Genomic DNA, 57671 nt, shown 5'->3' with positions numbered 1-57671 from the left:
TTTCAACACCTAAAGCACCGATAAGGTCTGGTTGCTGAGCAATAGTTGCCGCTAGTTTGCCACGGTTAACTGCTGCAATGCCGTCTTCCGTACCATCAAAACCAACGATAACGACATCTTTGCCAGAAGCTTGAACTGCGCGAAGTGCACCTAGCGCCATTTCATCATTCTGTGCAAATACCGCTTGTACATCCGGGTTAGCCGCTAGCAGGTTTTCCATTACGTTTAGACCTTTTGTGCGGTCAAAGTCAGCTGGTTGGCTAGCAAGAAGATCCATATCGCTGCCCTTCACGGCATTCATAAAGCCTTCACCGCGCTCACGCGCTGCCGATGTGCCCGCAATACCTTCAAGTTGAATGACTTTTGCTTTTTCGCCGACTTTTTCCATGATGTAGTGGCCTGCCATTTCACCACCAATTACGTTGTCCGACGCGATGTGACTCACAACTTCACCACGGCTTGCACCACGGTCTAGTGTCAACACAGGGATCTTAGAACGGTTCGCCATACGAATTGCATTAGACACTGCATCAGAATCCGTTGGGTTGATAAGAATTGCTTTTACGCCGCGAATACTTAAATCCTCGATGTTCGACAGTTCTTTACTCGGGTCATTTTGCGAGTCCAGTACAATTAAGTCGTACCCCAATTCTTTCGCTTTTGCTTCCGCACCGTCTTTCATCGTTACGAAGAACGGGTTGTTTAGCGTCGAAACCACAATCGCCATGGTATCTTGAGCTTGCGCCGCTACCGATACGGTTGAAGAAAGAAGTGCAGCAGAGATAAGAGTTGCAAGTTTTTTCATCGTTCTAGTCCTTTGTGTAGGGTGAGCCAGTACACGTCCCCTGACTCGGTTTGTATTCACTGTTTTATATATACAGATTGTTATGAATTACTTGTTTTTGTTGTCTACCAATACCGCCAGCAAGATAACCACTGCTTTTGCAATCATTTGGTAGTAGGAAGAAACATCAAGTAGGTTAAGTGCATTGTTCAAGAAACCGATGATCAGCGCACCAATCAAGGTACCCATGATACGGCCTTTACCGCCCATCAAGCTGGTACCGCCAAGAACAACCGCTGCGATAGCGTCTAGCTCGTAGCCCATACCTGCTGTTGGCTGCGCCGAAGAAAGACGAGACGTTACAATAATGCCTGCAAGCGCTGCTAACATACCGCAGATGGCGTAGACACCAATCTTCACTCGGTCTACATTGATACCTGATAGGCGAGTCGCAGACTCATTGCCGCCTAGTGCGTAAACATAGCGACCAAAGCGCGTGTGGTTAAGTAAATACCAAGCCGCAGCGAACACAACCACCATTAACCAAACAGGAACTGGAATGCCTAGCGCGTAGCCAGTACCAAACCATGCGAACGCATCCGCGGTGTCAGTAAAGCCTGTCGAGATTGGACGACCTTCGGTGTACACCATGGTCACACCGCGTAGTAACGTCATGGTAACCAGCGTAGCGATAAATGCCTGCACCTTACCCTTCGCAATAATGATACCGCTGATCGCACCTAACGCTGCACCTGCGACTAAAGCAGTTGGAACCGCCACCAGCACCGGAACCTCAAGCGCAATCATGCTTGCCGCAAAGGCACCACACAATGCCAATACCGAACCAACACTTAAGTCTATGCCTGCTGTTAAAATAACTAATGTCATACCCACTGCGATAATGGCATTCACGGAGGTTTGACGAAGAATGTTGAGAATGTTGTCGACCGTAAAGAAGTTCGGGTTCAAAAATGACACAACAACGATCAGAAAGATCAGAGCTATCAGTGATTTTTGTTCAATCAGCCACTCTTTTGTGAACAACTTCTTGTTGCTCGTTTCGGTTGGTTTGCTCATGGTATTCGTACTCATGCTGCTTCCTCATTGATCTCTTTGCCTACGGCACAGGCGAGTAATTTTTCTTGATCGGCGTCTTTCGCATCAAATTCGCCAGTGATACGACCTTCATGCATCACTAAAATACGGTCGCTCATGCCGAGCACTTCAGGCATCTCGGAAGAAACCAAGATGATGCTCATGCCTTCGGCCTTAAACTTGTTGATGAGCTGATAAATCTCTTTTTTTGCTCCGACATCAACACCACGTGTTGGCTCATCCAGAATCAGAACTTTAGGTTTCGTCATTAACCCTTTCGCAATCGCAACTTTTTGCTGGTTACCACCAGATAAGTTGCCGATGATTTGATCTCGCGTTGGGGTTTTAATGTTGAATAACTTAATAAAATCTTCCACAGCAATCACTTCGTCGCTGTGTTGAATCTGGAAGCCTTTGGTCAGCTGGTTTAGCGAACAAAGTGACATGTTCTCCTTAACCGAAAGACCTAAAACCAAACCATCGCCTTTGCGATCTTCAGAGATGTAAGCGATACCATTTGCCAAGCCATCTTGCGGGCTAACCGGGTTAATAGTTTTGTTATCAAGATTGATAACACCATGCTCACTAGGTAATGCGCCGTAAATGACTTTCATGAGTTCAGTGCGGCCTGCGCCCATCAAGCCAGAAATTCCAAGAATCTCACCACGCTTGAGAGTAAAGCTCACATCCTGAACGCCAGACCCAGTCAAACCAATGACTTCAAGACAAGTTTCGCCATGTTGGACATCAATACGTGGATATTGCTCTTCTAATTTTCGGCCAACCATCATTTCAATTAGGCCATCTTCATCAGTGTCGGACACCTTGCACTCACCGATAAACTTACCATCACGAAGCACCGTAATATCATCACAGATTTCAAAGATTTCTTTAAGACGATGCGAGATGTATACGATGCCGCATCCTTGAGCACGAAGCTCATTAATCACTTTAAACAGTGATTCCGTTTCGGTATCGGTCAATGCGTCCGTTGGCTCATCCATAATGATGACTTTCGACTCAAACGAAAGTGCCTTTGCAATTTCCACCATTTGTTGTTCACCAAGGCTTAAATCGCCAAGCAATGTTTTTGATGAGTGCTTTACATTCAGACGTTTTAAAAGCTTGTCAGCTTCGTCATACATTTTGCCCCACTGGATACGCCCTAAGGATCCAGTGAACTCTCGTCCCAAGTAAATATTTTCAGCAATCGTCAGTTCAGGAATCAGGTTCAGCTCTTGGTGAATAATGCTAATACCAGCTTCCTGTGAATCGCGTGGACCTTTAAAGGCCGCCGGCTGACCTTGATATTGAATGCTCCCCGCATCCATGTGGTAAATGCCTGTCAACACCTTCATTAGCGTTGACTTGCCTGCTCCATTTTCACCCATCAGCGCCATAACACGGCCTGGATAAACATTCAGGCTTGCTTTGTCGAGTGCTTTTACGCCCGGAAACGCCTTCTCAATTTCGCTTAGTTGTAGAATGGCTTGAGTCATAATCTGTCCTCAATATCTCTGGCTTAAAAAACCACGCCCGCTTGGAAAATAACGTTCGCATATGGCGAGCATTCGCCCGTTCTTACGATAGCGCGACTTTGGGCCGTGCGTGCTTTAAACGCTTCATGTGACACGTAGCTCACCTCAATAGATTTGCCCGTTTCTTCACTCTCTTTGCTCAGTTCGTTGAGCAACGCTTCATGCAAAACTGGGCTTGCATCAGAGAACTCTTCCGCAATGATGACCCCTTCGATTTGGGACTCAGATAGAATTACGCGAACAGTATCAAGAAAACTTGGTACCCCATGCGTTAGCGCCAAATCGATTCGCTGAACATGCTCTGGGATTGGTAGACCAGCATCACATATCGTGATCTCGTCGGTGTGGCCTAGCGTCGCCACCAAGTAAGAAATATCTGAGTTAATTAGGGTACTTTTTTTCATCTCATCGACCTTTCGGTTACACGTTCATACAACCATGAGCGCCTGTTTTAAAATGTTTTCGTTATTAACAGAAAACTCATCGAAACGTTTCGATGAAATAATAATTCGTCATCGCAATTTGACCAGTGTGAGATCGATAAGGTGTGAGAATGATCTGTAATTCAATTGTCATTGAATAGGAAAAGTGCACTTGAGTCACACTTTACCATCGAAACGTTTCGATGACGGTATTTCCCTGTCATTACAGTTAGGTTTTATACAGGGAGGGAGGAAAAGAGACGTCCAACTACTGAGAAAACCTCTAGTTAATAAGCTCGAAACCTTTCACGTCATCACAATTCTTAGATAGCTGCCTGATTTTGGAGAACGCTCACCTTACAATCTGGTTACAATTTGCCAAAACACATCATCCGTTCAGTACCTTACCTGGTACGCGACGTTTGTAGGGACACAAACGGAAACTAAGAACCATAATGAAGTTAAGCAATAGAGTCATTTTGCTTGTCGCGCCAGTGATCTTATTAAGCGCGTTAGTATCTAGCTATATTATTTATAGCATTCAAAAAGTGACGCTCATCAAGCGGGAAGACAGCTATATTCAGTTGCAAATGGAAAAGCTCGCCGGGCAGTTTCGACAAGCAAATATTTTTCTTAATAGTTATGCCTATACGCTCAGTAAAAGTGATGTATTACAAGACTATTTGGTAAATCATAACAACCCCTATCGTGAACGAGTCTTGTTTAACCGATTAGACGAGACCGCTGAAGTATTGAGCCATGGTTACAAAGGCGATGCGAGCATGGCGATCCTCGACGGAAAACAAAACCTTCTCTACTACACAGAAAACAAATATTACGAATCATCGGGCGTGGTCGACCCAAAGGTGTTAGAGTACATATCACGAAGTTTCAATGAGAGAGAGGCTTTCAGTCACACTGGCTTTATTTATAACTCCAGTGGACAAAGCATTCTTCTTCAATATGAGGTCGTCGACAAAAGAACGGGGACTCACCCTTTGAGCTTTGACTCGAAAAATGTGTTTTTTGTGGTAGTTTCCGTATCACTTGAAGCCTTTAACGAGATTAAGCATGAAATCGAGTTTGACACGCACAGCGTGATTACTTTCGCCGACAAACCCATTTATCTTGATATTCCTCTCGCTCAAACCATTGAGCTGCTGCCGCACTTTTATGCCGTGCTTTCTCCTGCCGAATATTTAATGTGGAATAAAGTCGATAAAGTGTGGCTAGAACTTGCTTTCTCCTTTGGCGTAGCGGCGTTTTTCACCATCACATTAATCATTTTGGTGTTGTACCGCTATGTGTTGCGCCCTGTTTCTCGCCTTGATAAGCAGCTGAACGAACTTGAATCTAATCAACGTGACAATATTGAAAAGCTAGAAACAAACGATGAAATAGGACGCCTCTCTGCACGCTTTTTTGATATGTATGAGGAACTTAATGTCATCTATAAAAAGACAAAACGCCTAGCTGAAACGGATCACCTGACGCAACTCGCCAATCGCCATCGTTTTCATGAGCTTGCCACTCGTGAACTTATCTCCCCTTCGCAGTTTCTGTGGGTTGTTTACGTCGATCTTGATAACTTTAAATACGTGAATGATAAATACGGGCATGAATTGGGAGATAACTTATTAAAAGTGTTCTCATCACACATCAAGAATGCCTGTCAAAAGTTCTCGCACGATTACAACAGCCCCTGCTTTGCCGCCAGGTTATCTGGTGACGAATTTGCAATTTTGCTGAGCTCAAATCAAGAGGTAAAACGCTTGCCTGATTTGCTTGCATCAGAGCTGCTAAAACCGATTAGTAATCTCAGTTCATCTTGGAGTAATTCATTTCCTGTTACGGCAAGCGTAGGTATTGCACAATATCCTCAAGACGGTACTGACATCGCGAAGTTACTCTCCAGTGCCGATGCGGCTATGTATCAAGCAAAACGGGCAGGGAAAAATCAATACGCCTATTATTCAGCCGCTCTCAATATTGAGTCTCAAAGACGAAGTCAACTTGAACGTGCGCTCCGAAAAAGCAATGTAGAGGAAGAATTTCACCTTGTTTTTCAACCCTATATGAACAATCGAAGCAACGAAATTGAGGGGTTAGAAGTCTTGTTGCGCTGGGAAGCCGAAGGTATCGGCCCTATCCCTCCAAAGGAGTTTATTCCAATTGCAGAGCAAGCCGGATTATTTGATAAAATTGACCGCTGGGTTTTCGCCAATGCAACGGCGGAATACCATCAATTAAGGAATATTTTCGGTAAGGATATTGTTCTTTCGGTCAATCTTTCATCAGCAGAGCTAAACTCGATAGAAATGGCAAACTACATCCATGAACAAGCGACACTGCACAGTGTTAAACCAGAATGTATTGAGATAGAAATAACCGAAACCTTTGCCGCAGAACAACAAGGCACGGCTCTACTTGATGAGCTATCAAAACGTGGCTACCGTCTTGCAATTGATGACTTTGGTTCTGGTTACACATCGTTAACTCAGCTCGTTCAGTATCCGGTTCAAAAAATCAAATTTGATCGAGAGTTCCTCGTTACATTGATGAAGACCAACAACGGCCATGTGATCAAACCTATTATTGAGCTATGCCATGCCCAGAATAAAACGGTTACAGCAGAAGGTATTGAACACAATATGATGCATGAATGGCTATCGGCATACCGCTGCGACTATATGCAAGGCTATTTATTTGGCAAACCAATGACTAAAGAACAATTGAGCTTGTGGTGGCAATCGGCAAATGACGACAGTCGATTTGATGCGTCCATGGCCAGCTCAATTAGGGTTTCAAGAACATAAGTTAAGGGGAGACGTACAGCTGTCACAACTGTGGCGGCTGTATTTAGTTATATATGAGCTTCATTGATAGATGCTCAGCTTTTGTTCCCCCATACCTATATCTATGACTTTAGTCGAGTAAATCACTATTTATTCGTTTTTAAACCAGCACTTCCTTGAAATCCAAACCGGTCAAATTCAGCGCTTTGACGCTATCGTACAAGCCACCTTTTTTGTCCGTGCAAAACGTTCTGAGCCCAGCACCTTTTACTCTGAACAAGTCAGATTCATTAACGGCTTCTCTATTCAAAACGAGTTTCTTAAACGGTCTAGCACGACTTAGCTTACCATGACGAAGATTATACTCGGTAGCAGAGGTATCAATGGCATCAATTTGAGTGACAATGTTTAATGCTCGCCAAGGCTTTCCTTGTAGATTTAATGGTAAAAATTCGACATTCTCGCTCAACACATCGAGCTTATCCGCAATAGAAGCGGATACAGCAAGAGTAAAAGATCCCCATGCTGCAATATCAGGCCTGGGCAATGGCTTTTCACCCATAACGTCTAACCATTCAATATCAATACTTTTCCAACTGGCTTTAACAGACTCTCCATAGAGTTGGATAGGTTTGCTTGCCGTTACTTGAAGAGACATTTCCAATGGCGACTCTTGCAACATTGCAAAATCATTAACATTGGGAGTGACAATAAACACTTTATTAAATGCTGTCATAACCGTCCTTAAATAAATTCTAGCGCTTTTCTTAATGAGATGAGCGCTTTCACACCAAACCAAACCGAGCATAATAGATAGAGTTTAATTTCATGTTCAAAAATTTAATGAATTAAGATCTGGCGTTCTTATCTTTTAATTTCGAAGTTTTATTATTTATATATTTTAATCCACACGATAGAATTATTTTTTCAATTTTTACTATGTACCCTTCCTTATGTAATCGAATAAATTAGAAAATAAACAGTAGCACGCGTCACTTCACTTTTGTTGAGCTCATCACCCTCACTTAAATGATACATTCACAAGTTCAATTTTTGAACGACTTAGACTTAGCTTTGTCAATCGTGAATTAAAAACAACCGATTCACCGCTGTTTTACTGCCTTTTCTTACCACCCTGTTGTTTATTCATACATTATAAATGCACTTATACACATAACGATTCGGCGTTACGATTTGTTACGAGTTAAGTCACAAACTTTTGAGGTATTGGATAAAGTGTAGAAAAAGAAAACACATTGAAATAAAAAGAGTTTCTAAAGTACGAAAAATAAAACGCCGTTTTTATAAATTAGCAACTTCACAAATATCCTTAAACACAGTTTTATTAATTACATATATCAGATATTATTTACGCCGAAGTTTATAGAAACCATCGTTAAACTTCATATTTTATATAAGTTTCAATCAGTTAGTTTTTAACTCGAAAACTTATCGTCAACCCAATATCAAGCACCTAAGCGTGCAATAAGAAACATTGGGAATAGAATTATATTGATGTGCATGTTGTTTTAACGAATGCATGAAGCAATCGGTAAATTTGTAACACCATAGAGTTTTATTTAGCCAAGATGAAAAAATTAATTATATTATTTACATGTGCGCTGTTGTCTGTATCACCTTTTGCTTTTGCAAAACAATCAGATAACGAACCCAGGGATCATTTACGACCAAAGCAAGTTGAACATGTGTTTAAACAAGCCAAGCTAGATGGCATAGTAGACTTTAAGTTGTTCAGTGACGCTTACATCGCTTATCAGAAGACACCCGATAGAAAGAAGTCGGTACTAACGATCATCGACTATAGTAAACCATCAACTGAAAAGCGTTTTTATGTGGTGGATTTAGATAAAAAGAAGCTAATCTACAATACGTATGTTTCTCACGGCGTGAACAGCGGAAAGAAAACAGCGACACAGTTTTCAAATGTCGTGAACTCGCGAAAAACATCATTGGGCACTTTTTTGACTGATACCACTTACTACGGCTCAAATGGCTATTCACTTCGATTAGATGGGCTAAGCTCTGGATTAAACGACAAAGCTCGCGAGCGTTACATTGTCGTGCACGGTGCCGATTACGCAAACCCTTCCTTCATCAAGAAGAATGGATACCTCGGACGCAGTTGGGGTTGCCCTGCTTTGCCAGAGAAGTTGTCTCGCGAGATCATTGACACCATAAAAGGCGGCAGCGTTATTTACGCAAGCGCATAATATCGATGCGACACATATGGGGAAGAAAAAGAAGATTCTATTTCTTCCCTAGTAATAATCCTGTTAGCTTAATCGTCCTGTGCAACGACTCTCTTTCCATTTTCGCTTACTCGAAAGCGAAAATTATTGTGTTATTCGCTGATATACCTAAGTGCGATCAGAAAACTCTGTTCATCCCCCTTCCATCTCGTTAGTATACGCTGAGTTGATCAGACACTGGCTTTCATCGTTATCATAGTTCCACTAAGATTCCTTAATCATGGTGGGTAACTGTGGCTTTATATGTTTAGGGTTACTTCTTGCGTTATCTACACCGTTTATTATTGATGCTTTCTTTGTCCCTGCTCTCAGGGCTCATCACAGCTTCATATGCGCATGAGTGGCACCACACCAAACATTACACTTCCGAGCGCCTACTTAAACTCTCTCAACAGGACGATTTTGAGCTAGCACACACTGATTTTCATGCCTCAGCTTCTCTGAGCTCTTGGGGTTCAGAAAGTTACTACCTACATATAAAGCGCGAGTTGTTCGGGCTTGTCTCCTGTCGCCGAACATCAGCTACTGATGGCGTTTTATCATCAGATTTTACTCCTGATTATTTTTTACTTATTGCTTTCTCTTCTCCACCACTACTGGAGTTGGCAAAACAAGCATCTCGCTTACCTCTAGACAGTTATGGCGGACTCATGAGTCAACGCTCTCTTTATCGCCTCTCAGGAAGAAAGGAAGCGAACTTAATGTACGTCTTTACTCATGGTCGCAACGCCTTCTCTGTTGTTTAACTTTTTATGACATACAGAGAACACGAAAATGTAACGATAAGAACCAATATGCTCATTGTTACTAGAACCAATTTGAGGTCCATATAATGACAAGAATCGCTACAACCATCGCACTAGCATTACTATTTGCAGCGGGCTCAACCTTAGCAAACACAGAAACTAAGCCAGAAGAAATGAGTAACGACACTCTGTTAGAGTGTGCCAACGTTTCTAACGCACGTATTGCAGTTCCGGAACACAGAGCGATGTTCAGACACTACTTAATGTCTGAGAGAGACTACAGCTTTGACCAGCTATCGTCTGCCGAACTTGAATTTAAAGCAGCAGATAAGAATGAGTCTGAAGTAGAGAACATCTACAAGTCTCAGTGCAAAGAAGTTGGCGAATACCTATATAGCATTGGCTATTAAATTCGAAACCCTAACGACACTCAAAAAGAAAGGCGCAATGTATGCGCCTTTCTTTTTACTGACAAAAACCTGTCGATTAGAGGTCTAATCTGCATACAAGCTTAAAAGTGCAAATCAAAGTAAACTTATTGGGAAAACTCTGACACATCCTTGGGTTTACAGGTCGCTCGACGTGCTTTAACAAACAAGAAACTAAGCACTCCAATCACAAGAGTAATTATTGGTGCCGCCATTAATAGCATTGTGATTGCTTTGCTCATATTTTCTGGTAGCAAAGGAAGTAATGAACCAAAACCGCATAATATCAGCGTCCATAAAATCGCACTCAGCCACGCAAAGTAATGGAATTTACTAATACGTTTCACTCGCAACCCCATCATTAATGGCAATAGGGAACGAACAACCGGAATAAACCGCGCGCACAAAAGCGCAACCAATCCATGTTTACTGAGTAATACGTCGACTTGTTCCAAACGCTTTTGAGGAACCGCACTCACCCAGCCTTGAACCTTAGGTAAGCGATTTAGCCACTTGCCTTGTAAATAAGCCGCCCAACTTCCCAACCCCGCACTAACAGCTATCACCAACATGATCATAATTGGGTCAAGGACGCCAACCGCCGCCAGCGTACCGGATAATACGACGACACTGTCGCATGGGAAAGGTGCAGCAGGAATAAAACCACTTTCCAAAAAGATACTCACAGCAACAACAAAATAAACCAAACCTGCACTGCCTGGCGCCATTAACGCCGTGAAATCTTGATGCCAAAAAGCACTCAAGACCTGAATGATCGAATCAAACATAAACCGCTCCTAAGCATAATTAACCAAAAGTTGCAAAAACATGGAATGTGTTAGCGAGCATGTATAAAGCGGTATATGAAATTCGACTCTTTTCTCACGCCGATTCTGTATTTAGAGTGAGTAAAAATACTTTCAATACAACAACCTAAAGCCTCATTACCGATGCGTTTTAGCCGCTTCATCGAGTAAATTGCCGAACGATGCGCCCACCATGCTACATCAAGCATTTCAAACCATTCGGGTTCTACATCGTCGTTCGAGCTCATTTCCTTAGCATGGCTAACCCTCAATACATTCCGGCTGTTTAAACTCGGAAAGTCTTGCTGTATTGAAGAGATGGGATGTTCTGAAAAGTGCTTCGACTTAGCGTCAACAGCGATATTCTGGTTATGAACGGAAAGAAAATTTGGGTGTGAGTACGCAAGGCTCATGCTCGGAGCCAACAAGCAGAAAAGTAGTCCGAGTAAAGCAATCAGAGTCGTACGCACAAAGGTAACCAGAACCAAAATGATAAGTTCTTTTAACCCTGTGCGTAACTATTGGCAATTAGTATTCTTAATCGTTAAGAATACTAATTATTTTTCACCGTAAGGGTAGCTTTCAAACATCTTCGCGATTTCTTCTTGGATGAGAGATTCTCTTTTCTCAGAGCTCATTGACTCAGACAGTTTACGACTTGAAACGCCTTTCCAAACGACTTGATTAGCCTTTGCATCAACCAGTTCAACCACCAACTTCCCATACTTACGCTCTTTATATCTTTCTGGGCTTGAAGTGATCACACCAAAGCTATTCCAGCCATAGCCAAAGCTCACCGACGATCCTGAAGAAACAAGCTCGGATTCTTCTACGATATCATGATGTACGTAAAGGTCACCGCCACTATTTACCTTATTTAAACCCTTACCCTCAAGCTGTTCAGCAAGCCCTTGCTCAATACGTCGACCATCAATACTGGTAGGAGCTTCCGCCTGAGCACCGAAGTCAAACGTTCTGTAAGCTGAAAAGTCGGCTTGTTTATCTACATCGGTTGTCACGGTCGTACAAGCAGATACCAGCATCACCACCAACCCTAATATCAAACCTCTCATCATGTTAAATCTCCTTTGGTTAAGCTGACTGTTTCAGCAGAATTACCCTGTGTTATACATACGCATCAACAGTAAAAAGTAATCATTTCAATATCTAGTCTTGACCATGAAACGTGACTGTTCAATAAACGAGATTAACCTTTGCACAAAAAATCTTGAATATCATCAACATCTAAACACCTAAGAATTCGGTGTTTACGACCTAATTGGAAGCCTCTAGGCTTAGTAACGAAATCGCGAGTGCCACAAAAAACCAGAGACAATGAACACTTTAACATCAGTCCGCTACTTTTTTAGGCAACTGACAAACATTTGATGAGAAAAGACTTTTCTTTTTCGTCCAGTGTGGCATATTAACCGAGTCCTATCGATGCGCGGGCATCGTATAATGGCTATTACCTCAGCCTTCCAAGCTGATGATGCGGGTTCGATTCCCGCTGCCCGCTCCAATCTCTTTATCTCAATTTACTCATAAAAATCCGATGGCGGAGCGAACAAACGGCGGCAGCGTTGTTTCCATGATAAGTTTGGTCGAGTTACGTCATAAAACATGTCTTTCCATTCTGCAAACGTCACGCGGATGGGATTAAAGCTGTTTACAGGTTTAGAAACCCCATACCGAACCGTTTCCACCTCTGGTTCAAACGTTCCGAACATTCGATCCCAAATAATTAATACACCCGCATAATTTTTGTCGATGTACTGACGGTTCACACCATGATGAACGCGATGGTGAGACGGCGTGTTAAATACCCACTCTAGTGGCCCGAGCGAACGAATTGATTGGGTGTGAACAAAAAACTGTAAGCCCAGATTAAACAACACAACGAAGACAACCCATTTTGGCTCAAAACCAATAATCACCAAGGGCAACCAAAAAATCCACATCCCCGCTAGCGGATACATTAAACTTTGACGAAAGGCGGTACTGAAGTTCATTCTTTCCGAACTGTGATGAACAACGTGCGCGGCCCACATCCAACGAATACGATGGCTAGCCCGATGAAACCAGTAATAGAAAAAATCTTGCAGGACAACAAGTAAAAGAAAAGCTGAGACGCTCATTTCGATATCAAACAAACGCCAATCAAACCACCACAAATACAACTGAGCAATCAGTAAACCCGTGAGTATGTCTGTCGCTTGGTGTAAGCCCGCAAGAACAAAATTACACGCTACTTCAGGGAAGTAATACGTTGCGCTTTCAGGCAAGCGTCCCCTTCTTTGTCCGAACCAATATTCGGCAAGCATGCAGAAAAAGAAAACTGGAGCCAGAATCATCAGAAGTAATTCTGGGCGGTCCATCAACTGCGTCCAATCCATTGTGTTTCTACCATTTTGCATAGTGATCTTCAGTAAGACCCATAACTTCTTCTAACTGATGTTTGATGCCATTTCCATCGATAAGATAGCCAGAGAAATAACCGATATACTGACGAAAGTTACTTTTGAGAAGCCAAAAATTTTTCTTCTCTGAGCGTCGATTCAAAGGCGTGAACTGTAAGTTAACTCGTTTATCTTCAGACGTAATATGCCACTTTTGCCCTTCATCACTTCGTGAAAACTGAAACTGCACAGGTTGCAAAAAGTGACGCTGACCATTAATCCACAATACATTTTCGCAATAGCCAGTTTCATTAACGCCAGCTGCCAAGTTCAACCCCAGACGCCTGTCATCCTCAAAGCAATTGATACTCGCCCAGCGCCAACTTGTTTCTCGCCGCATGTACCCAGCGGAAAAATCGTAACCAGCAGCCACCTCTGAAAGATCTTGCTCTTTTCCTAATATGAACAAGTTACCGTCTACTGCTAACGCATTGTGCTTCTGAGTATATGTCCAACCCGCATAACCTGTTGGCGTACACAACATTAATGGCAAACTCATGTTTTCTGGACGTAAATAGAGATCCGCATTGACTGACTCTGTCACAAAGTGGACGTGCCAAATACCATCCTTAATAGAAAACTGAACTCTTTTGTTAGCAAGATGGGCAAGACTGCACCAACTGGAAGGCTGAGTTTGATAACCTATATTAAAAGGTTTCAACCATTGTTGCTCAATCAACTTATTCTTTTTAATATCAAACAGGTAGCAAAAGCCGGATGCTAAATACCGTATATCAGCAATCGCTACTCCAATGACGTAATCAGGTGTGACCAAATTGACGAACTGAAACTGCTTATAATCGCGGTAACGGCGCCACTTAGACACTGGCTTATCCATCTCATCGAGGTAAGTAAATTTATCTAGCTGTAACGATGTTGGAATTCCATCAAGGTGGCCAAACGCTGGTAGACCATTCTGCTGAATAAACGAGTTCAGAACCTTAAGCTCATCCATATAGTTGTCTTTTCACAAGTTATCACACACACAAACTTTAACATGACGTTAACATAAACAATTTGCGTAACTGCACAACAACATCGACTAAAGTGATTTCTGCTTGTTATATGTGAAACTGATCACTCAACCACCCGCTTACTTAGCTCGCCCTACCTATCTCAACCAACACTGCCTGGGTTAGAAGCTGCACATTCTCATCCGCAGGAAAGACCACTACAACCATTGAATCTTGGTCAAAATCACTATTTAATGGAAATACATTCATATAAACTGATTGCTTATTCACATCAAGGAAGAAATCTATGTCATACATACACGATACTATTGTTGCGTTGCAACACAGTAGCCCTGCGCAAAAAGAATTTTACCAAGCGGTAGAAGAAGTATTAACTTCTCTCGCGCCGGTAATAGAAGGCAATAATAAATATAAGGAACAAGCGATTATCCAGAGGATCGTCGAGCCAGAACGTCAAATCATGTTTCGAGTTCCTTGGGTTGATGATGCTGGAAATGTGCAAGTAAACAAAGGTTATCGAGTTGAATTCAACTCTGCTTTGGGGCCGTACAAAGGAGGATTGAGATTCCATCACTCAGTCAATGCGAGCATCATAAAATTTCTCGGCTTTGAGCAAATCTTTAAAAACGCACTGACTGGCCTTCCTATCGGTGGCGGCAAAGGCGGTTCAAACTTCGATCCTAAAGGAAAATCCGACGGCGAGATCATGCGATTTTGCCAATCATTTATGAACGAGTTGTACCGTCATATCGGTCCTGCCACCGATGTTCCCGCAGGCGATATCGGCGTCGGGGCGCGCGAAATTGGCTATATGTTTGGTCAATACAAACGATTGACGGGGCGCTACGAAGGTGTGCTTACAGGCAAGAGTCTGCTTTGGGGGGGCTCACTCGCCAGAAAAGAAGCGACAGGATATGGCGCCGTCTATTTTGCAGAATGCATGCTCAACGACCGCAACGATTCATTGAAAGGGAAAACTTGCCTCGTTTCTGGTGCTGGCAACGTGGCTATCTACGCCATTGAAAAACTGTACCATATGGGAGCAACGCCGGTTACATGCAGCGACTCTCGAGGTACGATCTATCATGAGCACGGTATTGATCTTAAGCTCCTCAAACAACTGAAAGAAGTGAAAAGAGCAAGCTTAGAAGAATATTTAGAAACTTACCCTGAAGCAGAATACACACCAGAGGGCGACTATCCTAATGAAGGGCATGCTGTTTGGCGATATCAGGCTGATGCTGCCTTCCCTTGTGCGACTCAAAATGAATTAACGTCAGACGACGCACTGGCTCTTATCGAAAACGGATGTATTTTGATTAGTGAAGGGGCGAACATGCCAACCACCCGTGATGCTGCCAATATTATCGTGGACTCAGACATAGCTTATGGGCCTGCCAAAGCAGCCAATGCTGGCGGTGTTGCAACCAGTCAACTTGAAATGGCGCAAAACGCCAGCATGCAAAACTGGACGTTTGAACAAGTGGATAGTCAGTTGCAAACCATCATGAAAAATATTTTCATCAATGCAAACGAAACCAGTAAAGAGTTTGGCCAACCTGGAAATTTAGTTTTAGGCGCCAACATTGCAGGCTTTAGAAAAGTCGCTGATGCAATGATTGAGCAAGGTGTCGTCTAGATGAACGAGCCAGCAGGATGACTGCTGGCTTAATATAACTCTGTAATAGGCCGCGCTTTCGATAAAGAGCTTCACTTAATTCGCAATAAGCGTTGTCACTTCTGTTTTAACGGAGTTGGCGATAAAGCAATTCTCATGGGCCATGTGGTGCAGTTTTTCTAATTGAGATGGTGTCGGTTGTTTTTCACCTGAAAATGTTATCTTAGGGTTTAACGTTACCTTTGATACCCACTCTTTTCCGTTTTCGCCTTTTTCAAGCTCCCCTACCGCTTCATCGAAGTAACTGTCCACAACATAACGTCGCTTTGCTGCAATAGACAGGAAAACGAGCATATGACAACTAGAAAGTGCCGCGACAAACGCTTCTTCTGGATCAACGTTTTCTTCTACGGATAGTGGTAATGGCACTACGTGGGGAGATGGAGATGCTGGGACTTGCAACCCTCCATCAAATTGCCAAATGTGTGCCCGACTATACTTATTATCACTAAACTCTTCGCCAGCTTTACGATGCCATTTGATTAAAGCGGAATGCTTACTCATTCTAACTCCCTGATTTTCCGACGACGAATCAACACTATCCGTCCTTGCCACAGTAAACCACAACAAAATGAGTTAAGGAAAGCATCGCACTCACAGGGACTATAAAATCTGTTGAGGATCGGCATTGTTCTTCTGGATATCATCCAAAAGTCTATGAGACTGATGGATGTTGACCTGTAACCGATTGATCAGCATCTGCAACTGCTCAATCTCGGGACTTTGGTTGGCTTTAAGTTGAGTTTCCAGGGCCTCCGTTTGGCTCGCCAAAATAGGTAAACTTAGGTTCAGTGCCATCCCTTTCGTTTTGTGCAACGTCAGCTCTAATGAAGCAAAGTCTTCAGCCATAAAGTATTCAATAAGTTCATCAACCGAAGTCTCAAAATCGACAATAATGCTTTTTAGCAACTCGTCGAGCGCTTCTGGCTCATCTCGTAAAGAAGTAAACATGCCTGAATGGGAGAGTTCTTCCTCTGTTAACCTTAAGTTCTCGATTGGCTTACGTTGCAATTGAAGCACATTGCTGTCACTCGTTAGTGGCGGATTCTGTTTCGGTTCGAGTCTGGCGGCAAACTGTTTGAGAGCGTCTGAAAAGCTCTCATGCTGTAGCGGTTTCGTAAGCACATGGTCTGCTCCTGCTTCAATAAAGCTATCGTGAGCTTCACGAAATACGTCTGCCGTGTACGCAAAGAGTAATGTCTTGATACCTAACTCTTGTCGGATAACGCGTGTCGCCTCAACGCCATTCATCTCGGGCATATGGTTGTCCATCAAGATCAGGTCGTACTCGTTCTCTTTCGCCTTTTTAACCGCGATTAATCCATTTTCTGCAACTTCCACTTCATGCCCAAGCTTTTCGCAAAACCCTTTTGCCACAATGGCATTCACACGGTTATCATCAGCAAGTAGTATCTTTAAATGGTTTGATTTTGCGCGAGGTTTCGGTGCTTCTTGCTGCTTTTTCGGAGCAGATTCTACCCAAGGAATCGGCAACTCAACGATAAATTGACTTCCAACGCCTTCTATACTCTTCAGAGTAATATGGCCACCCATCAAATCGGTTAGTTTTTTGACGATGGCTAACCCAAGCCCTGTTCCGCCGAACCTTCGAGTCGTTGATGAGTCTGCTTGCTCAAACGAGTTAAAAATATGCTCGTGCTTGTCTGGCGCAATACCAATACCGGTGTCGCTCACGCGCATGACCAACAACTGATTCGATTCATCTAACTCGGTTCTAACCAGCACATGCCCTTCATTGGTAAACTTCACCGCGTTACCGGCGAGATTAAACAAGATCTGTCGTAAACGCGCACAATCCCCAGTAAATTCAGTATATTCAGAAACCTCGTTTTCCAAGATTAACTCGATATTTTTTTCATCAACAAGTGGCTTTATTGCGCTACACACTGGAGAAAGCACTTGATCGAGCTTAAACTTAGCTTGCTCAAATTCCAGTTTGTTTTCTTCAACTTTAGAAAAATCCAAAATATCGTTGAGGATAGTCATCAGATGCTGGCCAGAGTCAAGAATAACCCTAATGTGCTCTTTCGTCGTCGGCTCTTTGGTCTCTTCTGCAATCATTTGAGAAAGCCCTAGTACACCATTCATCGGCGTCCTTAGTTCGTGACTCATTGCAGCGAGAAAATTTGATTTCGCTTTTGCCGCTCGCTCGGCTTTGTTTCTCGCCTCTTCAATTTCAAGATTCAACTGTTTTAAGTTATGCATTCGGTGATGTGACTGATAAACAAACGCGCTAACTAGAAACATCACCGCAATAAATACAAACAACCACGTAAAACGCGCCTCACTTTGAGCAATATTGAGTAACCGATGCTCTGAGCTTTCGACAAACTCAATATAAGTGTGATCAAGCAGTTCATTCGTCAGCAATTCAATTCTTTTATCACTCGTTTGAAGCCGTTTAAGGAAGTTCGCTTCCTTTTCACTCTCAACTTCAGTTTGTGTTAGAAGCAACTGGTTGAGAAATTCAAAATAACGACTGCCACCCAATGATTGACCGCTCTCGATAGAAACCTCTTGCTGATATAAATTGAACAACATGAGTAATGCATACCGATTTTCTACCTGAACACCAATTAACATATCAAGCTTCAACGTTGTTTGAAGCACTCGCTCCTTAAACTGTTCAAGCGTATCCCTAACTTTTATACGATTGGGTGTCACGGGAAACCAAACTGATGCCTTTGATGATTCCAACAGTGCCTGTGCTGCGATTTCTATCTCTACTAAAGATGTTGTTAACTCATAGTTTTTTCTATCTTCAACGGCATATCGGTTCACGATAACATCACGCTCTTCAATCAACTCATGTCCGATGTTCATTAGCTCTGCATGAAATTCTTGAGCGTTTTTTGAGTTCATATACGACATATACGCCAGTGTGCAGCACGTCAGTATCCCAATAAAAAAGCAAAAGTTGATCAGTTTGAATTTATTCATTTTCCAACACCTCTAAAATTATGGGTCTAGGTGCTGTCAACGACTGCAAGAATGCTTCAATGTCCGCGACATTCTCATCGTTCATCGTTATACCGAGCTGGGTTTTAGCCATGATTTGTATCGCGTCGGATAACTTATCGACTTGCCCATTATGAAAATAAGGACTCGTTAGCGCGACATTGCGTAAACTGGCTACTCTAAAATAGAATCGCTCTTCATCTTCTATCGTAACGAGTTGCCTGCCCGAGTCCTCTACTACTGGCTTATCCTTGAAATAGGCGAACCTTTGGATCATCGCTCCACCGATATTTTTGCCCTGATGACACTGCACACAACCTGAAGTCTGAAATGTTTTCCAACCTCTGATTTGCTGTTCACTCAGTACATGCGTGTAACCCAATAAGTAAGCATCGAATGGTGCGCCAGGCGTCTGCAGCCCTTCAACAAACTCCACAATAGCGGACTTGATATTATGAACGTTAATCGGCAATTCACCGTCACGATTAAATAGCGCTTGATAATGTTCACTCTCTTTTACATATTGCTCTATCGTTTGCCAGTTTGAGTCCATTTCCATTGGATTATGGATTGGACCATCTATCTGAGCCATCAAGGTGTTTTCCGTACCATCCCATAAAAAACGATAATTTAACGCTGCATTAAACACTGTTATAGAATTTCTAATTCCATCACCTTTCACCCCCGTAGAGACTGGTGTATTTTCAGCTCCATTGGTTTGCAGATTGTGGCATGTCGCGCAGCTGACATTACCATTTGACGATAATTGAGGATCGCGGAAGAGATGCCAGCCAATTCTCGCTAGCTTAATATCCACATTAGGATCACCCTGTATGGGCTGAACTAGGGAGATATCACCTAACATCTTCGCGTTTCTTGCGGTTGTTGTTTGGCTCAAAATGAGTGTTACAACAGCTAGTGCGATTGCGCTGAATTGCCTCATCAACTACATACCTTAAACTTGTCATTGATATGAATTTAGTTGCACTTTGGCGTTTTTTCCACCGACAGGAAGTTGAAAAAACGAGTTAAGTATTGCTTTGTTTAAGGCTTTGGTTGAAGAGGGAGTAATAAGGCGAATAGGAAGAAACCGATCGCCTTATGAGTAGCTAACGTATTGAAATCTGAGTTTAGTGTAGAAAAGCCAAAAACCGTTGAAACCAAGTCACCTCTCCATACGAGATCAGATCGAAAATAGTAAAGAATACGGCACAGATAACGGCCAACTTAATCAAACGCTGAACAATAAACATAAACGTCACAATTACCAATAATTTGCTTTAGTTTACTATCTCACACAGCGTTTATATATAAAAAAGTAGTCTCCTAATTAGCCTCGGCAACTTATTCATTAGAACCTATACTCAAGCATCTCTAAGTTATTTGGATATACTTGAATTAGGATTTCAAAAAGTCCCTGTGACCACACAAGGAGGACTGCGTGAAACGACTATGGATATGGTTCTTACCTTTACTCTTGATGGCCAGTCAAGCACTGGCGAATACCGTTTGGATTGTTCCTGTCAAAGGCGCTATAGGGCCTGCTACTAGCGACTATTTATCTCGTGAAATAGAAGAAGCTCAACTAAACGGTGTCAGTTTAGTGATCTTAGAGATGGACACACCAGGCGGCTTAGATAGCGCAATGCGAGATATTATTCACGCGATTACCACCTCCTCGACTCCCATTGCAACTTGGGTCGGCCCATCTGGTTCTAGAGCGGCTAGCGCAGGAACATACATCTTGCTCGCTAGTCACGTAGCCGCCATGGCTGAAGCGACAAACCTCGGAGCTGCAACGCCCGTCGCGTTAGGTGGTGCGCCTCAACCTCCTTCATCGGATGATGGCAAAGATCAAAACGCGGAAGAAACGTCAGAAGGAACCAACGAAGGTTCAGAGAAAGTTCCCGCGAAAACCGCAATGGCGAAAAAGGTGATTAATGATGCTAGAGCCTATATTAAAGGCTTAGCAAAGCTTCATGGCCGAAATGCAGAGTGGGCAGAGAAAGCAGTGAGCGAAGCAGCGAGTTTGGACGCCACAGAGGCATTGGAATTAAACGTTATTGATTATATAGCCAACTCACCAGAGGATTTAGTCAAAGCCATTAATGGACAAACTGTTAAAGTTAACAATCGTGATGTGACATTGTCACTGGAAAATCCCGTATGGATTGAAAGAACACCCGATTGGCGAGCAGAAATGCTAGCCGTTATCACCAATCCAAACGTTGCCTACATTCTAATGCTCATCGGCATCTACGGTTTACTTCTTGAATTTTACAACCCAGGAATTGGCTTACCCGGTGTGCTAGGTGGGATTTGTCTGCTTCTGGCCATGTACGCACTACAAATGATGCCCGTCAACTACGCAGGTCTTGGTCTGCTGTTACTCGGTATTGCACTAATGATAGCGGAAGCATTCAGTCCGAGCTTTGGTATTTTGGGCTTAGGCGGCGTTGTCGCCTTTGTACTCGGTTCGATATTTCTCATGGACAGTGAGTTACCAGGATTCCAGATCGCCCTTCCTTTGATTTTTGGTATTGCCATATTTTCCGTGGCTCTAATCGTGCTGACCGTCGGCCTGCTGCTCAAAATTCGTCGCCGGCGTGTAACGACGGGTTTAGAGACTTACCCTGGGAAGGTCGCCGTGGTAAGCGATGACTTTATCGATGGCGAAGGACGCGTTCAACTCAACGGTGCGTTATGGCGAGCTAAAGCCAAAGACCATCAACAATTCAAACAAGGTGATCACGTCACCATTGTTAATGTTAAAGGGCTGACCTTAACTGTGATGCCTGATGACCGCCAAAATAAATAGGAGGCGCTTTATGATGCTCTATACCGTTGCGGTGATCGTGGTGCTGCTGTTCGCACTAGCGACCCAAATGTTCAAGGTTTTGAGAGAATACGAACGTGGGGTTGTGTTCTTTCTTGGTCGATTTCAAGAAGTCAAAGGACCTGGTTTGATCATCCTTATCCCATTTATTCAGCAAATGGTGAGGGTTGATTTACGTACTGTCGTTTTGGATGTGCCGACACAAGATTTAATTACCAAAGATAACGTTTCTGTGCGCGTCAACGCGGTCGTTTATTTTCGCGTAGTCGATCCTCAAATGGCGATTAACAATATTGAAAGCTACAGCGATGCCACCAGCCAGTTAGCACAAACCACGCTGCGCTCGGTATTGGGTCAGCATGAACTCGATGAATTGCTATCAGAGCGAGAACGCCTCAATAAGGATTTACAATCCATTCTCGATCAACAGACTGATGACTGGGGAATCAAGATTGCTACGGTTGAAGTCAAACATGTTGATTTAAATGACAGCATGGTCAGAGCCCTAGCCCGTCAGGCAGAAGCAGAACGTAACCGTAGGGCGAAGATCATTCACGCTACTGGTGAGTTAGAGGCTTCAAATAAATTAAAAGAAGCAGCGCAAATGCTCAACGAAGCACCGAATGCACTGCAATTACGTTACATGCAGACACTCACTGAAATCACTACAGACAAAACATCCACTATTATTTTTCCAATGCCGATCAATCTTGTCGAAGCTGTCAGTGATATCGCCGAAGCGGTGAAAAAGAATAAAGAGACACAAGATAAGTAAGATTCTGCCCCTAGGAAGTAACGACCACTCACGTTACTTCCTTATTTGGTACTCGCTTTAAGGATGTGCCCATCTTCTTTATCACATTCTTGTTTCATTACTTCTAAGCCCGTTTTAAAGCATGTTCGCCAAGCGGTTTCAACATCGGCATCGTACCCGGAATCACACTGTCGAACCGTTTCTAACAAACTCTCAAGCCAAACATCAAAATCCTGCGGCTCTATACCAATATCTGCACTTGCATGCTTTTTCCCATACTTTTCCACCATTTTGTGCGCTTCGGTCGAGGTATCTGCCATCATAAAAAATACGATAGACCCTCTAAGCATTCTCACTTGTTGGTGCATGTCTATACCGTCAAACTTCTGTCTAAAGTTGGCACTTTTCGACCATAAATTTTTGTAGAACAAGTCGAAAAACTCCTGATCTGAAGTACAACGTTCATAGCTATCATTAAAAACTTCAATCACGTTCATGTTGCTTTCCCCTACGCCTCAATATGAGTTTAATTTAATATCAAATAAAAGCTTCCAAATAAGGACTTTTAAGTTTCAAATCGATCAACTCACATCGATTTTCAACAAAAAGTAAAAAGTGATTTAAATAAACACCCTCTTATCAATGAAAAAATATCCATTATCATGAACCCATATTCGAGGTACGCATGGTTGTCGATGCTAGTGCATCCTCATCTGTCATCACATAAAGAGGATATAAACGTGTCCCATCAAATCATTACCGATCTAAATAACCGTTACACTGCAAAAAAATATGATGAAACCAAGCGCGTTTCTCAAGAAGACATGGCGATAATCAAAGAAGCACTGCGTTTGTCGGCGTCTTCTATCAACTCACAACCATGGAAATTCATCGTTATTGAAAGTGATGAAGCGAAGCAACGTTTCCACAATACGTTTGCAAATATGCATCAGTTTAACCAACCACACGCGAAAGCCGCATCACATACGATTCTGTTTGCTTACGATCCTAAATTTACTAAAGAGAAATTTGCGAAGCGTGTGGATGCAGAAGTAACATCTGGCCACTTGCCAGCGGAGATGTACAACAACTTTATGGGTGCTTACGCTTTTGCCGATGCAAATACGGACGAAAATGGCTTCAACGGAAGCTGGACAAAAGCACAAGTCTATTTGGCACTAGGTAACCTACTACACACATTGGCACGACTAGGCATTGACTCAACACCGATGGAAGGTGTCGATCCTGCTCTGATTGGAGAAGAGTTTAAAGAAGAGCTCGAGGGCCATATCTGTGAAGTTGCGCTAGCGATTGGCTACCATAAAGATGGGGAAGATTATAATCATGGTCTTCCAAAAGCGCGCCTTGCAATGGATGACGTAATTACGACTCTATAGTCGACCATTGTCTTAGCTTAGCGACTTAAATCATTGTTTAAACTAAAAAGAGCCGCACATTAATGCGGCTCTTTTTTACTTGGTTCTGCGTCAACTTTACGCAACTTGCTCTGACTTAAAATTACCAAGCAATGCATCGTAAAGCTCATTGTCGCTCAACACACCAACCAGTTTATTATCTTCAACCATAAGCAGAGGTTGATTGCTACGCTGTTTAAGTTCAATCGCTTCTCGCATACTGATTTCTGGGCTAACCTGAACCAGAGAGTTTTCATTAACTTCGTCAAGGTTCGAAGAGCCGCTCTTCCATTGAATCAACGATTTATCTTTATCCGCTAAACTTAACCCCTTGCTCTCTTGTATCACCCAAATATCTTTGTCAGGGCAAATCAGAACACGCGTATCTTCGCGAACCAAATCGTCACGCATTAAGGAACGTCCCTTCAGCACATTTAATGGATTAGTGTGAGCAACAAAGTCCGCCACATAATCGTTTTCTGGAGCAAGAATGATCTGTTCTGGCTTGCCATGTTGAATCAGCTTTCCTGATTCCATAATGGCGATGTTGTTGCCGATTTTAAGCGCCTCATCCAAGTCGTGACTCACAAAAAGAATGGTTTTGTTTAGCTTTTCTTGCAGCAGAATCAATTCATCTTGAAGCTGAGCACGAATCAATGGGTCAAGCGCTGAAAACGGCTCATCCATTAACAAGATATCTGTGTCCATCGCGAACGCTCGCGCTAGGCCAACACGCTGCTGCATACCACCAGAGAGCTCGTGCGGGAATTTCGTTTCCCACTCAGATAAACCGACCATTTCGAGCTGTTCACGCGCTTTTTTACGGCGCTCAGCTTTACCAATGCCTTGCATCTCTAGACCAAACGCTACATTGTCTAACACCGTTAACCATGGCATCAATGCAAACTTCTGAAACACCATGGACACGCGGTGCGTACGAAGGTGGCGCAGCTTCTGTTCGTCACAGTTAGAGAGCTCAACCATATCGTCGCCATCTTTGATTTTCAGAGAGCCACGAGAAATATCGTTCAATCCGTTAACCGTTCGCAGCAAACTTGATTTACCCGAGCCCGAAAGCCCCATCAAGACACAGATCTCACCCTGTTTCACGTTCAGCGAAACATTATCAACCCCAACCACTTGGCCAGTTTCATCAATGATTTCTTGTCGAGACTTCCCTTGATCTAGTAGTGCTAGCGCCTGTGCTTGTTGCTGACCAAAAACGACATCAAGATTTTTAATAGTAATAGCGTCCATGATTATGCCTCCTTCTGGTTTGGTGCTTTACACAAGCGATCAAGAATGATGGCAACGAGTACAATCGCTAAACCCGCTTCAAAACCTTGTGAAATGTTTACCGTATTCAGTGCACGTACGACTGGCTTACCAAGCCCATCAGCACCAACAAGCGCCGCAATGACAACCATAGACAAAGACAACATAATACATTGCGTAACGCCAGCCATAATACTTGGCAATGCCGCAGGTAACTCCACCTTAAACAGTAGCTTCATGCGGCTGGCACCAAATGCTTTACCCGCTTCAAGTAGCTCCTCCGGCACTTTAATAATGCCGAGGTACGTCAATCGAATTGGCGCAGCGATAGCGAAAATGATGGTCGAGATTAGACCAGGGACAATACCTAAGCCAAACAGAACCAAGGTTGGAATTAGGTAAACGAATGTCGGTACGGTCTGCATCAAATCGAGTATTGGCCGCAACAAGGTGTATAACCAAGGACGGTGCGCCGCCATAATGCCCAACGGCACGCCAATTAATACGGAAATCGTTGTCGCTGCAAACACAAGGACAAAGGTTTCCAGCATTTCTTGCCAGTAACCAAGGTTGAGAATTGCAAGTAAGGCCAACACGATAAATACGACAAGAGGAATGCTGCGATGTAAGAACCAAGCAATTGCCGCCGTCATAATGATTGGCGCTGCAGGTGGCATCCATTTAAAAATGTCCACCACGAAAAGAATGATCGTTTCAAGTGTAATAGAGATTGCATCGAAAAAACCCGATGCATTGATGGTTAACCAATCGACGCCAGTTTCCATCCATTGGCCCAACGGTAGTTTGTTGTCCGTAATAAAATTCAAAATAAAACCTTTGTGTTAATGAAGCGGGCAAAACTCTGCCCACTTTCTTTTAAAAAAACGAGCTCAAATACTGCTTATTAAGCGTTTGTTTTTAAGTAGTTTGTAATAGCTGTTAGCGCATCTTGGCCATCTACCGTTTTCACGCCCTCTAGCCACGCTTCAATTTGCTCTTGGTTTGCATTCAACCATGCTTGCGCTGCTTTTGATGGCTTCTGTTTCTGGTTAAGAATCGCTTCCATCAGTTCATTTTCCATTTCTAGGTTAAACTCTAGATTTTTCACTAGCTGACCTACATTTGGACACTCAGCGAGGTAATTTTTACGTACGTTTGTGTAGACGTTCGCGCCGCCGTAGTTAGGACCGAAGAAGTCATCACCACCCGCTAGATATTCCATTTCAACGTTACTATTCATTGGGTGCGGCGCCCAACCTAGGTACACAATCCATTGATTGCGGCGTGCGGCACGTGATACTTGAGACACCATGCCAGCTTCACTGGACTCAACTAGGCTGAAATCTTTTAGGCCGAATGCGTTGCTATCAATCATTGACTGAATTAAGCGGTTGCCATCGTTTCCTGGTTCAATGCCGTAAATGCGGTCTTTAAATTTGTCGGCATGTTTTACTAGGTCAGCGAAGTTGGTCACGCCTGCGTCATAAACGTATTTTGGAACCGCTAGCGTGTATTTTGCGCCAACGAGGTTCGCGCGTACGGTTTCAACGGTACCTGCATCACGGTATTTCGCGATATCACCTTCCATCGTTGGCATCCAGTTACCTAAGAAAATGTCGATATCGCCATTAGCCATAGAGGAGTAAGTTACAGGCACAGACAGAAGATCAGTCTTCGTTTTGTACCCCAACCCTTTAAGTAACTCTGATGTAACGGCAGTGGTCGCAGTGATGTCAGTCCAACCTACATCTGCGAAACGAACCGTTTCACATTGGTTGGCGTAAGCGCCTGTTGCTAAAGTACTTAGTGCAATTGTTGAGAAGATTTTTGTCATCTTAGACATGTTGAATTCCTTGTAATGATTACTGATTTTTTCATTTTATGAGATCGAATCGAGATCTCTTTTTGGCGGATGCATTCGTTGCATCTCTTGCCAGTCCGGTGCAATCCAAACTGGTACGTTGTTCGACGTTTCTAGGGCGTTATCCAAAATCATATCCGCGGCGCGTTCTGCCACCATAATCGTTGGCGCATTTAAATTACCGTTCGGAATGGTTGGGAAAATAGAAGAGTCCACCACACGCAAGCCTTGAATACCGCGTACTTGGCATCGCTCATTTAAGACGGCTAATGGGTCATTATCTGCGCCCATTTTGCAGGTACAAGATGGATGGTAAGCACTCTCGACGTTTTGCTTCACCCATTCATCAATCTGTTCATCCGTTGTGATGTTCAGACCGGGTTGGATCTCGTCCCCACGAAACTCATCCATGGCTGGCTGATTGAGGATCTCGCGAGTAAGGCGAATACAATCACGCCAATCCTGCTTATCTTGTTCAGTGGAAATGTAGTTAAACTCAATCTTCGGCTTATCATTCGGATTCGCAGAGACAACTTCGACCGACCCGCGACTTTCTGGCTTGTTAGGTCCGACGTGCACTTGGAAACCATGACCATCAAAAGCAGCTTGCCCGTCATAGCGCATTGCCGCTGGCAAGAAGTGATATTGAATATTTGGCCACTTTAGTCCTTCACGAGAGCGGATAAACGCACACGATTCAAAGTGGTTAGTAGCACCAAGGCCTTTGCGAGTTAATATCCACTCAGTACCAATCAAGCCCTTGCTCACCAAACCTAATTTGCTGTTGAGCGTGATAGGTTGCTTACAGTGATATTGGAAGTACACTTCTAAGTGATCTTGCAGGTTTTTACCTACCCCCTCCAACGAGTGTTTCACCTCAATGCCCGCTTTTTCTAATACTGCCTTAGGGCCAATGCCTGAAAGCTGCAACAGCTGAACGGAGCCAACCGAACCCGCACTCGAAATCACTTCATTATTCGCAAAACATTGCTGAATTGAACCTGACTTTTCAAATTCAACGCCTACCGCTTTCTTGCCTTCTGCACCAGTTTCTTCTAATAAAACTCGATGAACCGTCACCCTCTTCATTAGGGTGAAGTTTTTGCGTTTTTTAGCACGGCTTAAGTATGCATTAGAGGTCGAAGCGCGTACGCCTTTGTCGACGGTCATATGCATTGGGCCAAAGCCCTCTTGTTGATAACCGTTGTAATCTTTTGTTTCTGGGTAACCCGCTTCTTTGCCTGCATCAATAAAAGCTTGGTACAGCGGGTTGAGCTTCATATCGTTGCCGTTACATGTGCCGACTGGACCGTGATCGCCCCGATATTCATCAGCACCACCAATCCAAGACTCTGCTTTACGGAAATAAGGCAAACACGACTGATAGTTCCAGCCTTTCGCGCCTTCCTCTTCCCACTGGTCAAAGTCACAAGCGTGTCCGCGAACGTAAACCATGCCGTTGATAGACGAGCTACCGCCCAGAACTTTTCCGCGAGGGCAATGAAGTTGGCGACCATCCAACCCTTGCTCTTCAACCGTCTCAAACTGCCACGCGTATTTTTCAGTGTTCATCGGGTAAGAAAGCGCTGTTGGCATTTGGATAAAAATACTTTTATCCGACCCACCCGCTTCGAGTAATAGGACCGAATTTTGACCACTTTCACTTAAGCGATCCGCTAACACACAGCCGGCCGAACCCGCACCGACGATGATGTAATCGTAGTGTTGTTGCATTTTTATTCTCCTAGGAGTTAATACTCATCACCGTAGATAAGTGAGCGAAATTAGCGTAGGAAAAATGCTTGAGAACAAGGCGGAAATTTTGATAAGTAGTTAACCTACAATCAAAATTGACAACGTAGTTATCGAGCATTTTAACAAGCTAAAGTGGTCAGTTATCTACTATGAGTAGTATCATTTGTAAGGGCTTTCGAAGTCGCTTAGCTGAACCAGAACACTCTTCGTTTGCGTGTAATGTTTAAGGGTTTCGACTCCGTTTTCACGGCCAACACCTGATTGCTTGTAGCCGCCAACTGGCATTTCCGCAGGTGAGTCACCCCATGTGTTAACCCAACAAATACCCGCTTGAATTTGGTGGATCACACGATGCGCACGAGATAGGTTTTGAGTAAATACACCTGCCGCTAAGCCATAATCGGTGCCATTTGCACGCGCAATCACTTCCGACTCATCGCGGAATTTCAGAACTGACATTACCGGGCCAAAGATTTCTTGTTGAACGTGGCTCATATCATCATCGCAATCAACAAATACGGTTGGAGCAACAAAGTTACCATTAGCTAGGCCATTGTCTGTTACTTTGTAGCCGCCAGTCAGTAACGTCGCGCCACTCGCTTTCGCGGCTTCAATCGCTCCTAGAACTTTCGATTCATGATCTTTAGAGATTAGCGCGCCAATCTGCGTGTTCTCATCAAGCGGATCGCCGACGACTAACAGCTCGGTTCGGGCTTTAAGTTGTGCGATAAAGTCGTCATAAATACCTTCATGGACAAATACGCGTGTACCGTGCGTACAAACTTCACCTTGGGTGTAGAAGTTCGCCACCATGGCCGCAGAAACGGCATCGTTTAACTTCGCATCATCAAAAATAATCAGTGGAGACTTACCACCAAGCTCCATCGTTACTTGTTTTAGTGTCTTAGCGCTGTCACTCATGACGACTTTACCGGTGCTTGACTCACCCGTGAATGACACTTTTGCGATATCAGGATGCGCCGTTAGCATCTGTCCTACTCGGTAATCTCCTTGCACGACATTAAATACGCCATCTGGCATGCCCGCTTCTGAATAAATTTCGGCGAGCTTAAGCGCCGTTAATGGTGTTTCTTCTGATGGCTTGAAGATCATTGCGTTGCCCGCAGCCAGTGCTGGCGCCGATTTCCACATCGCAATTTGAATTGGATAATTCCAAGCGCCAATACCCGCGCAAATGCCCAATGGCTCACGACGTGTATAGAAAAACTGATCGTCGCTGAGTGGCTGCTGTTCACCTTGTAGACTTGGAGCAAGGCCAGCATAGTACTCAAGAACATCGGCACCTGTTGTGACATCAACCGCGATAGCTTCTTGAATGGGCTTACCAGTATCTGCCACTTCCAATGCAGCCAGTTCGTCATTACGCTCACGTAAAATGGCAACGGCTTTGTGTAAAATACGGCTGCGCTCAATCGCAGTCATCGCCGACCATGCAGCAAAACCTTTCTTTGCCGATTCAATCGCTGCTTGAAGATCGTCTTGGTTCGCTTGTTTAATGTTGGCCAATGGCTCACCATTCGCCGGATTGTAAGTGGTGAAGTGTTCATCTGAACACCCGTCGTACATCGCACCATTGATATAGTGTGCTTTCATTTCCATTTTGAAGACCTGTAACTTTTATATTTTTTCAGAATAAAACGTAAGTTGTTTGTCGAGATAATCGTTGATGATGATTCTCGCTCTTTCTGCATCAATGCCTTGCGGGTTGAGCGTTCCGCGCAGCCAAATTCCATCAATAAGTGATGCAATACCATGAGCAACCAATTCAGCCTGCTCTGCATTTAATAATGCTTTGAGTTCTTTTCTTAGGTGGGACAATAGACGTCGTTCGTTGACACGCTGTAAACGCTTGAGCTGCTCGTCATGCATTGAGTACGACCAAAACGCCAGCCAAGTCTTAGCAACTTGGTTTTCTGCCTGATAGCCGACAAAGTTACCGTCAATGATGGCGTTAATTCTTTGGTGATGAGCATCACTTGGCAGCTCACGTAACTTCTGTGTGATAGTGGACGAAAGCTGACGCAATATTTCGCGCATCGTTTCCTCCAGCAATCCGTGCTTACCACCGAAATAGTGGTTGATAATCCCCGTTGATACACCGGCTTCTTTGCTGATTAACGAAATACTCGCCGCGTGTAAACCGACTCTATCAATCACCGACATTGTCGCTTTCACAAGCTGCGGTTTTCTGATTTCAGGCATCCCCACCTTTGGCATTTTGCGTCCCTGTTATTTTTAATTGAACGGTTAGTTAAATATAAAATGCCTGAAAATTAATTCGAACTCAAATTATTTTTAAAGAAAAATGTTAGTAAAAAAGGATGAAAAGTTGAGGGTGTACGAAAAATTGCTCAGCAAGAACTTGTCGGGATAACTAGATTTTAGTTTAAGAACAAATAAATAAGTAAAACAAAATCAAATACTTAACCATTTATCCATTTTTAAAACGATGATGAGCGAGTTGATTTTTGAACAACAAAAATCTGTGCCACAAAAAATTTATATCGACCACTAATCATTTCACCTGTACACGGTTTATTTGTACAAAGAATAGACACACTAGTTTGTTATAGTTTTGTAGACACAAGTGGCATTCGCACTTTGAAGGTGAAGAAGGCAAAAAGAGAGGTTATATTGAACGCCATGAATATGCGATTCGATATCCTTAAGCCATTTTTAAGTAATATCGCCAAGTGACTTTAAGATGTTAGATTCAGCGTTTTATATTCGAAGCAAGGATCTCAAAGTCACTTGGCTATCAAAGTAAATGGGAGGGATAAGTTCAGATTCATCGTGCGATGAGCCTGAACTTTTGATTTCTGTTACGCTAGCGAGCGACCTTTCACGCAGTTGCGTCCGTTCGCTTTCGCTTGATAAAGCAATTTATCGGCCTGATCGCAAAGTGATTTAAAACTCATCTCATTATCTTCAGTGGTAACGACTCCAAAACTACAGGTCACTCTCACTTCTTCTTTCTGTTCCGTAACAAAGCCATGTAGGGATAAAGCGCTACGTAAACGTTCTGCAGTAATAAGGGCGTTTTTATGGTCTGTATTGGGCATAACAACAACAAACTCTTCACCACCAAAGCGAGCAACAATGTCGTTCTCACGTACAGTTTCCTCCAACACTTTGGCAACGCCCGTTAGTACGGTATCTCCAAACACATGCCCATAGGTATCATTTACCTGCTTGAAATAATCCACATCGATTAACGCTAAAGTTACTGGCCCCGATTGTGGTTTATTTGGCACCATTTTCTGTTTATCGAGTTTGCTATCTACCCATTTATTTAAAGCTAGATAACCGTACTTAACTTGCTCGACTTGCTCAAAAACAAAGTGTTGTATCTTTTCTTGCTTAGATTGAGGTACCGGTTTCTCTTTTCGCTCACGCCTCACTTCTACTGGTTTAGTGAACCAGTCCTCTAAAAAACGGCGATTGAACAACCCTGTCAATGTGTCTGTCTTTGCGAGGCGACGCATTCTCAAACGCGAGCGATTGACGACGAGAAATACTACCGCCATCAAAAATAGAACACCGATGAGCGCAAGTAGCGCTTCACCCAATAAGTAAAAAGTACGACGGTTATTTTCTAGCTCCATACGCTGCAACACATTGTTCCAATTGAGATCTTCGTTTTCATATTCAAGTCGTTCCAACTCAAATAACGTCTGCTGGCGCTCAAGATTTTCAACTTCTCTTTGATTGCTAAATTGGATAAATTTATCGTGATAGTTACCGTAAGTTTCGAATGCTAGTTTAAAGTCATTGCTTCCCGCATAGGCCATAGCGGCGACTTTTAGTAGCTCCATTTGCTGTTGCTTGACGTATCGACTATCTATAATCTCCGGCAGCATTGGTGCGATCATCGCTAAAAGTATTTCAAATTGCTGCTGCTCTAACATATATTCGGCTTGTAACAACTTAAATGTTGCCAAATACGCGCTAGACGTTTCTCTGTACTGTAAATTCTCCGCCAGCTTCAAGTGGTTAACCATCTTCTTTTCTTGATTCGTCTCGCGATATAAAGCTGCAAGTTCAAGGTTAACTCGAAATCTAAAGCGTCCATCACCGATAATTTGAGCCAGCTTTAACGCTCGCTGATATGACGCTATCGCCTCTTCGTATTGGAACTGTGCTTTATGAAGTTTCGCTATCGTCAAAACGCTCAACAACTCATTGAACGACATACGCCTATCCCTAAAATAGCGATATGCTTGTTCCAAAAGCGCCTCAGATCGGTCGTAACCCTGAATTTTGACAAGTACGTCACCTAGCTCTAGTGCTGCACGTTCGACCAGCCCGTGAACACCTGAAGATTCAGCCGCATCCATGGACGACATAAGTGCAGCATAGGATTTTTTAAACTCACCTTGCTCATCGTAATAGCGTCCTTTTAGCAACAGGATTTCTGATTCAAGTTGCTTATCACCATTCTCACGCGATGTTTCCAACAAGCTATCCAACGCAGAAAGCGCGGTATCGATATCGCTCTTTCCAACCATAGTTCGCATCTGAATCAACTTAAACAGGAGATACTCATGGCTCTGTGGACGCACAAGCTCCAATCCTTTTTGAACGACACTCTGACTCTCTTCTACGCGCCCTAGCAGCTCTAAAACCGTGGCCTTGGCAAGCCAGTAACGCACCAACAGCGCTGTTGGTTGGTTTTGTAGTAAAGACTCTTCTTCTAACGCTTCAATCAAAGCTAAAGAACTCTGAGGTAATGCGTAAATTTGATTTTCGATGCCTTCTAACGACTGTAAAAACTTACCTTCCTGTTCCACCTTTTCTGTGGAGGCCTGAACAGAAAAACACAGACACCCCAATAATAGCGGCATCGTCCTAAGCGAATGAAATAGTGACATTATTGCTCTTCCCTAATGGGTAGTTACTTCAGTGTAATTGAGAATTCTGATTATTTATTATTAAGACAACTGAAGGTTATTCAGTCAGCCTCATATTCCCATGTATTTTGCGCTGAATAATAAATCACCATCTTTAGATGCCGAAATAGTTTTCGGTTACAATATGACCAATAAGAATGTTTTTTACACACCAAGAATGACGATCTCGTTAGTGAGACAAAAGATCGTCTTAGTTGTGAGTTGATACATTTACATGACAAGCAATATAGAACTAACCATTCACATTAGAAATAGAATCAATTTTTATACCGTTCGATGAGATAGCAGTCGACCATGCATCCAATACATTTTTCAGATAGAAGCAATAAAAGAAAGGAGAAAATGGAAGGAAGCGGACAATCAAACTCGCTCCCCTTTTTTATGTTGCAGAGGGGGTTACATTCGCATTCCGCCATCGACTTCGAACACTCGTCCGGTCACGAATTCGTTGGTTAACACGTATTTTATGGTCGATGAAATTTCATCCGCCAAACCTAAACGTCCAACTGGAATCATTCCGATTAAACGTTCCATCGCTTCAGGTTTTATTTGGTCTGTCATGGCAGTTTTGATGACACCCGGAGCAATCGCCACTGAGCGAATTCCGAAACGCCCTAACTCTTTCGCCCACACCGTTGCCATGGTGGCTACCGCCGCTTTAGATGCTGAATAGTTGGTTTGACCAATATTCCCGGCACGCGCAACGCTGGATATGTTGATCAGAACCCCTTTGCTATCGGTGTTCAGCATTACCTTGCTCGCTTCACGGCCACACAGGAAAGTGCCTGTTACATTCACATCTAGAACAGACTGAAATTGTTCCAGCGACATCGTGTTAACCTGACCATCTTTGACTTTAATGAACATACCATCACGCATAATACCTGCGTTATTGATAACGCCATTGAGCTGCTTGAAATCTGCCTCAATTTGCTCAAAAGCAGTGCACACCTGCTGTTCGTCAGTCACGTTCGTCACATAAAAACGAGCGGTAACGCCGAGAGATTCACATTCCGCTTTCGTTTCAGCCAGTTGATCTGAATTGAGGTCGATAAGCGCAAGATGAACGCCATTTTCCGCCAGTGACAGTGCCATTTGTTTACCCAGCCCCTGCCCTGCCCCCGTGATCGCAATGACCTTATTTGCTAACTCCATAAGCGCTCCTTAGGCCTGATTTTGCTTTTGGTAGAACTCAAACAAGCTTGAAAAATCTTTTTGCCCGTTGCCCTGACCGTTGTGAAAATTAAACAGATTACGAGCCAAGCTGCCCATTGGCGTTGATGTTTGACTGGCAACCGCCGCTTCCATCGCAAGACCCAGATCTTTAGCCATTAACTGGCTCATAAAGCCGCCTTGATAACCATTGCTTGCAGGCGTATTTTCCATCACACCTGGACAAGGGTTATACAGCTCTAGCGCCCAGTTACGCCCTGAACTTTGCAACATGATGTCGGAAAGCACTTTGGGATCGAGTCCGTTTTCCATCCCTAAATTGAGTGCTTCACAGGTGCCGCTCATCAAAATGCCCAACATCATGTTATTGCAGATCTTCGCCACCTGACCAGCTCCAGCATCGCCTGCATGGAAGATGTTTTTACCCATGTGGCTAAGCACCGCTTTGGCTTGAACAAAGTTCTCTTGTGAGCCGCCAACAATGAAAGTTAACGTACCTGCTGCTGCGCCCGCAACGCCACCAGATACTGGTGCATCAACAAAACTGATACCAAGTTGCGATGCTTTTTCGCCAACCAAACGAGCAGTCGCCGGATCGATGGTGGAAGAATCAATCAGCAAGGTACCTGATTCGACGCTATCTAAGATGCCATCTTGACCAAGATAAACGCTTTGAACGTGTTGGCTCGCTGGCAGCATAGTGACAACCACGTCAACACCTTGTACTGCCTGCTGAACGGAATCGGCACTTGAAGCGCCCAATGCGGTCAACTCCTCAACTGCGTTTGGGTTCAAATCAAATACTTCGACGTTCAAGCCCGCTTTGAGTAGATTCTTAGCCATAGGCGCACCCATGTTACCAAGGCCAATAAATGCAATTTTGTCCATATCGTATTTCTTCCTTGTACTAAAGTGCCGCTATAGCTACCGACGATGCGGTCAGTGGGTATTCTGCTGAGTCAATTGGCGAGAAGAAGCGCTCCAAAACTTGTGGCGTTACGTCAGAAACCGTGCGATGTTGCCAAGTCGGTTGATTGGTTTTATCAATAATCAGCGCACGAACCCCTTCTCTAAAATCACCTTCTAAGCCACAACGTAGTGTTAGGTTAAATTCCATATCAAAACACGCTTTCAAAGAGAGGTTTTGATACTGCGTTAACTGCTGATAAGTGATACTGAGCGACAACGGACTGCCATAGTTCAGTGACTTCTGCGCATTGACGAACCACTTGTTATCAACGTTAGCACGGCTGATTGCATCAACAATTGACGCTAAGTCACCCGAACATAACTGCTCAATCAATTCCGCATAGGGCATCAACATCCCTTCGGTTGGCTCGTCCACGTGTACCGAACGCAGCGTAGTGGCGATTTTTTCGTTGATGTTCGCTTCACCTTTCCAACTTACCGATGCAAGCAGATCCAGCAGCACTTGCTTGTTTTCTGGCTGTGCAATCCATTGGCTTAACCCCAACGCTTTCATATCTGTTGCGTTAATTTGACAAGCAGTCAAACTTAAGAACAGTGCCAAATGTTTTGGCAACTGGTTTAGGAAGTACGTCGCACCTACATCTGGGTAAAGGCCAATTTTAATCTCTGGCATTGCAAAGCGTGTGGTCGTTTCTGCAACGCGATGGCTAGCACCCATAAATAATCCCACACCGCCGCCCATCAAATAACCATGTCCCCACGCGATGATCGGTTTTGGATAAGTATGAATAAGATGATCACAGCGATATTCGAGGTCAAAGAAGGTTTCCATCGCTGAAAACGCAGAATCAAAGTCTTGCTCTTTGTTTTCAAGTGCACGGTAGATCGCTTGAATATCGCCACCAGCACAAAACGCTTTTTCACCTTGAGCATGCAAGAATACCGCGACGACGCTGTCGTCCGTTTGCCATTCACTAAGCTGTTTGTACAACTTCTCAATCATCACGTAACTCAACGCGTTGAGAGCAGCTGGATTATCAAGCTCCAGCACACCAATAACAGAGCCATCAGCGCACGTAAGCTTTGAAACATTTACTGTACCTGTCATTTGGCCTCCGCTAGCTGTTTGTCCATTGTGGCTTGCGCTTTTGCAAAAACGCATTCACACCCTCAGTCTGATCTTGTGTATTGAACAGCTGTAAAAACAGTTCACGCTCTAAAACCAATCCAGCCGCGTGAGTTTGGCTGCGTCGACCTTGAATGAGCGTTTTGCACGCAGAAATGGATTTCGGTGATTGGCCCGCAACACGCTGTGCTAGCTCCATAGCCGCTTCGAGTGCTTGACCTTTCGCCACCACCTCTTCGACTAAACCAATTTTTTCCGCTCGCTCGGCCGTCACACGCTCGCCACACAGGATCATACGCTTCGCCCAACCTTCACCTACCAACGCGGTCAGGTTTTGCGTCCCTCCCGCACACGGCAACAAACCTACCGATGCTTCAGGAAGTGCCATTTGTACTTGTTCTTCTGCGATACGAATGTCACACGCCATCGCCACTTCCAGACCGCCGCCCATCGCATAGCCATTAATCGCTGCGATAGAAACCCCATCGAATGCAGAAAGCGCTTCAAACGCTTCACCAAATGCGAACGCCATGTCTGCTGCTTGTGATTTATCACCCGATGCAAAGTTATTAAGATCTGCTCCAGCAGAGAAGAATTTCTCGCCTTCGCCTGTTAATACCAACGCATAAATGGAGCGATCATTACTGAGTTCAATCGCCAACTCTTTTAGCTGATTCAAAGATTCAAGCGTCCAGGTGTTTGCTGGCGGGTTACTAATCGTGAGCTTGGCAATGTGCGCTTCACGCTCTAGTTTGATTTGTGCCGTCATAATCTTTCAGTCCTTTTTAATTTCTTTAGGTAAGGCTGTGTCTCGCTGACTAAAGCAGCTCAACGCCTTCCGTTAGTAATCGTCTTGCGACGATCAGACGCATGATTTCGTTGGTACCTTCAAGGATTTGGTGAACACGAACGTCTCGGAAATGGCGCTCGACTGGATATTCTTTGATGTAGCCATAGCCACCGTGAATTTGCAGCGCCTGATCGCAGACTTTAAAGCCCACATCAGTAGCAAAGCGTTTTGCCATGGCACAGTACGCACTTTTTTCTGCGTGCTGGGCATCGAGTTTAGCGGCAGCGAGTCGCACCATTTGACGCGCAGCGACCAGCTCAGTCGCCATATCAGCAAGCTTGAACTGCAACGCTTGAAATTGCGCCAGTGAACGGCCGAACTGTTTGCGTTCGTTCATGTATTGCTTGGCTTCGTTCAGTGCTTGTTGCGCAGTACCGACGGAACAAGTAGCGATATTGATTCGACCACCATCAAGGCCAAGCATGGCGAACTTAAAGCCCTCTCCCTCTTCACCCAACAGATAGTCAGCCGGAATGCGGACATTTTCGAAGGTAATCGTGCGAGTTGGCTGGCAGTTCCAACCCATTTTGGCTTCTTTTTTACCGTAGCTAATGCCTTCGCAATCAGCAGGAACAACGAATGCAGAAACGCCACCCGCTCCTTCACCACACGAACGCGCCATCACGACCAATACATCTGTATCACCCGCGCCAGAGATAAACACTTTTGCGCCATTGAGGACAAACTCATCGCCATCACGCACTGCGCTAGTCGTTAGAGAAGCGGCGTCAGAGCCGGCATTAGGTTCGGTTAAACAGTAGGAAGCGAGCTTTTCACCCGAAATTAGATCCGCGCTAAATTGCTGCGCCACTTCGGCTTTGGCAAAGCTGGTGATCATCCACGTCGCCATGTTGTGAATGGTCATAAACGCAGTAGTCGCGGTACAACCCATAGCCAACTGCTCGAAAATGATCGCCGCATCCAAACGAGACAATCCCAAACCACCATGCTCTGGCGGCGTATAGATGCTCAGAAAGCCAAGTTCACCTGCTTGACGCAGTACGTCTTTAGGGAAATGATGGTTTTCATCCCACTCGGCCGCATGAGGCGCTAACATTTGGTCTGCAAACTGCTTTGCTACTTCGGCAAACGCGAGTTGATCTTCGTTTAATTCAAAATCCATCTTGAAGTCCTAAGGTCTAATTCGTTGCATTTGTATCCGAGCCAAGCCCTCTAAAAGGATGAAGGGCTTGGCTAGAGGTGTCGCTAATCCAGTAATTAGCTAAGTTGAATAGTCATGTTTGGACCGCTTGGAATGTCATCTTCAAACCAACGCGCGGTGACAGTTTTCGTCTCGGTGTAGAAGCGAACCGCTTGTTTACCGTAAGCATGCAGGTCGCCGTAGAAGCTGCCTTTCCACCCAGTAAACGAAAAGAACGGCAATGGCACCGGAATCGGTACGTTGATTCCTACGTTACCTACTTCGATATTGTGTTGATACTTTCTCGCGGCAGCGCCGTTCGCCGTGAAAATAGACGTACCATTACCAAAGCGGTTTGCATTGATCAGTTCAATCGCTTCATCTAGGTCATGCACTTCCATAGTTAACAGTACAGGCCCGAAAATTTCTTCCTGATAAATCGACATGTCTGTGGTCACGTTAGTAAACAGTGTTGGCCCCACCCAGTTACCGTTCGGGAAGCCAGGTACTTGGCAGTCTGTCCCGTCCAGAACACAATTCGCGCCTGACGCTTTGCCTTCATTAATCAGATTCACCACTCGCTGCTTCGCTTGAGGGCTAATCAGTGGACCATAACCAGCGGTTTCATCATCCCACGCGCCAGGCTGAACCTGAGCTAACGCCTCTTTAAGCTCTGGAATCCATTCTTTGGTTTCGCCGACAAATACGGCAACCGAAATCGCCATACAGCGTTGGCCTGCAGCACCAACTGACGCGCCAACTAGGTTATTGATGACTTGCTGTTTGTTTGCATCCGGCATGATGACCATGTGGTTCTTAGCACCTGCAAATGACTGCACGCGTTTCAGGTTGTCTGTACCTGTTTTGTAGATGTACTCACCAACGGGCACAGAGCCAACAAAAGAGATCGCACGAACAACTGGATCAGTCAGAATGCGGTCGACTTGCTCTTTGGTCCCGTGAACAACTTGCAATACGCCTTTTGGTGCGCCAGCTTGTTCAAACAGCTCCGCCAGTTTCATTGCCGTTAGTGGCACTTGCTCTGACGGCTTCAAAATAAAGGTGTTGCCACAAGCGATCGCCATCGGGAACATCCACAATGGGATCATCGCAGGGAAGTTAAACGGTGTAATGCCAGCACAAACGCCGAGCGGTTGAATGTAAGAGTAACCATCAATATTGGTCGCGACGTTCTCAACCGTTTCGCCCATCATTGAGCTACAAATGTTTGCAGCTTGCTCTACCACTTCAATTCCGCGCCAAATGTCACCCTTTGCATCCGCGAGGGTTTTGCCTGTCTCACTTGAAAGCAGTATCGCCAACTCATCGTGTTGCTCTTTTAGCAGATGTTGGTAACGCAACATCAATCTAGCACGCTCCGGCGCTGCAACTTCTTTCCAGCGTTTGAACGTTTCTGTTGCGCTGGTAATCGCCGCATTCATTTCCGATTCCGTGGCACAAGGTACTTGTGCAATCACTTCGTTGGTTGCCGGGTTAGTTACATCTAGCCATTGTTTTGAATCGGAGATGGCAAATTCACCACCGATATACTGCTTTACTTGTTCTGTCATGATGACATCCTTGTATTTTTCAGCTTGTTACTGACTACTGTTATGTAAGTGAAACTTTGTTGAGAGTGATTTAGCAGATTTCAATCGCGATAGCGGTAGCTTCGCCGCCGCCAATACAAAGCGATGCAACGCCACGCTTACCACCAGTTTGTTTTAGCGCATGAATCAAAGTGACAAGGATTCGATTGCCACTTGCGCCTATTGGATGCCCCAGCGCACAAGCCCCTCCGCGAGGGTTCACTTTGCTCTCGTCCAGTTCGAGAGCTTTCACCGCGTATTGAGTCACGACAGCAAAAGCTTCATTGATTTCCCAAAGTTCCACGTCTGATTTGTCCCAGCCCGTTTTTTCCAGCAGCGATTCAATCGCGAAGACTGGTGCGATGGTGAACTCATCAGGCTGTCTTGCATGCGTGCTGTACGCGACAATTTTGGCTAGAGGCTGAAGGTTTTCCTGACGACCAAACTCACTATCGACTAAGATCATTGCCGACGCACCATCCGAAATGGAACTAGAGTTTGCTGCGGTTACGCCGCCATCTTTGGCAAACGCAGGGCGTAAGGTAGGAATTTTAGTGACGTCGAGTTTGCTCGGTTGCTCATCATCTACAACCAAGGTTTCGCCGCGCCGACTTTTTACGTTAACAGGCACGATCTCTTCTTTGAACAAACCTTGTTCGATTGCTTGCTGCGCACGAGTCACCGACTGCTGCGCCCAGGCATCCATACTTTCACGGCTAAACTGATACTTTTGCGCCGTCTGTTCTGCAAAGACACCCATCAGCTCGCCTTGGTAGGCATCCTGCAACCCGTCATAAAACATGTGATCAAGCACTTGCTCGTGACCTAAACGGAAACCATCACGCGCTTTCTTTAATAGATAAGGAGAAGACGACATGTTTTCCATGCCACCAGCGATGACAGCATGCGCATTGCCAGATTGAATAAGGTCATATGCCAGCATGACGGTTTTCATACCCGAACCACAAACTTTGTTCAGTGTCGTACAACCAATCGATTGTGGCATTTCAGCTTTAAGACTTGCTTGTCTTGCAGGCGCTTGCCCCACACCGGCGGTTAAAACGCATCCCATCAACACTTCGTCTATTTTGTGCACATCGAGTTGGCTTTCGGCTAGCGCCCCTTGAATGGCTTTCGCACCGAGTTCCGTGACATCTGTTGAAGCTAATGCACCTTGAAAAGAGCCGATAGGCGTTCGCTTAGCGGCAACAATCCATGTTTCATTTTTCATTCCATTAACCTTTTATTGACGTTTACGTCATAACTATACTAACATTTACGTTAACGTCAAGTTTGAGGTTATTATTTGTTCGAGTGATTCTTTGATTTCGAGTAAATGCGAGTGATATCAAGGCTCAAGAGTGGATGTTGTTTGTTTACTTTAACGTTAACGAATTGTATATTCATGTGAATGTTATACGAAAGTCGTAAGGTTAAGGAATGAACACATTTAAGATCAGCGAGCTCGCGAAAGAGTTCGACATTACTACTCGAAGCATTCGCTTCTACGAAGATTTAGGTCTCCTAACTCCAGAACGTAAAGGCAACACTCGAATCTACAATGGTCGCGATCGAATTCGACTAAAACTGATTTTGCGAGGTAAGCGATTGGGCTTTTCTCTTGCAGATATCAAAGAGTTATTTGAACTCTACGATACCGATCAAAGTACTGAGCAGTTGAACTATATGATTCGGTTGATCGAAGAGAAGAAGGCAGCATTGCAACAGCAAGCAAACGACATTCAAGCGGTAATGATGGAGTTAAATGCTGCGCAGTTGCGATGCCAAAACACACTGAGATCCATGAAAGGCGAAAAAGTCACCTAACACCTCAACTCTGGGATGTAGGTGACGTAAAGGCAAGGACACGCAATGAAATCTACCTACTCTTCCCTGAACTTTGTTTATGACGAAAATACCGATTTGCTTCGCGAGCAAATCAATAGTTTTGCTGCAAGAGAAATTGCGCCGCTAGCGCAATCTATCGACCAAACTAACGACTTTCCAAACCATCTTTGGTCCAAATTAGGTGACATGGGTCTTTTAGGTGTGACCACCAGCGAAGAGTTTGGTGGTGCAGGCATGGGCTATCTCGCCCACGTTATCGCTATGGAAGAAATAAGCCGAGCATCCGCTTCGGTTGCGTTAAGTTACGGCGCTCACTCCAACCTTTGCGTCAACCAAATCCACCGTAACGGCACACAAGCGCAAAAAGAGAAATACCTACCTAAGCTCATCTCCGGTGAACATATCGGCGCCCTTGCTATGAGTGAACCCGGCGCCGGCTCTGATGTGGTCTCTATGCAGCTTAAAGCCGAACGTAAAGGCGATATTTTCCTATTAAATGGCAACAAAATGTGGATCACCAACGGCCCTGATGCACACACCTATGTTGTCTACGCAAAAACCGACCCAAGCCAGCACTCCAAAGGCATCACGGCGTTTATTGTGGAACGCGGATTCCCTGGATTTACTCAAGCACAAAAACTCGACAAGTTGGGCATGCGCGGCTCGAATACGTGTGAGCTGGTCTTCCAAAACTGCGAGGTCCCTGCGGAGAATATTCTCGGCGAAGAAAACCAAGGCGTGAAAGTATTGATGAGCGGCCTCGACTACGAACGTGTGGTGCTTGCAGGCGGCCCACTTGGCATCATGCAGGCGTGTATGGATATCGTTGTGCCTTACATTCACGACCGTAAACAGTTCGGTAAATCCATCGGTGAATTCCAGCTAGTTCAAGCAAAAATCGCGGATATGTACACACAAATGAATGCCGCTAAAGCGTATGTTTACGCCGTCGCTGCCGCTTGTGATCGCGGTGAAACCACACGTAAAGATTCTGCTGGCGCGATCCTCTACAGCGCAGAGCTGGCAACCAAGATGGCACTGGATGCGATTCAACTACTTGGCGGTAACGGCTACATCAACGAGTTTGATACGGGCCGTTTGTTGCGAGATGCCAAGCTGTATGAAATCGGTGCGGGCACGTCAGAAATTCGCCGCATGCTTATTGGTCGCGAATTGTTTAACGAAAGCGCCTAATCATCATACCTAGGCGGTTCGAACTCGAAACAACTTCCTTATTCAATCTAAATCTTATTCAACCTAAATAAAGACGGGTGGTGACACCCGTCTACCGAATGGAGATCGGCTATTTATGGCTTGTTTGACGACCAATATTAATACCCATTCAGAGCAGTATCAGGAAAACTACCGCTCTATGGCTTCACTTGTAGATCAACTTTATACCGTGACTGCCCAAATAGAAGATGGTGGCGGTGAGAAAGCCCGCGAGCATCAGCAGAAGAAAGGCAAACTTCCGGTACGTGAGCGCATTCTTGCCCTACTCGACCCTGGTTCGTCCTTTCTAGAAATTGGTCAATTTGCTGGCTGGGATGTGTATCCAGATTACGTTCCATGTGCTGGAGTGGTTGCAGGTGTGGGTGTGATTGACGGCACTGAGTGCATGATCGTCGCGAACGACGTGACGGTAAAAGGCGGCAGTTACTACCCACTCACCGTGAAAAAGCACTTAAGAGCACAAGAAATTGCAGAAAAATGCCAACTGCCGTGTGTTTACTTAGTCGACTCTGGCGGTGCTAACCTCCCCCGCCAAGATGAAGTCTTCCCAGATAAAGACCATTTTGGCCGTATTTTCTACAACCAAGCCCGTATGTCGGCCAAAGGCATTCCACAAATTGCGGTGGTCATGGGGCTATGTACCGCTGGCGGCGCTTATGTCCCTGCCATGTGCGACGTATCCATCATAGTCAAAGAACAAGGCACGATTTTTTTGGCAGGTCCACCTCTTGTAAAAGCAGCGACAGGTGAAGAAGTCAGTGCGGAAGATCTTGGTGGCGCAGACGTTCATTGTCGCACCTCTGGTGTGGCGGACTATTACGCAGAAAATGATCACCACGCGTTAGAGTTGGCAAGACAAGCCGTTTCTCAAATTAACCACTTGAAACCCGTTCAACTCAAGCAAAAAGCACCACAGGAACCACATTTTCCTGCCCAAGAGCTGTACGGCATCGTCGGGACCGATCTCAAAAAGCCGTTTGATGTTAAAGAGGTCATTGCCCGAATTGTTGATGATTCCCAGTTCGATGAATTTAAAGCCTTGTTCGGCGAAACCTTGGTCTGTGGCTTTGCCCATATTCACGGTATGCCGATTGGCATTGTCGCTAACAACGGCATTCTATTTTCGGAATCAGCACAAAAAGGCGCGCATTTTATTGAGCTGTGCGCACAACGCAAAACTCCTCTGCTCTTCTTGCAGAACATCACGGGCTTTATGGTCGGTCAGAAGTACGAAGCCGAAGGCATCGCCAAACATGGTGCGAAAATGGTAACTGCTGTTGCGTGTGCAGACGTGCCGAAGTTTACCGTAGTGATTGGTGGCTCGTATGGCGCTGGGAACTACGGCATGTGTGGCCGCGCTTATGATCCAACCATGATGTGGATGTGGCCAAACGCGCGCATCTCCGTCATGGGTGGAGAGCAAGCGGCTGGCGTGATGGCGCAAGTGACCCGCGATATCAAAACTCGCAAAGGTGAAAGCTGGAGCGTAGAGGAAGAAGAAGCGTTCAAACGTCCAATTGCGGAGCAATATCAGACTCAAAGCCATGCATACTACGCCAGTGCACGCCTGTGGGACGACGGCATTATTGACCCTGCGAAAACCCGTGATGTTGTCGGCATTGCTCTGTCTGCTGCGCTTAATGCGCCAATACCAGACAGTAAATTTGGCATCTTCCGCATGTAGCCGGATGCAAGGCAAACCTTAACTCCTCGCGAATACCGATGTTTAAAAAGTAATGGTTAGCGAGCATTGAAATACAGACTGAAATGTCAGACAAAGGAAGTCACATGACCGGACTACTGCTTGAAAAAGACAGCAATGGCGTTGCTTGGTTGAGCCTCAATCGACCAGAGAAACACAACGCGTTTAATGATGAATTAATTGCTTCACTTATCGACACCTTGGAAAAACTTGAGAGAGACAACTCTCTACGTGCATTGGTACTAACGGCGCAAGGTAAACACTTTTCTGCGGGTGCGGATCTTGGCTGGATGCAGTCAATGGCCACCAAAACCGAGGGGGAAAATCTGCAAGATGCACAGCAGTTAGCGTTGCTCTTGCACAAACTGGATACCTTTAGCAAACCAACCATTGCTATGGTGCATGGCGCTGCATTTGGCGGCGCACTTGGGCTTATCTGCTGCTGCGATATCGCTATCGGTACACCTGAAAGCCGCTTCTGTTTGAGTGAAGTGAAACTCGGTTTGTTACCCGCGACAATCGGACCCTACGTCATTCGAGCGATTGGACAACGACAAAGCCGACGCTACTTTTTAACCGCGGAACTGATTGATGCCGAAACCGCACTATCGATGAGTATTCTTCATCAGATAGACTCTCAACCACGTGAAGCCGTCAATCGCACCATTGATCACCTGCTTAACAACGGTCCACAAGCCATGCAGGCAGCAAAAACGCTCTGCTTACGTTGTGACAATCAACCTATCGAGCATTCATTAATTGAATACACCAGCCAAGCTATTGCAACCGCCCGCGTGTCCGAAGAAGGACAAGAAGGACTGAGTGCATTTTTTGAAAAGCGCGCCGCCAATTGGAGGAATCATGTTTAAAAGAATACTGATCGCAAACCGCGGTGAAATTGCCTGCCGAATCATTAAAACCGCAAAAAGCATGGCTATAGAGACGGTTGCCGTCTATTCCGAAGCGGATCGCAGCAGCTTACATGTTAAACAAGCGGATTTCGCTGAATTCATTGGCCCCGCTCCTGCGAGTGAATCGTATCTCGATATCGATGCAATTATCGGCGCTGCGAAAAAATGGCAAGCCGATGCTATCCACCCTGGGTATGGTTTTCTTTCCGAGAACCCTAAACTGGCGAAAGCGTGCAGCGAAAATGGCATTGTTTTTATTGGCCCTCCCACCAGCGCAATTGAAGCAATGGGTTCGAAGTCGCAAGCCAAAGCCATCATGTCTGAGGCGAACGTGCCCTTGGTTCCCGGCTATCACGGCACAGACAACAGCGTAGAGCACTTATTAGCGGAAGCTGAAAAAATCGGTTACCCAGTGATGCTTAAAGCAACACAAGGTGGCGGCGGCAAAGGCATGCGAGTGGTCAACAGCGCAGCCGAAATGCCGCTGGCTATCGACGGAGCGCAGCGTGAAGCACTTTCAAGCTTTGGCGATAAGCAGCTTCTAATCGAAAAATGCATATTGCAGCCTCGCCACGTGGAAGTTCAGGTATTCGCAGACCAGCGTGGCAACTGTGTCTATCTTTCTGATCGCGATTGTTCCATTCAGCGTCGTCACCAAAAAGTAGTCGAAGAAGCACCAGCTCCCGGTCTTAGTGATGAACTGCGTAAACAAATGGGTGAAGCTGCGGTTCAGGCCGCTCAAGCGATCGACTATGTTGGCGCTGGCACGGTGGAGTTCTTACTCGATAGCCGAGGTCAATTCTACTTCATGGAGATGAATACCCGTCTGCAAGTTGAACACCCTGTCACTGAATTGATCACCGGCGTTGATTTGGTGGAGTGGCAATTCAAAGTCGCAGCTGGCGAGCATTTACCTATTTCGCAATCGGAAATCACCCACAACGGTCATTCAATTGAGCTGCGAATTTACGCAGAAGATACAGACAATGACTTTATGCCGTCGACTGGCCGCATTGATTACTTAAAAGAACCCGTATCAGACAGTAGTGTGCGCCTAGCGTGCGTGCGCGTTGATAGTGGTGTTACCCAAGGCGATAGCATCAGCGAATATTACGATCCAATGATCAGCAAACTGATCGTCTGGGGGCAAACTCGTGATATCGCTCTAAAGCAGATTAAGCAGGCGTTAACTCAATATCACGTACGTGGCGTAACGACAAACATTGGTTATCTGCACAGTATTATTTCGCAGCCAGCCTTTGCCGAGATTGAGCTCGATACAGGTTTCCTCGTAAGACATCAACAAGGCATAAATGAGCAGCAAGACGTCTCGGATTCAATCTGGCTTGCATTGGCGGCGGTTGCTCGTTGGAATGATCTCATTTCAAAATCAGACAGCTCAACGTTACCCGCGCCAACCAAACGAGGTTTTAGACTGTCAGTTGACAACGTTTACCGATTTAACTTCACGGATGCCAATGCCAACCATCAGGCACGTTTGCAACAATCATCGCAAGATACAGGATCTCACTTCACTGTCCGATGCGGCGAGGATCTGCATCAGGTCATCCTGCTTGAAAGTGACAACCAGTTTATCGTCGATATTGATAATGTGCGTTACACCTTTAATGCACTTAGCGATGAACAAAGAACAACACTATTTTATCTTGGTCAGCAGCGCACGTTCGCTCATCAACCTAACTTTGACTCTGCAAAAGATGTAGATGATGAACTAAGTCCAACCGCACCACTCAACGGCATAATTTCAGCAGTTATGGTGGCTAAAGGTGACGAAGTGGCGGCGGGCGATCCGCTTTTGGTACTCGAAGCAATGAAAATGGAATACACCATCACGGCTCCGGTAGCAGCAAAAGTCGACGAATTGTTTTATCAGCACGGGGACCAAGTACAGCACGGTTCCATCCTGCTGAATTTGGCTTTGATATCGGATAACGTCAGTGAAGATAAGGAGCGCGAATATGCTACCAGCGAAGGTTAATATCGTCGAAGTCGGCGCTCGTGATGGTCTGCAAAATGAAACGTCAGTGACGCTGGTTGATAAAATCCGTTTGATTAACCAACTAAGCAGCAGTGGCTTAAAGCATATTGAGGCGGGATCTTTCGTCTCTCCAAGGTGGGTGCCTCAAATGGCCGATTCCGATCAGGTGTTCGCTGGTATCTCAAAAAAGCCTGAAGTGGTTTATAGCGCGCTCACACCAAATCTCGCAGGGTTAGAACGTGCGTTGGAAAGCGGTGTAAAGCGAATTGCGGTGTTTGGCTCCGCTTCAGAAACGTTCAGCCAGAAGAACATCAACTGCAGCATTACCGAAAGTCTCGCTCGATTTGAGCCCGTTATCGAATTGGCGAACCAGCATAACATTCCTGTACGCGGGTACTTGTCTTGTACCATGGTGTGTCCATATGAGGGAGTAATCAAGCCAGAGCAAACTACCAAGGTCGCCAATACGTTGTTTGATATGGGATGTTATGAGATTTCGCTCGGTGATACTGTCGGTAAAGCAACGCCTAATCGCGTTATCGCCATGCTGGATTCGTTGTTAACGCTACTGCCAAAAGACGCGCTCGCAGTACATTTTCATGACACTTATGGACAAGCATTAGCCAATATCTACCAAGCCTTGTTAATGGGCATCAACACCATTGATAGCGCAGTAGCGGGGCTCGGCGGCTGCCCTTACGCGAAAGGAGCCAGTGGCAATGTTGCAACGGAAGATGTACTTTATCTGTGTGAGCAACTTGGGATTGAAACAGGCGTTGACCTTGGCGTCATCAATGAAGCGGGTTGGCAAATTTGCCGTGCGTTAGGAAAGTCTCCTGCTTCTAGGGTCGCATTAGCTCTGGGCGATCCGTATAGCTTGTAAATCATCAACAACCAATCAGGTAATGTATTTAAACGGGCATGCAGACGTACGTGCCCGTTTTTTATTGTTACTCATAAAAACCTTAACGCTCAACGGTCTTCATCACATTAATTAGTGCCTGATTTCAGCTACAATTTAGTTTCAAAGCGAACATATAAAACAGGATCAGGTAAATGCTCATAACATTTCGTTGTCGAAGCCACTCAAACGTCACAATGTTTGGTGATATTGCATTAGATATGCTCAAAATGATGGGTCACAGCGGCACGGTGCCGGGATCAATTTCCGCTCAAGATGTTCCTGACGCGTTATCAAGATTAACTTCTGCTCTATCTGCGAAAAATGCAGCTGAAGAAAACCTCCCTACTGATGTAGACGAAGAGGAAGAACAAGCAGAGCCCGCGGTAAGCCTAGGACGCAGAGCGTTTCCACTGATTGAGTTGCTAAAATCAGCAATCAAAGAAGAATGCGAAGTCATGTGGGACAACCAATAACGCCTTCAAACTGGTTTCTAGCGAGGTGAATCCGTGTTGTGACCGCCTCGCTATGGTTACTCGACACCAAGATAAGAACACCAATACCGCTTATCGCCCTATCCGTTTCTCTCCCTAGACAACTTAATTTGCCCATCAATGTGCACATCTCGTTGTGGAAACGCGATTTCAATGCCGTGCTTTTCGAAAGCTTCGTAGATTTCAAAACGCATGGCACTTGCGACCGAGCGAATACCGCCCTCAACCGTTGAGTTAATCCAAAAATAAGATTCGAAGATCAAAGCATTGTCACCAAAGTCTTGAAAAAACACATCTGGCGCTGGCGAACTCAGAACTTGCGCTTGCTGCGAAGTCACTTCCGCCATTAAGGCAGCAACCTGTTTGACATCGCTCCCATACGCGACGCCGACGACGACCGAGCCACGAACTAATCTGTCGCATAACGTCCAGTTGATCACCACGTTCTCAATCAACTGACTGTTGGGTATGAGCATATGAACACCATCGGTTCGTCTGATTCTCGTTGAACGTGTATTTATTTGCTCGACAGTGCCTTTGGCGCCCTCAACCTCTAAAAAGTCCCCAATTCGAATTGGCTTTTCACCAATCAAAATCCAGCCACTTATGAAGTTGTTAATGATGTTTTGCGCACCAAAACCGAAGCCGATAGCGATGGCACCAGACAGAAAGGCAAACGCGGTAATTGGCACATTGATCATCGAAAGTGTGGTCATAAAAATAATGGCGAGAGCGATGACAAATAATATCCGTTTAACCAAATGAATAACGTTTGGATCTTTCCCCGATGAGGACATTCTTGACGTAACGGTTTTGATTAAAATTTTGGACAACCATAAAGCGACAATCACCCATGTCGGCACCATCAATATCGCCCACAACGTGATAGGTTGTTCGTTAAAGGTAAACAGTGTTGTTTCTAAAAATGAAATGACCCGTTCGAACATAAAGTGCTCACTCTTGATTCATCGTTGCCAGCAAGCCAGAGCGCATAAGTCATAAATTTTTGGATCAATCGATAGCGCAGCGGCTCAATTAAGTTCTTCTTATTAACTATATTGTAATCTACGTAAAACGCTTCGAGTGGTTTCCCACTTTGGCTTCAACCGATTAAGCCATTTAGGGGGACGTCTTTGTGAACTAAACGAGCCAATCAACCAACTGGATACGCAAGGCAAATCAGTGATAACTTTCTGATTTTTAAGCATCAAATTTTCACTTCGAATCACTCTCACCTATTATGCACCTTATTGCAAATAACATTGATGGAATGATTGTTATGTCAGAACTGACTCGGATGCGCTCTGGAGAAACCTATAATTGTCTGGATGAAGAACTAAAGCTAATGCGCGCCAAAACCGCGCAGCTTGTCTTCCAGTTTAACCACGAGCCAAACCCAGATATCCGTAGACAACTATTGGCGGAAATGGGCGTCCAATTAGAAAACAGCGCCTGTATAGAGCCACCGCTTCAACTTACCTACGGTTGCCACTTGTCCATCGGGGAAAACACCTACATCAACTGGGACGCCGTTATTCTGGACAATGGGCAGGTTGAGATTGGCGCGAACGTCATGATTGGGCCTAGAGTGCAAATTTACACAGCCGCTCATTCACTCGATACACAAAGACGCTTAGCCGGAGATGAGATCGCCAAACCGGTAAAAATTGGCAATAACGTTTGGATTGGTGGGGGCGCAATCATACTGCCAGGCGCGACCATTGGCGATGAGGCCGTCGTCGGCGCTGGCTCTGTCATAACCAAAGACGTTGCGCCGGGCGATCGAGTTGGTGGAAATCCGGCGCGCTCCATTAAACTAAAAAACTGAAGAAAGTCGCTATTTTGCCAAATGATCGCGAATAATGTTGGCAAGCAGATTGAGAGCATGGACGTATTTGTCATTAAGCTCAAAAGAAGCGTTAAGACGAATACAGTGATCGTATTGTTCTGTCAGGCTGAACATCTTTCCCGGTGCGATGCTGATATTATCTTTTAGCGCTTCTCGATATATCGGCAAGGCATCAATATGCTTGGGAAGCTCTAACCAAATAAAGTACCCGCCGCTTTGGCTTAACACTTTGACTTCTTCAGGTAACAGCTCATTAAGCAGATTCGTCATCTTACTTTTACGTTCAAACAGCTTTTTCCGTAACTGCTTCAAATGCGATTCATAATTGCGGCTTGTTAAATAGTGCACCAATGTCATTTGCACTGGTGCACTCGTCGCTAATGTACTCATTAACTGTAACTTTTGTACCTCTAGCGCCCGCTTTCCCGCCGCAACCCAACCAATACGTAGCCCTGCGATTAGTGATTTTGAAAACGAGGAGCACAACATGGTATTGCCCGTGTCATCAAACATTCTTAGTGGGTAAACCGAGTCATTCTCGGCATGCAGTTCGCTGTACACATCATCTTCAATCACTGGCACGTTATATCGCTGTGTCAGCTCAGTCAGCTTTTGTTTTTTCTCGTTGGAGAGCGTAAAACCCAGAGGATTCTGGAAGTTCGACATCAGCCAGCACGCTTTCACATCATGCGTTTGCAGCGCTCGTTCCAATGAGTCTAGGTCAATGCCCGTGACTGGGTCTGTTCTTACTGAGAGCGCTTTCAAGCCTAACCGCTCTAAGGATTGCAATGCACCATAAAATGCAGGCGACTCCACAACCACCCAATCTCCCGGTCTTGTGCAGGCTTGCAAACTGAGCGTTAACGCCTCCAGCGCGCCTGCCGTAATGACAATTTCATCGGGTGAAATTTCAATGCCTTTCGCAGCATAACGCTTCGCGATGATGGTGCGTAATTGTTCGTTTCCCGGCGGTAAGTTATCAAAGGTGGTGGAAATCGGCATATTGCGAGCGGCTGCGCTCATCGCCCGATTCACGTGATAGCGTGGATACAAACTTGGGTCTGGATAGGCAAAGCCAAAATTGATCATGGATGGATTTTTGCTCGCCTGCAGAACATCAAAGATAAACTCATTGATGTCTACCTGCTCTGTCCACGAAACTGCTGCTGGCGCTTGGGGTTCATTTGAGCTCTTAATATTGGGCGCGACTCGATAACCAGATCGCGGCTGTGACGTGACCCAGCCTTGAGATTCCAGAATTTGATACGCGTGCAACACCGTCATCAAGCTCAAACCCGAGTGTTCAGATTGGCGACGCAGCGAAGGCAGCTTGTCACCCGGATGCCATATCCCCGATTTTATCTGCCTTTTAAGCTGTTCCACTAACTCTTGATACTTCACCAAACGCAAATCCCCTTCCATAAAGCCGAATTCAAAATAATAACACTTCAATATTTAATCTGTTATAGGTTTATAGTCACTGTCTGTACCTACTTCCCTCATTCCGCTCCTTTTAAAATAGCTCTCTCATAAAACTTAAAAGATCAAAGGAAGTTTAATGTTTGGCCTCGACGCATTTATGCTTGCACGGATACAGTTCGCCTTTACGGTATCCTTTCATATTATTTTCCCCGCTATCACCATAGGTTTGGCCACCTATCTCGCCGTGCTGGAAGGCTTATGGCTAAAAACACGTAATCCCGATTACCAAAAGCTCTATCACTTCTGGTCGAAAATTTTTGCGGTTAACTTTGGAATGGGTGTTGTATCTGGTCTTGTCATGGCTTATCAATTCGGCACCAACTGGAGTGGCTTCTCCGACTTCGCTGGTTCTATCACAGGCCCATTACTGACTTATGAAGTGTTAACGGCTTTCTTTCTCGAAGCCGGATTTCTTGGCGTAATGCTGTTTGGGTGGCGTCGCGTCGGCGAAAAGCTGCACTTTTTTGCAACCTCGATGGTGGCGTTAGGAACGATCATTTCGACGTTCTGGATTCTCGCCTCCAACAGTTGGATGCAAACGCCACAAGGCTATGAAATTGTCGACGGACGTGTGGTGCCAACCGACTGGTTTGCTATCGTTTTCAATCCTTCATTTCCTTATCGTTTGGCGCACATGAGCGTCGCGGCTTTCGTCAGTTCAGCACTCTTTGTAGGCGCGTCAGCCGCTTGGCATTTATTGAGAGGCAATCAATCGACTGCGGTAAAAACCATGTTTTCGATGTCGCTCGGGATCTTAGTGTTCCTTGCGCCACTCCAAGCCGTGATTGGCGATGTGCACGGGCTAAACACTCTGGAACACCAGCCCGCCAAAATCGCTGCCATCGAAGGACATTGGGATAACAGCGATGGCAAACCAACCCCATTGATATTGTTCGGCATGCCAAACATGGAACAAGAACGCACAGACTATGCCTTAGAAATTCCTGTTTTAGGAAGTTTGATCCTACGCCACAGTTTAACTGAGCCAATCCCGGCGCTGAAAGACTTCCCGAAAGAGGAACGACCGAACTCACCTATCGTCTTTTGGTCATTTCGAATCATGGTCGGGCTAGGACTTCTGATGATTTTTCAAAGCTTCTACAGCATATGGTTACGAAAAAAGAACACGCTTTATACTTCGCGTTGGTTCCTCAAGTTTTCATTGTTTATGGGGCCATCTGGTCTTATCGCAATACTCGCTGGCTGGTTTACGACAGAGGTTGGTCGGCAACCTTGGGTCGTGTATGGCGTACAAAAAACGCGTGATGCGGTTTCTGCACACGGAGACCTACAAATGAGCATCAGCCTGCTGTGTTTCCTTGTTGTATACAGCTTGGTATTTGGCTTTGGTTATTACTACATGATCCACCAAATCAAGAAAGGCCCCGATGCAATCGAACACGATGAGCACGACATGACGACCGTTTCAGGCCGCATCTAGAATTTGTCACAAAGTGAAGGTAGAAAATATGCATTTTGATTTATCCGTGATTTGGTTCGCGATCATCGTTTTTGCCACTTTGATGTACATCATCATGGACGGCTTCGATTTGGGTATTGGAATACTGATGCCCTTCATCAAGGATGAAAAACAAAAAGACGTCATGGTCAACAGTGTCGCGCCAGTTTGGGACGGCAACGAAACTTGGATTGTGCTTGGAGGCGCATCTCTATTTGGCGCTTTTCCGATGGCTTACGCGGTGATTATTGAAGCGCTAACCATCCCTTTAACGTTGATGTTGATTGCTTTGATCTTTCGTGGCGTCGCGTTTGAGTTTCGCTTTAAAGCATTGGAAAGCCACTTAAAGTTCTGGGATCGATCTTTTATGGTCGGCTCGATTTTAACCACGTTTTTCCAAGGCATCGTTGTTGGCGCGGTAATTCAAGGCTTTGCGGTGGAAAACCGCGTCTTCGTAGGTAGTCAACTCGACTGGCTCAGCCCTTTTCCCATCTTTTGTGGTTTGGGTTTAGTCGCAACGTACGCGCTGCTTGGTAGCACATGGCTCATCATGAAGACGGAAGGTGAACTGCAAAACACGATGTACCGCTTCACTAACAAAACACTACTGGCGATGATCTCCGCATTAGTCATTGTGAGCGCTTGGACTCCACTTGCTTACCCTGCCATTGCGGAAAGATGGTTTTCTCTGCCTAATTTGTTCTACTTACTGCCCGTACCTGCCATTACTGGGCTGGTATGTTTGAAGATTGCAGACTCCGTTAAAAAGCGTAAAGAGCGCAGCCCTTTCGTGATGGCATTGGTGATCGTGATTCTCGGGTTCGCTGGGCTTGGCATCAGTATCTGGCCAAATATCATTCCTCCTAGCATATCAATATGGGAAGCAGCGGCTCCTGCAAGCAGTCAGCGCTTTATGCTCGTTGGAGCAGTGATCATCATCCCGATCATTCTGGCTTACACCTTTTGGAGTTACTACGTCTTCTCCGGAAAAGTAAAAGAAGGCGAAGCGTACCATTAACGAGTTGATAAGGAGTGAGTATGAAAATCAAAAATTGGTGCCGCCAATGGGCTTGGATGGTTGGAATTTGGGTCGTTAGCGTCGCTGCATTAGGGTTAGTGTCTATGTTATTTCGCGTCATGATGACCGCTGCCGGGTTAAAATCTTAGCTCGACACGTTTAAGTCAATAAAAAATGGATGCCTCTAGACCTTGTGTAAGAGCTAGAGGCGTTTGCATTCAAGTCCGACTTTTCACGTGTGCAGACAATACGATCGTAGATTCTAAACCGCGAGCCACTTCAAAATAACCACCAGCACGAGATAGCTGACGAGCCGTCAATTTTTCTTTGCCTAGCTTTTCAAACCAATAAGGCGCCAATGAGCACTGAGCCGAACCTGTGGCAAGATCTTCTGAAATACCGATTTTAGGTGCAAAGTAACGCAGCACATAGCCACTATCAGAACTTTGAGCCGTCACGATGACAGCATGAAACTCATCAATTTTAATCAGCTCATCAAAGTTAGGTTGATAGCGAACAACATCATCTTCTGATTCGAGAACAACAACCAAATCACGCGTTGTAAAAGCATCTACGGGGTGATTGGAAAAGCCTGAAATACCCAAGGGGATGGCATGAGGCTTGGCTAGCCAACTTGGCATCACTATCCGATACATTCCATCCAGTCCAGTAACGGTAATATGGCCATACTGGCTTTTTAGAATGACCTCATTCTGATGATAGTTGGAAATGATTGCAGCGCCTGCGCCCAAACTTCCGTGTCCACATAGGTTGATCTCTCCTTCTAGGCTAAACCAGCGAATGTGGTAGTCACTGCCAGACTGAACCACAAATGATGTGACAGGTTGAGCGACCTGATGAGTGATTTGAAGTAATTCAGAATCACTCAGCCAGTGATTTAGTTCGACAACGCCACATGGATTACCTTGAGCTAACTCATCACAAAATACATCAAATATTTGCGCTTTAATCATCCATCATCCTTACTGTTTGGCGTCTTGTTGACGGGTGAGCGACTCAATACTGATACCACTGCATACCGCCTTAATCACTAAAACCAACGCACAGTAAAAATGCCATGCGTTGCGAACCCCTCTTGAACAATTTGTTCGCTTAAATTCTGTAGCACCAAGCCACACTCGCCCAAAACATAATGTTCAAAGCCCAGATCATCACACTTTGAACAGGAAGCATGTGGAAAACTAACTGTGGACATGCCCTAAGCTCTCTCAGAGAGAACAACATTTGAGGCTGAAAGTCCCAACTGGTTGCTAAACGCAGACCTCTTTTGAACCAAGGGTGATTCACCAAATATTCAGCGTAAGATGAATAAATTGTCCACAAACCCAAAAGACCAAACAGCTCAATTATTGAGATTACTTCCAAACTAAAGGGCAATAATGAAGGTCCTCCAATAAGCAAAATAGCCGCAAATATCCATTTTCTATTTATCATTACACATCCTTGTTAATGATTTAATCTAACTGCGTATATAAAAGATTCGAGAAAAGCTTGTCAGTTCCTAAGCTTTGAGGCATCAGGCCTGACAAGCATATGTATTAGCTATTTCTGATCGTCAAATTCATTAACGGTTTTTAGCCAAATAGCAAATTGGTTCAAGGATGTCTCATGACGTCTCTTAATATTTAACTCATCGCAAATAACATCTATTGGCGCTTCTGGGTTCTTCTGAATCGCAAACTTAGCAAGCCCCAAAGCCTCCTCATACGACAGCTCATTCCACTTTCGTTCATAACCGAATGCCTCTACACCCCGCCACTCAATCAAATCGACCATATTACTCGGCGAAACCCAGAGTGTTGGAGAGTACCCATCGCTCTCTTTGATACCAGCGAAAGTATCAAGTATTTTTCTCATATACTCGAGTTGCTTTTTGCTTGTACGTGTTAAGCCATGTAGGTTGGCTATTTCGAGGGTAAGTGCATGCAGTGTAATACCAGGGCGTTCGATAAGGATGTCTTTAGCAAGTTGAGTGAGCCTATCAACGTATTCAGGTTTAAAATAATTTGCGGCATCCAATGTAATCGATGAAGCGTTCTCGATTTCATCAAATTCTTTACCAGAGCTCCCCGTTTGTTCAAGACAAAAACCTGTGCCTGAGTTTAAAGTTGAAGGACCTCTCGCTAACACTACTTTTCCCTCTG

Annotated in this window: 52 protein-coding genes and 1 tRNA gene (1 of these 53 only partly in view); 20 read left to right on the top strand and 33 right to left on the bottom strand. The window is 44.9% G+C overall.

Going from position 1 to position 57671, the window contains the following annotated elements; genetic code table 11:
• The 4 genes from rbsB to rbsD all read right to left on the bottom strand — a co-directional run.
• On the bottom strand, nt 1–805 hold the 5' portion of the coding sequence (gene rbsB, locus R7Z47_RS06435; RefSeq protein ID WP_005373143.1) for a ribose ABC transporter substrate-binding protein RbsB. 74 nt of this gene lie to the left of the window's left edge; 805 of the gene's 879 nt are visible here — the first part of the coding sequence; the start codon lies at nt 803–805; the stop codon falls past the left edge of the window.
• Between the two features lie 87 nt (nt 806–892).
• Entirely contained in the window at nt 893–1876 is a 984-nt protein-coding gene (rbsC, locus tag R7Z47_RS06430) for a ribose ABC transporter permease (RefSeq protein ID WP_005373145.1), read from the bottom strand.
• A complete protein-coding gene (rbsA, locus tag R7Z47_RS06425) occupies nt 1873–3378 on the bottom strand; it encodes a ribose ABC transporter ATP-binding protein RbsA (protein ID WP_025767874.1) in 1506 nt (501 codons plus the stop codon). The genes rbsC and rbsA overlap by 4 nt, the downstream gene beginning before the upstream one ends.
• A gap of 23 nt (nt 3379–3401) precedes the next feature.
• Nucleotides 3402–3821 carry a D-ribose pyranase gene (rbsD, locus tag R7Z47_RS06420; protein ID WP_005382620.1) on the bottom strand — a complete coding sequence of 140 codons (420 nt, stop codon included), beginning with the start codon at nt 3819–3821 and terminating at the stop codon, nt 3402–3404.
• 473 nt (nt 3822–4294) lie between these two features.
• Between rbsD and R7Z47_RS06415 the strand changes: the two genes are divergently transcribed.
• On the top strand, nt 4295–6655 hold the full coding sequence (locus tag R7Z47_RS06415) for an EAL domain-containing protein (protein WP_167416090.1): 2361 nt from the start codon (nt 4295–4297) through the stop codon (nt 6653–6655).
• A 139-nt stretch (nt 6656–6794) separates the two neighbouring features.
• On the opposite strand, the gene R7Z47_RS06410 is transcribed toward R7Z47_RS06415, so the two are convergent.
• Entirely contained in the window at nt 6795–7370 is a 576-nt protein-coding gene (locus R7Z47_RS06410) for an imm11 family protein (RefSeq protein ID WP_017635389.1), read from the bottom strand.
• An 853-nt stretch (nt 7371–8223) separates the two neighbouring features.
• Between R7Z47_RS06410 and R7Z47_RS06405 the strand changes: the two genes are divergently transcribed.
• From R7Z47_RS06405 to R7Z47_RS06395, 3 genes are all read left to right on the top strand, one after another.
• Complete coding sequence (locus tag R7Z47_RS06405; RefSeq protein ID WP_017633652.1) at nt 8224–8865, top strand: murein L,D-transpeptidase catalytic domain family protein; 642 nt, start codon at nt 8224–8226, stop codon at nt 8863–8865.
• Between the two features lie 326 nt (nt 8866–9191).
• Complete coding sequence (locus R7Z47_RS06400; protein WP_017633653.1) at nt 9192–9650, top strand: hypothetical protein; 459 nt, start codon at nt 9192–9194, stop codon at nt 9648–9650.
• A gap of 86 nt (nt 9651–9736) precedes the next feature.
• Complete coding sequence (locus R7Z47_RS06395; RefSeq protein ID WP_005373158.1) at nt 9737–10060, top strand: hypothetical protein; 324 nt, start codon at nt 9737–9739, stop codon at nt 10058–10060.
• Between the two features lie 125 nt (nt 10061–10185).
• Here the strand turns inward: R7Z47_RS06395 and R7Z47_RS06390 are convergent, their stop codons facing one another.
• From R7Z47_RS06390 to R7Z47_RS06380, 3 genes are all read right to left on the bottom strand, one after another.
• Nucleotides 10186–10866, bottom strand: coding sequence for a DedA family protein (locus R7Z47_RS06390; RefSeq protein ID WP_054577812.1), 681 nt, complete (start codon nt 10864–10866; stop codon nt 10186–10188).
• Between the two features lie 50 nt (nt 10867–10916).
• A complete protein-coding gene (locus R7Z47_RS06385) occupies nt 10917–11354 on the bottom strand; it encodes a hypothetical protein (RefSeq protein WP_234499406.1) in 438 nt (145 codons plus the stop codon).
• 87 nt (nt 11355–11441) lie between these two features.
• Complete coding sequence (locus R7Z47_RS06380; protein WP_053304498.1) at nt 11442–11960, bottom strand: DUF4136 domain-containing protein; 519 nt, start codon at nt 11958–11960, stop codon at nt 11442–11444.
• Between the two features lie 371 nt (nt 11961–12331).
• Between R7Z47_RS06380 and R7Z47_RS06375 the strand changes: the two genes are divergently transcribed.
• Nucleotides 12332–12406: transfer RNA gene (locus tag R7Z47_RS06375), tRNA-Gly, on the top strand.
• Nucleotides 12407–12422: 16 nt separating this feature from the next.
• Here the strand turns inward: R7Z47_RS06375 and R7Z47_RS06370 are convergent.
• Together R7Z47_RS06370 and R7Z47_RS06365 are read right to left on the bottom strand one after the other, a co-directional pair.
• Nucleotides 12423–13280, bottom strand: coding sequence for a sterol desaturase family protein (locus R7Z47_RS06370; protein ID WP_005373167.1), 858 nt, complete (start codon nt 13278–13280; stop codon nt 12423–12425).
• Nucleotides 13281–13287: 7 nt separating this feature from the next.
• Complete coding sequence (locus R7Z47_RS06365) at nt 13288–14298, bottom strand: DUF2804 domain-containing protein (protein ID WP_053307607.1); 1011 nt, start codon at nt 14296–14298, stop codon at nt 13288–13290.
• A gap of 305 nt (nt 14299–14603) precedes the next feature.
• Between R7Z47_RS06365 and gdhA the strand changes: the two genes are divergently transcribed.
• Nucleotides 14604–15956 (top strand): NADP-specific glutamate dehydrogenase, encoded by a 1353-nt coding sequence (gene gdhA, locus R7Z47_RS06360; protein WP_017633658.1) that lies wholly within the window; start codon nt 14604–14606, stop codon nt 15954–15956.
• A gap of 75 nt (nt 15957–16031) precedes the next feature.
• Here gdhA and R7Z47_RS06355 read toward each other — a convergent pair whose 3' ends face one another.
• From R7Z47_RS06355 to R7Z47_RS06345, 3 genes are all read right to left on the bottom strand, one after another.
• Nucleotides 16032–16499, bottom strand: a complete 468-nt coding sequence (locus R7Z47_RS06355) for an OsmC family protein (RefSeq protein ID WP_017820322.1) — start codon at nt 16497–16499, stop codon at nt 16032–16034.
• A gap of 99 nt (nt 16500–16598) precedes the next feature.
• Nucleotides 16599–18956, bottom strand: a complete 2358-nt coding sequence (locus tag R7Z47_RS06350; RefSeq protein ID WP_256902736.1) for an ATP-binding protein — start codon at nt 18954–18956, stop codon at nt 16599–16601.
• A complete protein-coding gene (locus tag R7Z47_RS06345; RefSeq protein ID WP_017820324.1) occupies nt 18949–19917 on the bottom strand; it encodes a cytochrome-c peroxidase in 969 nt (322 codons plus the stop codon). Before R7Z47_RS06345 ends, R7Z47_RS06350 begins: the two co-directional genes overlap by 8 nt.
• Before the next feature lie 498 nt (nt 19918–20415).
• Here R7Z47_RS06345 and R7Z47_RS06340 point away from each other — a divergent pair, with 498 nt between their 5' ends.
• Together R7Z47_RS06340 and R7Z47_RS06335 are read left to right on the top strand one after the other, a co-directional pair.
• The gene (locus R7Z47_RS06340) at nt 20416–21792 is read left to right on the top strand and encodes an NfeD family protein (protein ID WP_256902737.1); all 1377 of its coding nucleotides are present in this window, start codon (nt 20416–20418) and stop codon (nt 21790–21792) included.
• Nucleotides 21793–21802: 10 nt separating this feature from the next.
• Complete coding sequence (locus tag R7Z47_RS06335) at nt 21803–22585, top strand: slipin family protein (protein ID WP_005373196.1); 783 nt, start codon at nt 21803–21805, stop codon at nt 22583–22585.
• A 41-nt stretch (nt 22586–22626) separates the two neighbouring features.
• On the opposite strand, the gene R7Z47_RS06330 is transcribed toward R7Z47_RS06335, so the two are convergent.
• A complete protein-coding gene (locus R7Z47_RS06330) occupies nt 22627–23061 on the bottom strand; it encodes a globin (protein WP_017633662.1) in 435 nt (144 codons plus the stop codon).
• A gap of 243 nt (nt 23062–23304) precedes the next feature.
• On the opposite strand from R7Z47_RS06330, the gene R7Z47_RS06325 reads away from it, so the two are divergent.
• Nucleotides 23305–23961 carry an NAD(P)H-dependent oxidoreductase gene (locus R7Z47_RS06325; protein ID WP_064376638.1) on the top strand — a complete coding sequence of 219 codons (657 nt, stop codon included), beginning with the start codon at nt 23305–23307 and terminating at the stop codon, nt 23959–23961.
• A 96-nt stretch (nt 23962–24057) separates the two neighbouring features.
• Here the strand turns inward: R7Z47_RS06325 and choV are convergent, their stop codons facing one another.
• The 14 genes from choV to R7Z47_RS06255 form a co-directional block, all read right to left on the bottom strand.
• Nucleotides 24058–25236 carry a choline ABC transporter ATP-binding protein gene (gene choV / locus R7Z47_RS06320; RefSeq protein WP_256902738.1) on the bottom strand — a complete coding sequence of 393 codons (1179 nt, stop codon included), beginning with the start codon at nt 25234–25236 and terminating at the stop codon, nt 24058–24060.
• 2 nt (nt 25237–25238) lie between these two features.
• Complete coding sequence (gene choW / locus R7Z47_RS06315; RefSeq protein WP_005392552.1) at nt 25239–26081, bottom strand: choline ABC transporter permease subunit; 843 nt, start codon at nt 26079–26081, stop codon at nt 25239–25241.
• A 77-nt stretch (nt 26082–26158) separates the two neighbouring features.
• Complete coding sequence (locus tag R7Z47_RS06310; protein ID WP_005382646.1) at nt 26159–27097, bottom strand: choline ABC transporter substrate-binding protein; 939 nt, start codon at nt 27095–27097, stop codon at nt 26159–26161.
• 36 nt (nt 27098–27133) lie between these two features.
• Nucleotides 27134–28849: a choline dehydrogenase gene (gene betA / locus R7Z47_RS06305; protein ID WP_005373209.1), complete on the bottom strand. Its 1716-nt coding sequence runs from the start codon at nt 28847–28849 to the stop codon at nt 27134–27136.
• A 180-nt stretch (nt 28850–29029) separates the two neighbouring features.
• Nucleotides 29030–30490, bottom strand: coding sequence for a betaine-aldehyde dehydrogenase (gene betB / locus R7Z47_RS06300; RefSeq protein ID WP_171343168.1), 1461 nt, complete (start codon nt 30488–30490; stop codon nt 29030–29032).
• A gap of 18 nt (nt 30491–30508) precedes the next feature.
• On the bottom strand, nt 30509–31108 hold the full coding sequence (gene betI, locus R7Z47_RS06295; RefSeq protein WP_005392557.1) for a transcriptional regulator BetI: 600 nt from the start codon (nt 31106–31108) through the stop codon (nt 30509–30511).
• Nucleotides 31109–31713: 605 nt separating this feature from the next.
• A complete protein-coding gene (locus R7Z47_RS06290) occupies nt 31714–33735 on the bottom strand; it encodes a diguanylate cyclase (protein ID WP_395234088.1) in 2022 nt (673 codons plus the stop codon).
• Between the two features lie 462 nt (nt 33736–34197).
• Complete coding sequence (locus R7Z47_RS06285; protein WP_005373217.1) at nt 34198–34956, bottom strand: SDR family oxidoreductase; 759 nt, start codon at nt 34954–34956, stop codon at nt 34198–34200.
• Nucleotides 34957–34965: 9 nt separating this feature from the next.
• Nucleotides 34966–35862, bottom strand: a complete 897-nt coding sequence (mmsB, locus tag R7Z47_RS06280) for a 3-hydroxyisobutyrate dehydrogenase (protein WP_053307601.1) — start codon at nt 35860–35862, stop codon at nt 34966–34968.
• Between the two features lie 19 nt (nt 35863–35881).
• Entirely contained in the window at nt 35882–37012 is a 1131-nt protein-coding gene (locus R7Z47_RS06275; RefSeq protein ID WP_256902740.1) for an enoyl-CoA hydratase/isomerase family protein, read from the bottom strand.
• Between the two features lie 10 nt (nt 37013–37022).
• Nucleotides 37023–37799 (bottom strand): enoyl-CoA hydratase, encoded by a 777-nt coding sequence (locus tag R7Z47_RS06270; protein WP_053809174.1) that lies wholly within the window; start codon nt 37797–37799, stop codon nt 37023–37025.
• Between the two features lie 49 nt (nt 37800–37848).
• A complete protein-coding gene (locus R7Z47_RS06265) occupies nt 37849–39003 on the bottom strand; it encodes an acyl-CoA dehydrogenase family protein (RefSeq protein WP_149150630.1) in 1155 nt (384 codons plus the stop codon).
• Nucleotides 39004–39098: 95 nt separating this feature from the next.
• Nucleotides 39099–40592 (bottom strand): CoA-acylating methylmalonate-semialdehyde dehydrogenase, encoded by a 1494-nt coding sequence (locus R7Z47_RS06260; RefSeq protein WP_256902741.1) that lies wholly within the window; start codon nt 40590–40592, stop codon nt 39099–39101.
• A gap of 70 nt (nt 40593–40662) precedes the next feature.
• A complete protein-coding gene (locus R7Z47_RS06255) occupies nt 40663–41841 on the bottom strand; it encodes a thiolase family protein (RefSeq protein WP_005373232.1) in 1179 nt (392 codons plus the stop codon).
• 209 nt (nt 41842–42050) lie between these two features.
• Here R7Z47_RS06255 and R7Z47_RS06250 point away from each other — a divergent pair, with 209 nt between their 5' ends.
• The 7 genes from R7Z47_RS06250 to R7Z47_RS06220 all read left to right on the top strand — a co-directional run bounded on the left by R7Z47_RS06250 (nt 42051) and on the right by R7Z47_RS06220 (nt 49680).
• Complete coding sequence (locus R7Z47_RS06250; protein WP_005373242.1) at nt 42051–42437, top strand: MerR family transcriptional regulator; 387 nt, start codon at nt 42051–42053, stop codon at nt 42435–42437.
• A 45-nt stretch (nt 42438–42482) separates the two neighbouring features.
• Complete coding sequence (locus tag R7Z47_RS06245) at nt 42483–43652, top strand: isovaleryl-CoA dehydrogenase (RefSeq protein WP_005373245.1); 1170 nt, start codon at nt 42483–42485, stop codon at nt 43650–43652.
• A 115-nt stretch (nt 43653–43767) separates the two neighbouring features.
• Nucleotides 43768–45375: a carboxyl transferase domain-containing protein gene (locus tag R7Z47_RS06240; protein ID WP_256902742.1), complete on the top strand. Its 1608-nt coding sequence runs from the start codon at nt 43768–43770 to the stop codon at nt 45373–45375.
• Nucleotides 45376–45479: 104 nt separating this feature from the next.
• Nucleotides 45480–46262 carry an enoyl-CoA hydratase-related protein gene (locus R7Z47_RS06235; protein ID WP_005373249.1) on the top strand — a complete coding sequence of 261 codons (783 nt, stop codon included), beginning with the start codon at nt 45480–45482 and terminating at the stop codon, nt 46260–46262.
• Nucleotides 46255–48303, top strand: a complete 2049-nt coding sequence (locus R7Z47_RS06230; RefSeq protein ID WP_256902743.1) for an acetyl/propionyl/methylcrotonyl-CoA carboxylase subunit alpha — start codon at nt 46255–46257, stop codon at nt 48301–48303. The genes R7Z47_RS06235 and R7Z47_RS06230 overlap by 8 nt, the downstream gene beginning before the upstream one ends.
• Nucleotides 48284–49186, top strand: coding sequence for a hydroxymethylglutaryl-CoA lyase (locus R7Z47_RS06225; RefSeq protein ID WP_005373253.1), 903 nt, complete (start codon nt 48284–48286; stop codon nt 49184–49186). The genes R7Z47_RS06230 and R7Z47_RS06225 overlap by 20 nt, the downstream gene beginning before the upstream one ends.
• 173 nt (nt 49187–49359) lie before the next feature.
• Nucleotides 49360–49680 carry a DUF1840 domain-containing protein gene (locus R7Z47_RS06220; RefSeq protein WP_005373256.1) on the top strand — a complete coding sequence of 107 codons (321 nt, stop codon included), beginning with the start codon at nt 49360–49362 and terminating at the stop codon, nt 49678–49680.
• Nucleotides 49681–49778: 98 nt separating this feature from the next.
• Here R7Z47_RS06220 and R7Z47_RS06215 read toward each other — a convergent pair whose 3' ends face one another.
• Complete coding sequence (locus R7Z47_RS06215) at nt 49779–50645, bottom strand: mechanosensitive ion channel family protein (protein WP_005373258.1); 867 nt, start codon at nt 50643–50645, stop codon at nt 49779–49781.
• 332 nt (nt 50646–50977) lie between these two features.
• On the opposite strand from R7Z47_RS06215, the gene R7Z47_RS06210 reads away from it, so the two are divergent.
• A complete protein-coding gene (locus R7Z47_RS06210) occupies nt 50978–51526 on the top strand; it encodes a sugar O-acetyltransferase (RefSeq protein ID WP_182039871.1) in 549 nt (182 codons plus the stop codon).
• Between the two features lie 9 nt (nt 51527–51535).
• On the opposite strand, the gene R7Z47_RS06205 is transcribed toward R7Z47_RS06210, so the two are convergent.
• Nucleotides 51536–52969, bottom strand: a complete 1434-nt coding sequence (locus R7Z47_RS06205) for a PLP-dependent aminotransferase family protein (RefSeq protein WP_276576963.1) — start codon at nt 52967–52969, stop codon at nt 51536–51538.
• A gap of 136 nt (nt 52970–53105) precedes the next feature.
• Between R7Z47_RS06205 and R7Z47_RS06200 the strand changes: the two genes are divergently transcribed.
• Genes R7Z47_RS06200 through R7Z47_RS06190 form a run of 3 tightly spaced genes read left to right on the top strand, consistent with a single transcriptional unit; the run spans nt 53106 to nt 55655 of the window.
• The gene (locus tag R7Z47_RS06200) at nt 53106–54470 is read left to right on the top strand and encodes a cytochrome ubiquinol oxidase subunit I (protein ID WP_005373264.1); all 1365 of its coding nucleotides are present in this window, start codon (nt 53106–53108) and stop codon (nt 54468–54470) included.
• A gap of 28 nt (nt 54471–54498) precedes the next feature.
• A complete protein-coding gene (cydB, locus tag R7Z47_RS06195; protein WP_318129898.1) occupies nt 54499–55506 on the top strand; it encodes a cytochrome d ubiquinol oxidase subunit II in 1008 nt (335 codons plus the stop codon).
• A gap of 20 nt (nt 55507–55526) precedes the next feature.
• Nucleotides 55527–55655 carry a DUF2474 domain-containing protein gene (locus R7Z47_RS06190; protein ID WP_005373267.1) on the top strand — a complete coding sequence of 43 codons (129 nt, stop codon included), beginning with the start codon at nt 55527–55529 and terminating at the stop codon, nt 55653–55655.
• A gap of 69 nt (nt 55656–55724) precedes the next feature.
• On the opposite strand, the gene R7Z47_RS06185 is transcribed toward R7Z47_RS06190, so the two are convergent.
• The 3 genes from R7Z47_RS06185 to R7Z47_RS06175 all read right to left on the bottom strand — a co-directional run.
• The gene (locus R7Z47_RS06185) at nt 55725–56480 is read right to left on the bottom strand and encodes a PhzF family phenazine biosynthesis protein (RefSeq protein ID WP_262606780.1); all 756 of its coding nucleotides are present in this window, start codon (nt 56478–56480) and stop codon (nt 55725–55727) included.
• A gap of 139 nt (nt 56481–56619) precedes the next feature.
• The gene (locus R7Z47_RS06180; RefSeq protein WP_062731032.1) at nt 56620–56961 is read right to left on the bottom strand and encodes a hypothetical protein; all 342 of its coding nucleotides are present in this window, start codon (nt 56959–56961) and stop codon (nt 56620–56622) included.
• 108 nt (nt 56962–57069) lie between these two features.
• A partial coding sequence (locus tag R7Z47_RS06175) for a hypothetical protein (RefSeq protein ID WP_318129897.1) occupies nt 57070–57671 on the bottom strand: 602 nt, incomplete at its 5' end.

Origin of the sequence: Vibrio sp. 1641 (assembly GCF_033339995.1) — a bacterium.
Taxonomy (GTDB): domain Bacteria; phylum Pseudomonadota; class Gammaproteobacteria; order Enterobacterales; family Vibrionaceae; genus Vibrio; species Vibrio alginolyticus.
This window is presented reverse-complemented; position numbering and strand designations above follow the sequence as displayed.

Coding starts and splice junctions, on each gene's coding strand:
- R7Z47_RS06245 (WP_005373245.1), top strand. CDS start 42,483: ATGAAATCTACCTACTCTTCCCTGAACTTTGTTTATGACGAAAATACC.
- R7Z47_RS06400 (WP_017633653.1), top strand. CDS start 9,192: ATGCTTTCTTTGTCCCTGCTCTCAGGGCTCATCACAGCTTCATATGCG.
- R7Z47_RS06350 (WP_256902736.1), bottom strand. CDS start 18,956: ATGAATAAATTCAAACTGATCAACTTTTGCTTTTTTATTGGGATACTG.
- R7Z47_RS06290 (WP_395234088.1), bottom strand. CDS start 33,735: ATGCCGCTATTATTGGGGTGTCTGTGTTTTTCTGTTCAGGCCTCCACA.
- cydB (WP_318129898.1), top strand. CDS start 54,499: ATGCATTTTGATTTATCCGTGATTTGGTTCGCGATCATCGTTTTTGCC.
- R7Z47_RS06285 (WP_005373217.1), bottom strand. CDS start 34,956: ATGGAGTTAGCAAATAAGGTCATTGCGATCACGGGGGCAGGGCAGGGG.
- rbsC (WP_005373145.1), bottom strand. CDS start 1,876: ATGAGTACGAATACCATGAGCAAACCAACCGAAACGAGCAACAAGAAG.
- betA (WP_005373209.1), bottom strand. CDS start 28,849: ATGCAACAACACTACGATTACATCATCGTCGGTGCGGGTTCGGCCGGC.
- R7Z47_RS06200 (WP_005373264.1), top strand. CDS start 53,106: ATGTTTGGCCTCGACGCATTTATGCTTGCACGGATACAGTTCGCCTTT.
- R7Z47_RS06255 (WP_005373232.1), bottom strand. CDS start 41,841: ATGAAAAATGAAACATGGATTGTTGCCGCTAAGCGAACGCCTATCGGC.
- rbsD (WP_005382620.1), bottom strand. CDS start 3,821: ATGAAAAAAAGTACCCTAATTAACTCAGATATTTCTTACTTGGTGGCG.
- R7Z47_RS06210 (WP_182039871.1), top strand. CDS start 50,978: ATGTCAGAACTGACTCGGATGCGCTCTGGAGAAACCTATAATTGTCTG.
- R7Z47_RS06225 (WP_005373253.1), top strand. CDS start 48,284: ATGCTACCAGCGAAGGTTAATATCGTCGAAGTCGGCGCTCGTGATGGT.
- R7Z47_RS06330 (WP_017633662.1), bottom strand. CDS start 23,061: ATGAACGTGATTGAAGTTTTTAATGATAGCTATGAACGTTGTACTTCA.
- R7Z47_RS06205 (WP_276576963.1), bottom strand. CDS start 52,969: ATGGAAGGGGATTTGCGTTTGGTGAAGTATCAAGAGTTAGTGGAACAG.
- R7Z47_RS06365 (WP_053307607.1), bottom strand. CDS start 14,298: ATGGATGAGCTTAAGGTTCTGAACTCGTTTATTCAGCAGAATGGTCTA.
- R7Z47_RS06180 (WP_062731032.1), bottom strand. CDS start 56,961: ATGATAAATAGAAAATGGATATTTGCGGCTATTTTGCTTATTGGAGGA.
- R7Z47_RS06405 (WP_017633652.1), top strand. CDS start 8,224: ATGAAAAAATTAATTATATTATTTACATGTGCGCTGTTGTCTGTATCA.
- R7Z47_RS06230 (WP_256902743.1), top strand. CDS start 46,255: ATGTTTAAAAGAATACTGATCGCAAACCGCGGTGAAATTGCCTGCCGA.
- R7Z47_RS06345 (WP_017820324.1), bottom strand. CDS start 19,917: ATGAGGCAATTCAGCGCAATCGCACTAGCTGTTGTAACACTCATTTTG.
- betI (WP_005392557.1), bottom strand. CDS start 31,108: ATGCCAAAGGTGGGGATGCCTGAAATCAGAAAACCGCAGCTTGTGAAA.
- R7Z47_RS06185 (WP_262606780.1), bottom strand. CDS start 56,480: ATGATTAAAGCGCAAATATTTGATGTATTTTGTGATGAGTTAGCTCAA.
- gdhA (WP_017633658.1), top strand. CDS start 14,604: ATGTCATACATACACGATACTATTGTTGCGTTGCAACACAGTAGCCCT.
- rbsA (WP_025767874.1), bottom strand. CDS start 3,378: ATGACTCAAGCCATTCTACAACTAAGCGAAATTGAGAAGGCGTTTCCG.
- mmsB (WP_053307601.1), bottom strand. CDS start 35,862: ATGGACAAAATTGCATTTATTGGCCTTGGTAACATGGGTGCGCCTATG.
- R7Z47_RS06220 (WP_005373256.1), top strand. CDS start 49,360: ATGCTCATAACATTTCGTTGTCGAAGCCACTCAAACGTCACAATGTTT.
- R7Z47_RS06390 (WP_054577812.1), bottom strand. CDS start 10,866: ATGTTTGATTCGATCATTCAGGTCTTGAGTGCTTTTTGGCATCAAGAT.
- R7Z47_RS06190 (WP_005373267.1), top strand. CDS start 55,527: ATGAAAATCAAAAATTGGTGCCGCCAATGGGCTTGGATGGTTGGAATT.
- R7Z47_RS06250 (WP_005373242.1), top strand. CDS start 42,051: ATGAACACATTTAAGATCAGCGAGCTCGCGAAAGAGTTCGACATTACT.
- betB (WP_171343168.1), bottom strand. CDS start 30,490: ATGGAAATGAAAGCACACTATATCAATGGTGCGATGTACGACGGGTGT.
- R7Z47_RS06310 (WP_005382646.1), bottom strand. CDS start 27,097: ATGTCTAAGATGACAAAAATCTTCTCAACAATTGCACTAAGTACTTTA.
- R7Z47_RS06260 (WP_256902741.1), bottom strand. CDS start 40,592: ATGACAGAACAAGTAAAGCAGTATATCGGTGGTGAATTTGCCATCTCC.
- R7Z47_RS06335 (WP_005373196.1), top strand. CDS start 21,803: ATGATGCTCTATACCGTTGCGGTGATCGTGGTGCTGCTGTTCGCACTA.
- R7Z47_RS06355 (WP_017820322.1), bottom strand. CDS start 16,499: ATGAGTAAGCATTCCGCTTTAATCAAATGGCATCGTAAAGCTGGCGAA.
- R7Z47_RS06415 (WP_167416090.1), top strand. CDS start 4,295: ATGAAGTTAAGCAATAGAGTCATTTTGCTTGTCGCGCCAGTGATCTTA.
- R7Z47_RS06270 (WP_053809174.1), bottom strand. CDS start 37,799: ATGACGGCACAAATCAAACTAGAGCGTGAAGCGCACATTGCCAAGCTC.
- R7Z47_RS06275 (WP_256902740.1), bottom strand. CDS start 37,012: ATGACAGGTACAGTAAATGTTTCAAAGCTTACGTGCGCTGATGGCTCT.
- R7Z47_RS06265 (WP_149150630.1), bottom strand. CDS start 39,003: ATGGATTTTGAATTAAACGAAGATCAACTCGCGTTTGCCGAAGTAGCA.
- R7Z47_RS06410 (WP_017635389.1), bottom strand. CDS start 7,370: ATGACAGCATTTAATAAAGTGTTTATTGTCACTCCCAATGTTAATGAT.
- R7Z47_RS06215 (WP_005373258.1), bottom strand. CDS start 50,645: ATGTTCGAACGGGTCATTTCATTTTTAGAAACAACACTGTTTACCTTT.
- R7Z47_RS06395 (WP_005373158.1), top strand. CDS start 9,737: ATGACAAGAATCGCTACAACCATCGCACTAGCATTACTATTTGCAGCG.
- R7Z47_RS06380 (WP_053304498.1), bottom strand. CDS start 11,960: ATGATGAGAGGTTTGATATTAGGGTTGGTGGTGATGCTGGTATCTGCT.
- choV (WP_256902738.1), bottom strand. CDS start 25,236: ATGGACGCTATTACTATTAAAAATCTTGATGTCGTTTTTGGTCAGCAA.
- R7Z47_RS06235 (WP_005373249.1), top strand. CDS start 45,480: ATGACCGGACTACTGCTTGAAAAAGACAGCAATGGCGTTGCTTGGTTG.
- R7Z47_RS06370 (WP_005373167.1), bottom strand. CDS start 13,280: ATGGATTGGACGCAGTTGATGGACCGCCCAGAATTACTTCTGATGATT.
- R7Z47_RS06240 (WP_256902742.1), top strand. CDS start 43,768: ATGGCTTGTTTGACGACCAATATTAATACCCATTCAGAGCAGTATCAG.